This window comes from Micromonospora sp. NPDC004551, from assembly GCF_040609975.1.
Lineage (GTDB): Bacteria > Actinomycetota > Actinomycetes > Mycobacteriales > Micromonosporaceae > Micromonospora.
Window position 1 is genome coordinate 54,368 of the sequence record NZ_JBEXLM010000001.1, and the last position, 56,290, is coordinate 110,657.

Below are 56,290 nucleotides of genomic sequence, written 5' to 3' on the forward strand. Positions count from 1 at the left end.
GTCACCACGGCCAGCAGCAGCGCCGGCAGCAGCACCGGCGGCATGTCCAGCGGCTTGGTGACCAGGCCGAAGAAGACGAAGAAGACCGCGGCGAAGAGATCCCGCAGCGGCGACAGCAGTTCGGTGGCGTGGTGCGCCACCGGCCCGGACAGGGCGATGCCGACCAGGAAGGCGCCGACCGCGGCGGAGACCTGGAGCTTGGCCGCGACCCCGGCGACCAGGAGGGTCAGGCCGAGGACCCCGAGCAGGAGCGCCTCGGGGTCCTTCGCGGAGAGCGCGGCGGAGATCAGGTGGCCGTACCGGATCGCGACGGCCAGCACGAGGATCACGGTGAGCACCGCGACGGCGAGCGCGATGCCGCCCTTGACCAGGCCGACCCCGGCGAGCAGCGCGGTGACCAGCGGCAGGTAGAGGGCCATCGCCAGGTCCTCGATCACGAGGACGGAGAGGATCACCGGGGTCTCCCGGTTACCGACCCGGCCGAGGTCGCCGAGGACCTTCGCGATCACCCCGGAGGAGGAGACCCAGGTGACGCCGGCGAGCACCACGGCGGCCACCCAGCCCCAGCCGAGCAGCAGGGCGAAGGCGAAGCCGGGCAGCGCGTTGAGTGCCGCGTCGATCAGGCCGGCCGGTGCGGCCGAGCGGAGGTTGCCCACCAGTTCGTTGGCGCTGTATTCCAGGCCGAGCATGACGAGCAGCAGGATGACGCCGATCTCCGCGCCGACGGCGAAGAACTCCTCGCTGGCGTTGAGCGGCAGCAGGCCGCCGTGGCCGAAGGCGAGGCCGGCGAGCAGGTAGAGGGGGATGGGTGAGACACCGAAGCGGCGGCTGAGGCGGCCGAGCAGGCCGAGCAGGAGCAGCAGCGCGCCGACCTCGACGAGCAGCGTTGTGGTTTCGTGCATCCGCGCCTCAGCCGTCCGGGTCTGCTTCGGCGAGGATCGCGGTCACCCCGTCGAGCCCTTGCCGGGTGCCGACCACGACCACCACGTCACCGGCCTGGAACCGGAAGGTGGGATCGGGCGAGACGATCACCTCGCCCTGACGCAGCACCGCCACGATGGAGGCGCTGGTGCGGGTGCGTGCCTTGGTGTCACCGAGCGGCCGGCCGACGTAACGGGAGCCGGCCGGGATGGCGATCTGCTCGGTGAGCAGCCCGGCGGCCTGGTCGCGCAGCCCGGCGAGCTGGCCGAGCATCAGCGACGCGCCGAGGATGTCGGCCAGCGCCTCCGCCTCGTCGTCGGTCAGCGGTATGTCGTGCTGACAGGAGTCGGGATCGTCCGGGTCGTACAGGACCAGGTCGCGGCGGCCATTGCGGTGGGAGACCACGCCGAGGCGGCGCCCGGATTCCGTCATCAAATCGTGACGGACGCCGATCCCCGGTAGGGCAGTCTGTTCGACACGTACTCGCACCCGCGCAAGGCTACCGTGCGGAGGAGGCCCCCATGATCGGGCGCCGATTGCTCCCGGGTATCGGTCTGCTGCTGGTGGCGGCCCTCGCCGCCTGCTCGATCGGCGACGTCCGCCGGAACCCGCCGGACCGGTCGTCCGCGTCCCCGCGGCCGGCGCCGACCGCGACCGTGCCGGTGCCGTCGCGGGCCGTCGGCTTCGACGAGGTACGCCACGTCCGGGTCGCCGTCGACCGCCGGTACGACCGCCCGTTCGTGGAGTTCGTCGACGCCGACCACGGGTACGCCCTCTTTGTCGCCGCCTGCGACGACCCGCCGTCCGGCCGCGGCTGCCCCGGCGCGCTGCTGTACGCGACCGCCGACGGTGGCCGCACCTGGCGTGCCCTGCCGCACCCTCGTCCGCTGGCGGCGGGCCAGCAGCTCTACGCCGTGCCGGGGGCGCTGGTGCTGCTGGCCGAGCCATACGGCTGGTACATCTCGACCGACGGCGGGGCCACCTTCGTCCACAGCGCCGGGGCGGAGCCGGCGGCCCTGGTGGCCGCGCGGGGCCGCTTCCAGGTGGTCGAGCGGCTCGGCGCCGTGGGCGAGTGGGACGGCGCGACCCTGCGCCCGTTGCCCGCCCAGCCGGCCGTACCCGGGCTCAACACGGTGGGCCACTCCGGCGACCTCGTGGTGGCGGCCGGCGCGCGGGACGGCCGCCCCTATGCGGCGCTGTCCCGGGACGCGGGCCGGCACTGGGAGTCGACGCCGCTGTCCTGGCGGGGCGACGAGGTGGGGGTGCTACGCGTGGTGATCGCCCCGGACGGCGGCGTGTGGCTGGTCGGGGAGCGCCCGGACCGGACGGGCTTCCCCCCGCTGTGGCGGCTGGTGGCCGGTCTGGAGTGGGCCCTGGTCCGGGCTGTCGGGCATCCCGCGCAGGCCCGTTCGGTGGCGCCGCTCGGTGCCGAGCTGGTGGCGGTGACCAGCCCGGACGGGGTGGGCGTGGTGGCCGGCGGCCGCTACTACCGGGTGGACTGGCCGCTCAACGGCGAGCACTACCTCACCGTTCTGGCCGACGGCACGATCGCCGCCCGTGGCCCGGACGACCTGGTGCTCGGCACGGGCTGGACCGCCAACCGCCGCTGGGTGAGGGTGGTGCTGGACCGACAAGCGGAGTGACGGGTGTCACACACCCGGAGTTGAGCGGAATAGACTCAACTCTGGTTGTGTCCTTTCCAGTGGACACGCCGATCCGGGGGAGCCCATGAACACGGAACGACTCACCACCAAGAGCCGCGAGACCATCACCGGTGCCGTCGCGCTGGCGAACCAGCGCGGTCACGCCACCGTGGAGCCCTGGCACCTGCTGCTGTCGCTGCTCGACACCGAGGGTTCGACCGCCGCCGGCCTGCTGCGCGCCGTCGGGGCCGACCCCGCCGAGCTGCGCCGGGTCGCCCAGCGCTCGGTCGACGCCCTGCCCGCGGCCCGCGGCTCCAGCATCGCCGAGCCCACCCTGGCCCGGGAGTTCGTCAACGCCATCGGCGCCGCCGAGCAGATCGCCCGGCCGCTGGGCGACGAGTACACGTCCACCGAGCACCTGCTGGCCGGTCTGGCCCGGGTCGGTGGCGCGGTCTCCGTCGCGCTGAAGAACTCCGGCGCCACCGAGGAGAACCTGGTCGCCGCCTTCCCGACCGTGCGCGGCGGGGACCGGCGGGTCACCACGGCCGACCCGGAGCAGACCTACCAGGCCCTCGCGAAGTACGGCGTCGACCTGACCGCGAGCGCCCGCGAGGGGAAGATCGACCCGGTCATCGGCCGCGACTCGGAGATCCGCCGGGTGATCCAGGTGCTGTCCCGGCGTACCAAGAACAACCCGGTGCTGATCGGCGAGCCGGGCGTCGGCAAGACCGCGATCGTCGAGGGCCTGGCCCAGCGGATCGTCGCCGGTGACGTGCCGGAGTCGCTGCGGGACAAGAAGCTCGTCTCGCTCGACCTCGGCGCCATGGTGGCCGGCGCGCAGTACCGCGGCCAGTTCGAGGAGCGGCTCAAGTCGGTGCTGGAGGAGATCAAGAACTCCGACGGCCAGGTCATCACCTTCCTCGACGAGCTGCACACCGTGGTCGGCGCAGGCAAGGGCGAGGGCTCGATGGACGCCGGCAACATGCTCAAGCCGATGCTGGCCCGCGGCGAGCTGCGGATGGTGGGCGCCACCACGCTGGACGAGTACCGCGAGCACATCGAGAAGGATCCGGCGCTGGAGCGCCGTTTCCAGCCGGTGCTGGTCGGCGAGCCGACCATCGAGGACACCATCGGCATCCTGCGCGGCCTGAAGGAGCGCTACGAGGTGCACCACGGCGTCCGGATCACCGACGCCGCGCTGGTGGCCGCCGCCGCCCTCTCCGACCGCTACATCACCGACCGGTTCCTGCCGGACAAGGCCATCGACCTGGTCGACGAGTCCGCCTCGCGGCTCCGGATGGAGATCGACTCCCGTCCGGTCGAGGTGGACGAGATCGAGCGGGCGGTGCGCCGGCTGGAGATCGAGGAGATGGCGCTGGCCAAGGAGCCGGACGCCGCCTCCGCCGAGCGGCTGGCCCGGCTGCGCAAGGAACTGGCCGACAAGCGCGAGCAGCTCACCGCGCTCTCCGAGCGCTGGCAGCTGGAGAAGAGCCACATCACCAAGCTCTCGACCGCCAAGGAGGAGCTGGAGCGGCTGGGTGGTGAGGCCGAGCGGGCCGAGCGCGACGGCGAGCTGGAGCGCGCCGCCGAGCTGCGCTACGGCCGGATCCCCGCCCTCCAGGCCGAGCTGAAGCAGGCCGAGGAGGAGCTGGCCCGGCTCCAGGCCGACGGCGCGATGCTGAAGGAGGAGGTCGGCGCGGACGACATCGCCGCCGTTGTCGCCTCCTGGACCGGCATCCCGGCCGGCCGGCTGCTGGAGGGCGAGACCGCCAAGCTGCTCCGGATGGAGGAGACGCTGGGCTCCCGGGTCGTGGGCCAGGCCGAGGCGGTCACCTCGGTGTCCGACGCGGTCCGCCGCGCCCGGGCCGGCGTGGCCGACCCGGACCGCCCGACCGGCAGCTTCCTCTTCCTCGGCCCGACCGGTGTCGGCAAGACCGAGCTGGCCAAGGCGCTCGCCGAGTTCCTCTTCGACGACGAGCGGGCCATGGTCCGCATCGACATGAGCGAGTACGGCGAGAAGCACTCGGTGGCCCGCCTGGTCGGCGCCCCGCCCGGTTACGTCGGCTACGAGGAGGGCGGCCAGCTCACCGAGGCGGTGCGCCGCCGGCCGTACTCGGTGATCCTGCTGGACGAGGTGGAGAAGGCCCACCCGGACGTCTTCGACGTGCTGCTCCAGGTGCTCGACGACGGCCGGCTCACCGACGGTCAGGGCCGCACGGTCGACTTCCGCAACGCGATCCTGATCCTCACCTCGAACCTGGGGTCGTCGGTGATCAGCGACCTGACGCTGGCCGAGGAGCAGCGCCGGGAGGGTGTCCTCGCGGTGGTCCGGTCGCACTTCAAGCCGGAGTTCCTCAACCGCCTCGACGACATCGTGGTGTTCGCCGCCCTCCAGGGCGAGGACCTGCGGGCGATCGTCGACATCCAGCTCGACCGGATGCGACGCCGTCTTGCGGACCGCCGGTTGTCGCTGGACATCAGCGACGCCGCCCGGGTGTGGCTGGCCGAGCACGGGTACGACCCGATCTACGGCGCCCGCCCGCTGCGCCGCCTGGTGCAGTCGGCGATCGGCGACCAGCTCGCGAAGGCCCTCCTGGCCGGCCAGATCCGCGACGGCGACACGGTGAAGGTCGACCTCGCCGACACGAAGGACGCCCTGACGGTGACGGCCGCCTGAGCCCGCACTGCGACGATCAAGGAGTTTGCGTCGGCTGAGGCACATCGGCCGACGCAAACTTCTTGGTCAAGAGGGTCGATGGTGGCCGGCCGGGGAAACAGTGGGGGCATGTTGGGGATCGGGAAGAACGACCGGGAGTTGGACGCGGCCGTCGAGGAGCTTCGGCGGGCGGACACCCTCGCCTTCGGCGGGGTGGGGATCGCGGGGCAGATCCTGCCGGCGACCGAGGCGTACCGGCACGTGGAGCGGGCCCTGCGGGAGCATCCGGAGGCGGCCCGGAAGAAGGTCGACCGGCTGCTGAAGCACGGTTCGCCGGCCGGAAAGGCGTACGCGGCCACGCTCCTGGACACCGTCGACCCGGCGGCCGGCCGGGCGGCCTGGGAACGCCTGCGCGACGACGACGGCGAGTTCACCACGTTCAGTGGCTGCCTCATGGATCACGCCACCCTGCGCGAGTACGCCGCCGAACGCCTCGCCGGCGCCTGACCGTAGCTGAGTTCTCACTCAGCGAACGGCACTTCAGCGCGCGTGCGCGGGGTTGTTACCGTCTCCGCCGATGGACCTTGGGGGGAGACGGCCGTGAACGGTTCACTGGCGTACGTGGTGACCACGTTGGGCTGCCTGGTCGGGGTGGCCGGCGTCGTGATCGCCGTGATCGCCCTGCGCAGGGCGCGGTCGGCACCACGTCCGAAGGCCGCCCCCGGCGACCCGTTCCGGGACCGTGACGCCGACGCGCTGCGCGGCGACCCCCGCGCGCTCAAGCCCGGCGACATCGTGGAGATCCGCCAGGTGCCCTACACCGTGCGCGGCTCGGTGCACCTGGTCGAGGGCGGCTGGAGCTGGGCGGAGCACCTGCTCGACGACGCCGGCGGGGTGAAGCGCTGGCTCTCCGTCGAGTCGGAGCCGGACCTGGAGCTGGTGCTCTGGACCAGCGAGCCGTCGGCCACCGTCACTCCGGGCGCGCCGACGCTGGAGATCGCCGGTCGCCGTTACAACTGGGACGAGTCCGGCCAGGCCCGGTTCACCGCCACCGAGGGCACCGGCCTCGACCCGCGCGGCACCATGCGCTACCACGACTACCAGGCGCCCGGCGGCGCCCGGCTCTCGTTCGAGGCGTACGGCGAGGCCGGCTGGGAGGTGAACCTCGGCGAGCAGTTGCACCGCGCCGAGGTGATGATCTACCCGCAGGGCGGCCCGGAGAAGGTGGGCTAGAGCGTGCTCGTCGCCCTGGAGGCCCCGTACGTCGACACCCGCGCCGCCGACCTGAGCCTGGTCCTCGGCGGCCCCGAGCGCCCCGCCCTGCACGTGCGCGAGCTGGCCCTGCCCGGCGGGCTGCGGCTGCGGCTGCGCCTGCTCGGCGCCTCGCACCAGGTGGTCTGCGGCGATCTCACCGAGACGGTCGCCTGCCTGCCCGGCCGCCCCCCGCACCTGCCGGACACCCTGCACGACGAGACCGCCGGCTACCGGTTCACCGCCACGGTGCTCCGGCCGGCGGGCGACGGCCTGCGCACGCGGGTCGCCGCACTCCGCGCCGACCTGGCCGACGACCCGTACGCGCTGGTCGGGGTCTTCCCCGGTGACGAGGACGCGATCACCGCGCTCGCCGTCCGCCCCGAGCCGCCGGACGGCTCGGTGGCCTGGCGCACCTGGCACGCGTATCCGCAGACCAATGAGCTGGTCCTGACCGAGACGGTGGTATCGCTGTGACGTACCGACGGTGGTTCGTGGTGGGGGTGGCGTTCGCCGTCATCGGTGCCGTGGTCGCCGCCTTCGCGATCTTCTACGGCAACTTCTCCCCCCGGGGTTACGTCGAGGACCGCTACACCCGGGCGGCCAGCCAGGACCTCGGCTCGGACGCGATCGCGTACACGTCGAACCGGTCGCCGAGCCAGGTGTCCAAGGAGATCACCGACGCCTGGCAGCCGGCCGACCAGTACGTCGACGGCAGCGGGGTCTACCTGCGCTACGACGACGACTCGGTGGTGATCCTGCCGCTCGCCGCCGCCGGTTCGGTGATCCTGCTGGAGCGGATGACCACCGCCTATCCCCGTTACCACTCCCGCGTGGGCAGCCACTGGGGCTGGGGGCGGGGCAGCACGGTCCGCGGCGGCGGGCCCGGCTCCGGCAAGTGACCTGACCCGACGAATCCTGGAGTCCCCTGTGCAGACCCTGTTCACCGATCTGCTCGTCACGCTCGCCTACGGCGTGGTCGGCGTCGCCCTGATGGCCGTCGGCTACGTGCTGGTCGACGTCGCCACCCCCGGCAAGCTGCACGAGCTGATCTGGGCGGAGCGCAACCGCAACGCCGCGCTGCTGCTCGCCTCGAACCTGGCCGGCGTCGGCATCATCGTGGTCGCCGCGATCGCCGCCAGCGCGGACGACTTCGCGCTCGGCCTGGTCGGCGCGGCCGCGTACGGGATCCTCGGGCTGGTCATCATGGCCGCGTCGTTCCTGCTGCTGGACATGGCCACCCCCGGCAAGCTCGGTGAGATCCTGGTCGACCCGGAGCCGCACCCCGCGGTCTGGGTCTCCGCCGTCGTGCACCTGGCGACCGGCGCGATCATCGCCGCCGCGATCAGCTGATGACACCCGGCAAGCGGGCGGCCAAGAGGAAGACCGCCTGGGTCGCCTGGCTGACCGTCGGCCTGATCGTCGCCGGCTGTGTCGCCGTGGGCGTGCTCAACACCGACGGGGACACCACCGTGCCGGCGCCGGCCGCCGACGAGCGGGCCGACAGCGTGGCGATCCTCCAGCGGACCAGCACGGAGCAGGGCCTCTGCTACGGCTGGGCGCTGGAGGACTACTACGACTACGGCGCCGCCCCGCGCAACGTCGGCTCCAACCTGGGCGACGGCATCGCCGTCGAGGAGAACCCGGCCTGCCCGCGCTGGGTACAGGTGACGGCCAACGTCGGCTACGTCTCGGACAGCAGCGAGAGCAACGACTTCGCCCGGATCGAGGTGACCGGCTCCCCGGACATCGACACGCTCGACCTCGTGCGGGTCGAGAACGGGCTGGAAAGGCTCGGGCTCACCGAGGACGTCTTCGTGGACGATCCCGGCTGGGCCGTCACCCGGGCCGCGGTCATGCTGCCGCTGCTCGCCGTCGAGGCCGGCCTGGCCGAGCCCGCCGACACCCCGGTGCCGGCGGCGGGCAGCCCGTCCCCGCTCCCCGACGCCGGCAGCGACTACCTGCGGGACCGGTGGGGCTGGCTGCTCGCCACCGTCGGGCTGCTGCTGCTCGCCGCGCTCTTCGTCACCGTCGGCGTCGTGCAGCGCGGCCGGGAGCGGCAGCGCCGGGTGGCCGTGCCCGCGCAGCGCGCCGGGGCGGGCGCCGCCGGGCGTACCCGGGAGAAGGCGTGACCGCCGACGCGCCCGCACGGCCGCCCTGGCGCCCGGCCCGCGCGGCGGTCCTGCTCGCGGTCTTCGTCTGCGCGGCCTGTGGCCTGGTCTACGAGCTGGCCCTCGTCGCGCTCGGCAGCTACCTGATCGGCGACGCGGTCGGCCAGGCGTCGATCGTGCTCGGCGTGATGGTCTTCGCGATGGGTGTCGGCGCGCTGGTCGCGAAGCCGTTCCAGTCCCGGGCGGCGGCCGCGTTCGCCGCGATCGAGCTGACGCTGGCCCTGCTCGGCGGCCTCTCCGTGCTCGGCCTCTACGCCGCGTTCGCCTGGCTCGACCTCTACGGGCCGGCGCTGGTCGGCACCGCGTTCGTGCTGGGCCTGCTCATCGGCGCCGAGATCCCGCTGCTCATGGTGCTGCTGCAACGCATCCGCGCGCAGTCCGCCGGTAGCGCCGTGGCTGACCTCTTCGCCGCCGACTACGTCGGCGCGCTGCTCGGCGGCCTGGCCTTCCCGTTCCTGCTGATGCCGGTCTTCGGCCAGCTCAAGGGCGCCCTCGTGGTCGGCGCCGTGAACGCGGTCGCGGGCCTCGCCCTCGTCTGCACCGTCTTCCGCGCCGATCTCGGTCGCCGCGCGCGGGTCGCGCTCGGTGCCGGCGCCGCCGTGGTCGCCCTCTGCCTGGGGTACGCGTGGGTCGCCGCCCACGACTTCGAGGTGACCGCCCGGCAGCAGCTCTACCGCGACCCGGTGGTGCACGCCGAGCGCAGCCGCTACCAGGAGATCGTGCTGACCCGGTCGGTGCGGGAGATCGGGCACACCGACACCGACCTGCGGCTGTTCCTCAACGGCGACCTCCAGTTCAGCTCGATCGACGAGTACCGCTACCACGAGTCGCTCGTCCACCCCGCGATGCGCGGTCCGCACGGCAACGTGCTGGTTCTGGGCGCCGGCGACGGGCTGGCGCTGCGCGAGATCCTCAAGTACCCGGACGTGCGGCAGGTGACCCTGGTCGACCTCGACCCGGCCGTGGTGCGGCTGGCCCGTTCCGAGCCGCAGCTGCGCGAGCTCAACCACCACTCGCTCGCCGACCCCCGGGTCCGGGTGCTCAACGTCGACGCGTTCGGCTGGCTGCGCACCGCCGCGGAACGCTTCGACGTGGTCGTCGCCGACCTGCCCGACCCGGACGAGACGGCCACCGCCAAGCTCTACACGGTCGAGTTCTACGCGCTGATCCGGCCGGTGCTCGCCCCCGGCGGCCGGCTCGTCGTGCAGTCCGGCTCGCCGTACTTCGCGCCCCGGTCGTACTGGTCGATCGAGCGGTCGATCCGGGAGGCGGGCTTCGCCACCGTGCCGTACCACGTGGATGTGCCGAGCTTCGGCGACTGGGGGTTCGTGCTCGCCGCGCCCGGCGGTACGCCACCGGCGCTGGGGCTGCCCGCCGACGCGCCGCCGCTGCGCTTCCTCACCCCGTCGGTGCTCGCCGCGGCCGCTACGTTCCCGGCCGACCGGGGCCCGGTCGACGTGCCCGCCTCCACGTTGCTGCAGCCCAGGGTGCTGGAGTACGCCCGAGCGGAGTGGCGCGGCTACTAGTTTCGAAGCCATGCCCGCCCGTTCGTCCCGTTGGTCGAGACCGCCCCGGGCACTGGAGGCGCCGTCGTACCTTCAGGCGTTCGTGCTGTCCGGGGTGCTGACCGTGCTGGCCACCCGGGCGTACCTCCAGGCGACCGGCTTTCCGCAGCTCGGCGGCGGCGGGCTGCACATCGCCCACGTGCTCTGGGGTGGCCTGCTGATGACCGCGGGCCTCGGCGTGGGGCTGGTCTTCCTCGGCAGCGTGGCCCGCATCCTGGGGGCCATCCTGGGCGGGATGGGCTTCGGGCTCTTCATCGACGAGGTCGGCAAGTTCGTCACCACCGGCACGAACTACTTCTACGCCCCGGCCGCGAGCATCATCTACGTCGCGTTCGCCCTGCTGGTCGTGATCACCCAGGCGCTGCGCGGCCGGACCCGGCTGTCCGGACCGGAGCGCACGGCGAACGCCCTGTACACCGTCGTCGGCGGTCTCACCACCGGCCTCACGGCGCGGCGCCGGGCGGCTGTGCTGCGCATGGTCCAGGGTTGCGGCCCGGACGTCGAGGAGGCGGTCGTCAGGCTGCTGGACGTGGTGCCCCGCCGGGAGGCGCCCGCACCCCGGTTCTGGCACCGCTGGCTCGGCACGGCCCGCCGCGTCGCGGTGTGGGTGACCACGCACCGGTGGGTGGTGTCCCTGGTGGTGCTCTACCTGATCGGCGAGCCGTTCGTCGTGGTGGTGCGGGTGCTGCTCGACGCGATCACCGGCCATCTGCCCGACCAGCAGGAGTGGGGTGCACTGCTCGGCGTCTCGGTCTCCGCGCTGATCACCGCGGTGCTGAGCATCCGCGGCGCGCTGCTGCTGCCCAGCGACCAGACGCGGGCGTTCCGGCTGTTCAAGCTCGCGCTCCTCGTGGACCTGCTCTTCGGGCAGGTCTTCAGCTTCACGGTCAACCAGTTCAGCGCGGTCTTCGCGCTCGGCGTCGACCTCTTCCTGCTCGCCGTGGTGACCGCCGAGTACCGCCGGCTGCGCCGGGAGGCCGGAGCGGCGGACCGGACGAGCTGACCGGCGTGGGCGGCCGTCGTCGTGCCCGGCGTCGATGGGTCGGGGCCGCTACTGTGTGGGCCTGATCTAGCGAAGGAGAGAGAGTCATGACCGATTCCTCCCCGGCGCCGGGGCGCGTGCGTCCGGGCGTGGTGGCGGCGTCCTTCTACCTGTTGCTGCTCTTCGCGCTCACTCAGTTGATCGGTCTGATCGCGACCGTCTCCGTCGGCAGCAAGCTGCGCGAGGGCTTCGAGCGGGCCTTCGAGGGCACGACGACGGGCGCGCAGGACGTCGGCACGTTCGTGGTCGCGTTCACCATCGGGACCGCCGCCCTGCTGCTCGTCCTCGCGCTGGGCCTGGTCGTCCTGGGCCTGTTCAACAACCGCGGCAACAACGGCACCCGGATCACCACCTGGGTGCTGGGCGGCATTCTCATCTGCTGCCTCGGTGGCAGCCTGATCAGCGGCGCCACCGGGACCGTCGGTGGCAGCACCGGTGGCGACGGGCCCTCCGCGGAGGAGATCCGGCGCAGCCTCGACGACGCTCTGCCCTCCTGGTACGGGCCGGTGAACACGGCGCTCGGCGTGGTCGGGCTCATCTCGCTGCTGGTCGCGCTGATCCTGCTGGCGTTGCCGAAGGCCAACGAGTTCTTCCGCAAGCCGAAGCAGGGCTGGGAGCCGCCGGTCCCGGGTGCCGCCTACCCGGCGGAGCCCGGCTACCCGCAGACCCCGGGCTACCCGGCCACGCCCGGCTACCCGGGCCAGCCCGCCCCGGGACCGGCTCAGCCGGCGCCCGGGCAGCCGGGTCAGGCCGGTCCGTCGCCGGAGTCCGGGGAGCGCCGGGAGGGCGAGCCGCCGACAAGTTGACGCCCGGATAAGAGCGACGCCGACGATCCCTCCGAGTAGGTTGCAAGCCGACGCCTACCGGAGGGATCTGTCGTGTCGTACCCCCATCAGGCCCCGCCCCGCCGGCCGGGCGCGGTGGTCTCGGCGGCGGCGCTGCTGCTGCTGATGGCGGTGGGCGCCGTGGCGTACGCGGTCGCCAATCTGCTGGTCACGGCAGGCACGGTGGACCGCTTCCGGGAGGCGGCGCGGACGACCGACGCGGGCGGCGGCGAGATCGACGGGGTGGCGTCGCTGCTGCGCGCCTCCACGGTGCTCTCCGCCGTGCTCGGCGTGCTGGTCGCGCTGCTGCTGGTCGGGCTCGCGCTCGGCCTGCTCTCCGGTCGCGCCGGCGCCCGGGTGGCCACCTGGGTGGTCGCCGGGCTGGGCCTGTTCTGCGGCTGCTGCGGCCTGGCGGTGCTGGTCGGGCAGCGGACCGCCCCGCTCCGGCTCGGCGCCGACGACCGGGTGACCGCCGACCTGCTGGCCCGGGCCGGCGACGCATACCCGGACTGGTGGATTCCGGTGAACGCGGCCCTGTCGGTGGCACAGATCCTCGGGTACCTGGTGGTGGCCGCCCTGCTGACCCTGCCCTCGGCCGGCGCGTTCTTCCACCGCCGCCCGGCGACCGCGCCGACCGGGCCGACACCGCCCGCCGGGCCGACCTTCAGCCACCCCTCGCCCTGGGGGCCGCCGCCCGGCACGCATCCCTCCCCGACGCCGGCCCCGCCCGGGCCGATTCCACCCCCCGAGGACCGCCCGTGACCGACGCACCGTCCCCCGCCCCGCGCCGGGCCCTCATCACCGGCGCCAGCCTGGGCATCGGCGAGGCGTTCGCCCGCCGGCTCGCCGCCGACGGCTGGGACCTCGTCCTGGTGGCCCGGGACGCGACCCGGCTCGACGACCTGGCGGCCGAGTTGACCGGCCGGCACGGCCGGCAGGTCGAGACGATCGCCGCGGATCTGCCCACCGACGACGGCTGCGCGGCGGTGGAACGCCGGCTGGTCACCGAGCCGCCGGTGGAACTGTTGGTGAACAACGCCGGGATCAGTCTCAGCACCTCGTTCGTCCGGTCGGCCGTCGCCGACGAGACCCGGTTGGTCCGGCTCAACGTGCTGGCGGTGCTCCGGCTGACCCACGCGGCCCTGGGTCCGATGATCGAGCGAGGCCACGGGGCAGTGATAAATGTCTCTTCCGTCGCGGGCTTCGGTGTCCCCATGCCGGGATCCACCTACTCGGCCAGCAAGGCCTGGGTGACGAATTTCAGTGAATCGATCGGCCAGTCGGTGGCCCCGCTCGGCGTACGCGTGATGGCGCTCTGCCCCGGCTACACCCGCACCGGCTACCACGAGCGGGCCGGCATCGACATGTCGCGCACTCCGGCGTGGATGTGGCTGCGAACTGACGACGTGGTCGACGAAGGGCTGCGTGACCTGCGGAAAGGCAAGCTGGTCAGCGTGCCGAGCTGGAAGTACAAGCTGGCCGTGGCGGGGCTGCGGCACGCGCCGCGTCGGCTGCTGCGCGGGGCGTCCCGGGACACCCGCGGCCGGGTCGACCGGGCCGGCGGCTGACCGCGAGCCGGCCCGGCAACTGCCCCGTCGCCGGGGTCCCCGCCGGCCGACCGGGGTGGACGGTCGCACAGCGTAGTCGGCCATCACCACCCGTCGGTCGCCCGCAGGGTTGACCCGGGTGGACCCCACGCCCGCCTCCCAGACTTGCGAAGTACCCTCTATCGCCATGGGGGACCACGACGACCTGCGTAAATTCATCACTGACCTGGCTGTGGTCCACGGCCGGGTGGTGCTCTCGTCGGGTCGGGAGGCGGACTGGTACGTCGACTTGCGTCGCGTCACGCTCCATCACCGGGCGGCGCCGTTGATTGGCCGGGTGATGTGCGACCTCACCGCCGACTGGGCGTACGACGCGGTGGGCGGGCTGACTCTCGGGGCCGACCCGGTGGCCACCGCGATGCTGCACGCGTCGGCCGGGACCGACCGACCGCTGGACGCCTTCGTGGTCCGCAAGACGGGCAAGGCGCACGGCCTCCAGCGGCGGATCGAAGGGCCGGACGTCGCCGGGCGTCGCGTCCTGGCGGTCGAGGACACCTCGACCACGGGCGGCAGCGTGTTGACCGCCGTCGAGGCATTGCGCGAGGCCGGGGCCGAGGTGGTGGGTGTGGCGGTTATTGTTGATCGAGGCGCCGGCGACGCGGTGCGAGCCGCCGGACTGCCTTATCGGGCGGCCTATACGTTGGCTGACCTCGGCCTTGTGGCGTAAAAGTTTGCCGATTCGGATCTGCTGATATGCAGGCGGATCGATGCTGCTGGTGGAAGGATGGAAAACGTGGGAACTGCGTTGGCTGAAATGACCATGCCTCAGATCTCGCCGCTTGCCGGCGAGCCGATCGAACGTGCCGACGCCGAGCGGCTCGCGGGGGTCCTCAAGGCCCTCGCGGACCCCGCCCGGCTGCGGCTGCTCAGCCTGATCCAGTCGGCTCCCGAGGGGGAGGCGTGCGTGTGTGACCTCACCGCGCCGCTCGGCCTCTCGCAGCCGACGGTCAGCCACCACCTGCGCATCCTCACCGAGGCCGGCTTGCTGGAGCGGGAGAAGCGCGGTGTCTGGGCGTACTACCGGCTGGTGCCGACCGCGATCGCCACGATCGCGGATCTGCTGACCCCGCCGCGGAAGCGGGCCACCAAGAAGGCCCGCTGAATCCGGACGTGTCCGAGGTTGGTGGCCGCCTCAGCTGAGTGCGGCGACGGGTGGCGTGCCAGGGGTGGCGCCACCACCGGACGGTGACGGCTGTCCGTCATCCGTGCCACCCGCAGATCGACAGGTCGTAGTCCGAAGGCCGGCTCCCCGGGAGGGGGCCGGCCTTCGGTGTGTCCGGGGATCAGCGGCGGTGCTGGCCGCCGCGCCGGTGCTGGTCGTCGTCGCCCTCGATGGCGTCCCGGACCGCGTCCACCGCGCCCGCCGCGCTGGCCGCGGCGACCACCGCGGCCGCCTCGCCGCGCTTGCGCGCCCGGCGGTCGCGGAGGAACTCGAAGAAGATCGGCAGCACCGAGATCAGGACGATCAGCGCGACGACAGGCAGGATGTACCGGTCGATCTTGTCGCCGATCGCGTTGTAGATCTGGTCGGCCAGCAGGTAGCCGACCAGCAGGATGCCGTCCACCCAGAGGACCGCCCCGACCACGTTCCACAGGAGGAACTGCCGGGCCGGCATGCCGAGCACCCCGGCCACCGGGTTGAGGAAGGTCCGCACGATCGGGATGAACCGGGCCAGCACCACGGCCTTCGCCGGGCCGAACTTCTGGAAGTAGTACTCGGCCTTCTCCACGTACTCCCGCTTGAACAGGCGGGAGTTGGGCCGGTCGAACATCCGCTTGCCGTAGCGCGCGCCGAGCCAGTGCCCGAGCTGGGCGCCGGCGATCGCGCAGAGCGGACCGCCGATCAGCAGGCCGGCCAGCGAGAGCCGGGTGCCGGCGCCGAAGATCGCGTCGGCCACCGGCGAGGCGGCCACCCCGGCCAGGAAGAGCAGCGAGTCGCCCGGGAAGAAGAAGCCGACCAGCAGACCGGTCTCGGCGAAGAGGATCGCCCAGACGCCGATCATCCCGAAGGTGTGGATGAGGTCCTTCGGATCGAGCGGGTTCAGGGCCACGCTCTCGGAGAGCACCCGGGTCTTCTCTGCTGTGTCCACGGCCACAAAGGGTACCCGGGCCGGATCCGATCCCACGCCGGACCGTGGTCATGCCACCCGGAGCACCATGATGTCGCCGTGATGGTCCGCCGGTGGGTGGCCGGTGGCAGCCCCTGCGAGGGTCCTCGCACGCAGGGACCCGGAGCATCCGGGATCGGAACAGGGAGAACTGGCATGAGGACACGCATCCGGACCATCATCGCGACTCTGGGCGTCATGGCGGCGGCGCTGGCCGCACCGGCGCCGGCCAGCGCCGCACCCACTTCGGGCGGCATGGCACCTTCCGGTGCAGGCTACGTCTCCCTCTCCACGCTCGCCGCGAGTGGCTGTGGATCGACCTGTGACTACCGGGACCCGAACACCTTCAAGATCTACTACGACGGAACGCACTACGCGACCTGTGTCGAGGGCCGGCCCGGATACGACGAGAGGGCGATCGACGTGGACAGTGTCTGGTTCCCGGGCGGCACGATCATCCTCCGCTACAGCCCGTTCTGTCGCACCGTCTGGACCAAGAGGACCGGCAGCGTCTCGCCGACCACGACCAGCTACTACACGGGTGGTGGCAAGCGGACCGAGGCCCGGGGGGTCATCTCCGGCACGGACTGGACGCAGATGTTGAATGACGCCGGCCTGCTCGGTCAGGGCTGCGGCACCGACGGCTCGCTCAGCGGATGCACGATCAAGTACTGAGTCCGATGCCTTCGGACCACGCGGCGAGGCACGATTGCCGGCCTCGCCGCGTGGTCCTCCTTCCGGTGCCGGGTCGGAGCCGAGCCGGGGATCGACGACCGACGCGCCTAGAGCCGTGGGTCGACCGGCTCGGACTCGCAGGCGAGGATGGCGAAGACCAGCTCGTGGCGGCGCCAGAGCGGGGCGTCCTCGGCCAGCGCGTCCAGCGCGGCCAGGCCCAGCGCGTGCTCGTGCAGGGCCAGCCCGCGCTTGCGGCCCAGCGACCGCTTGCGCAGGCCGGCGAGCTGCCCCGGCCCGGTGTACCCGGGACCGTAGATGATCCGCAGATACTCCCGGCCCCGGCACTTGATCCCCGGCTGGAGCAGCGACCCCTTCGGCGAGCGGGCGGCCGGCCCGGCGTACGGCTTGACCACCATGCCCTCCCCGCCGGCCGCGGTGAGGGACAGCCACCAGTCGGTCGCCGCTGCCACGGCCGCCTCGTCGGCCAGGTCGACCACCTGCCGCCGGGTGGGGGTGAAGAACTCCGGGTCGGCGGCGCAGAGCCGGTCGGCCAGGGCCAGATGCCAGCCGTGGTCGCGGTCGGCGTAGCTCGTGCCGGCCCCGGCCAGCACCGCGAACGGCGCCAGCGTCACGCCGCGCAGCCCGTCGGTCCGCCCCACGTACGCCCGGTACGCCGCCGAGTACGCCTCGACCTCGGCTGCCCGGTCGGTCATCCGGCGGCGCAGCTCACCCACCGGTAGCCCCCGTCCGGCGGCGGCGTCCAGCGTGGCGAGCACCGCCGGCAGGGCCGCCCGCCCGGCCGCCCCGACCCCGGCGTACTGCTCGCGGATCAGCCCGCCCGCCTTCGCCGACCAGGGCAGCAGCTCGCAGTCGAGGAGCAGCCAGTCGGTGCCCAGTTCGCCCCAGAGGCCGGCCGCGGTGACCGCCGCGCGCACCCGGGCCAGCAGCTCGGAGTCCAGCGGCGGCCCGAAGAACGGCCGCCCGGTGCGGGTGTGCACCGACCCGCCGGAGAACCGCCCCGGCTCCCGCTCCACCAGCACCACGGCCCGCGAGCCCATGTGCTTCTCCTCGCAGACCACCCGGTCCACGCCGGCCGCCCGGTAGTCGGCGAACGCCTGCGCCGGGTGCTCCAGGAACCCCTCGACCGTCGAGGTCGAGCAGGGCGCCATGGTCGGCGGGAGCCAGACCAGCCGGTCCGGGTCGAGCGCGTACCGGCTCATCACCTCCAGCGCGGCGGCGGCGTTCTCGGCCGGCACGGTCAGCGTCCCGTACGCGTGTGAGAGGTGCCGGCGACCGGTCACGTCGGCCAGGTCGAGCACGCTGTCCGGCCGTGCCGGCGTCGCCGCGACGAGCGGGCGGGCCGGCGCGTACCACTCCTTGACCGCCGGGACGGAGACCAGCTCCTTCTCCGGGTAGCGCAGCGCGGTGAGCTTCCCGCCGAAGACGCAGCCGGTGTCCAGGCAGATGGTGTTGTTCACCCACTCCGGCTCCGGGGTCGGCGTGTGCCCGTAGACGACCATGGCCGAGCCGCGGTAGTCGCGTGCCCACGGGTAGCGCACCGGCAGGCCGTACTCGTCGGTCTCGCCGGTGGTCTCCCCGTAGAGGGCGAACGACCGCACCCGCCCGGACGCCCGCCCGTGGTAGGCCTCCTTGAGGCCGGCGTGCGCCACCACCAGCCGGCCGCCGTCCAGCACGTAGTGGCTGACCAGGCCGTCGATGAAGGCCGCGGTCTCCGCGACGAACTCCGCCGGCTCCGACTCCAGCTGGGCCATCGTCTCGGCCAGGCCGTGGGTGAGCCGCACGTCCCGGCCGCGCAGCTTGCGCAGCAGCTTCTGCTCGTGGTTGCCCGGCACGCAGATCGCGTGGCCGGCCGCCACCATGCCCATGACCAGGCGCAGCACCCCGGGGGAGTCCGGACCGCGGTCCACCAGGTCACCCACGAAGACCGCGGTACGCCCCGCCGGGTGCACCGCGTCCACCGGGCGGCCCGCGTCGTCGCGGTGCAGTGCGTACCCCAGCCGGAGCAGCAGCGCCTCCAGCTCCTCGCGGCAGCCGTGCACGTCACCGACGACGTCGAACGGCCCGGTCAGCTCGCGCCGGTCGTTGAACAGCTTCTCGTAGCGGATCTCGGCGGCCTCGATCTCCTCGACGCCGCGCAGCACGTGCACCTTGCGGAAGCCCTCCCGGGCGAGCCGCCCGTACGACTGCCGCAGGTCGCGCTGCATCCGGGTGAGCACCTGCCGGCCGTGCGTCCGGTCGGCCCGGGACTGCGTACGCTCCCACGCCACCGCCTCCGGCACGTCCAGCACGATCGCCACCGGCAGCACGTCGTGCTCGCGGGCCACCGCGATCAGCCCGGCCCGGGCGTGCGGCTGGAGGTTGGTCGCGTCGACCACGGTGAGCCGGCCCCGGCGCAGCCGGATCCCGGCCACGTGGTGCAGCGCGTCGAACGCGTCGCCGGAGGCGGACTGGTCGTTCTCGTCGTCGGCCACCATGCCCCGGAACGTGTCCGAGGAGAGCACCTGGTTGGGCCGGAAGTGCCGGCGGGCGAACGTCGACTTGCCGGAGCCGGAGACGCCGACCAGCGCCACCAGGGCGAGTTCGGGAATGTCCAGGACGGTCATCGGGTCGTCTCCTCCTTCCGGTTGTCGGTTTCCGTGCTGGTCAGGACGGCGAGCTGGGTCGGTGCGCCCACCTCCGGGTCGTCGTCGCCGATCCCGGCGATCGTCGCGGTGTAGCCGTGCGCCGTGGCCACGCGGTCGACCCAGGCGGCGAACTCGGCCCGGGTCCACTCGAAGCGGTGGTCGGCGTGCCGGAACCGGCCGTCCCCGAGCCCGTCGTAGCGGACGTTGTACTCGACGTTGGGCGTGGTCACCACGACGGTGCGCGGCCGGGCGTGGCCGAAGACGGCGTCCTCCAACGCCGGCAGCCGCGGCGGGTCGAGGTGCTCGACCACCTCCATGAGCACCGCCGCGTCGTAGCCGCGCAGCCGGTCGTCCCGGTAGGTCAGCGCCGACTGCCAGAGCCGGACCCGGTTCCGCTGCCGCTCCGGCAGCCGGTCCAGCCGCAGCCGCCGGGCGGCCAGGGTGAGCGCCTGGCTCGATACGTCGGTGCCGACGATCTCGGTGAACCGACGGTCGGCGACCAGCGCGGCGAGCAGCGCACCGCCCCCGCAGCCCAGGTCCAGCACCCGGGACGCACCGCTGTCGCGCAGCGCGGCCAGCACCGCCTCGCGCCGGCGTACGGCGAGCGAGGCCCGGGGCGCCTCGCCGGGCGGCTCGGTGTCGACGATGTCGTCGGCGGGCGGCTCGTCGGCGAGGCGCAGCTCGGCCAGGCGGGCCAGCGCGGTTCCGGCGAGGGCGCGCCGGTGCGCCAGGTAGCGACGGGTGATCAGACTCCGCTCCGGGTGGTCGGCCAGCCAGCCGGCGCCGGCCCGGAGCAGCTTGTCCACCTCGTCCGGGGCCACCCAGTAGTGCTTCGCGTCGTCCAGCACGGGCAGCAGCACGTAGAGGTGGTTGAGCGCGTCCGCGAGCCGCAGCGTGCCGGTCAGCGTCAGGTCGACGTAGCGGCTGTCGCCCCACTCCGGGTACGTCTCGTCGAGCGGGATCGGGGTGGCCGCCACGGCCCAGCCGAGTGGGGCGAACACCCGGCCGGCCAGGTCGGCGCCGCCCCGGCAGCGCAGCACCGGCACCCGTACCTCCAGCGGGATGGCGGTGGCGGCCAGCTCCGGGCGGTCCCGGGACTCGCCGCGCAGGGCCGAGCGGAACACCTTCGCCAGCGCCGACGAGAGCAGGCTGGACGCCGCGTACGGGCGGTCGTTCACGTACTGCCCCAGGGTGAAGCTGTCGGGTGTGGCCGCCCGCCGGCGATGGCCCCGGCCGCCGCCCAGCTTCAGCGGGTCGACCTCGACCAGCAGCGCCGCCGTGCACCGCGCCTCGTCCGCCTCGGGGTAGAGCACGTGCGCGGTGCCGGCGGGCAGGTCGAAGCTCTGCACGCGGTCCGGGTGCTTGACGAGGAGGTGGCCGAGGTCGGTGGCGGGGCGGTGGGTCGTGGTGAGGGTCAGCAGCACGGTCTTGATGTTCTCAGGGTGGTCGATTCGTTTTCGTTCTCGGTGGTCGCGGTGCCGGAAACCCTGACGTGGTCGGCCGCCGCTCTCTGGTGTGGTCTGTCGGGGTGACCCGGAAATGGCGGTGCCCCGCCGACGGGGGTCGGCGGGGCACCGCTTGCTGGTGCTCTGTCAGGCGACGAAGCGGGTCTTGCGGCGGCGGGACACCACGTAGCCGGCCGCACCGGCGGCGAGCAGCAGCGCGCCGACGCCGGCGATCAGAGCGGTGTTGGAACCGGTGATCGGCAGCGAGCCGCCGTCACCGCCGCCCTGGCCACCGCCACCCTGGCCACCCGGCGCGGCGTTCACCACGATCTTCGCGGTGTCGTTCGCCGGCTTCAGGTCGGCGTAGAAGCCACCTTCGCACTCGCACGGGACGTTGACCTTCACGGCGCCGGATGCGTTGGCGATGACCTTGTCGATCCGGAACTTGAACTCGGCGGTCAGCGTCTCGCCGGCCGGGGCGAAGGGACCCGGGTAGCACCGGTACGCGGCGGCGCCGGGCGTGCCGGCCTGGCCCCACTTGGCGTCATCACCGGTTCGCGGAGCGCAGTCGACCGGCACCTCGACGGCGGTGGTGCCGGTCGGCACCGTCACATCCATGAAGGTCACGTCGGACTCCGTGCGGAGGTGGTCCAGCGTGGCCGGGCCGTTGTTGCGGAAGCCGAGAGCGGCCGTCAGCACCGCACCCTTCTTTCCGGTGAGCGTGGCGCCGATCGCGGCCAGGTCAGCCCCGTTCTTGCCGGTGACCTCCACCGTCAAGCTGCTGAAGTTGTTGTTCGGGTCGGTGTCCGTCTGTGCCACGCGGGCACTGCGAGCAGCGGGCAACGAGGTCAATGACAGGGACTTGCTGGTACCGCGGCGAGCCACCTCGGCACCGGCATCCTCGCGAACACCGATGAGGTCCTCGAAGTCCGACGGAGTCATGAACCAGACACTGCTGAACTGGCTGCCCGGCGCGTAGGTGTCGGCGGCAAGTTCGTAGTTGAGGGTCGTGGTGCCGCCTCCGCCAACGGCGATCTTCTCGTCGAACTCACAGGCGAACAGGAAGTCCTCGACGTAGAGGCAGTTGTCGAACCGCTCCTTGGTCCGGATGCCGTAGTCGCTGTCGAACAGTGCCACGACGCCGTCGATGTCCTTGCTGCCGACGTTGCGTACCGTCACCGGGGCCTGGAACTTGCCCCCAGGTGCGGCCTTCACCGTCGTGTCCGCTCCACCCGCCAGGTCGACGCCCTCGCCGACCCGGATTCGGGACCTGGAGGTGGCGATCTCCCTGTCGGCGGCGCGAAGGTCGATCTTGAGCTCTCCCTCGTCGCCGGTCGCTGCCTTGTTGGTCGCAGCGACGACGACCTTGCCGACAAAGCCGCCGTACAGCTCGTCGATGGTGACTGGGAACGGTTCGCGGCAGACCAGGACGCCGTCGCCATCGGCCGTGCAGTCGTTGCCGGTGTCGCCGGTCAGGGTGACCTTGCCGGCAAGGCTGCGATAGTCGTAGCGGACGGTCACGTCGTTGAGCACGGCGGCCTCGTCGCTGTAGAGGCTCGCTCCCCGAACCACGCCGGGCGAGTCGGCGGCGACGGTGACGTCGGGGAAGAAGAGTTCGAACTCGGTCGCCGGGGCGGCGAAGGCGGGGGTGGCGGAGGCGGCGACGAACGCGCCTGCGACGCCCAACCCGGCGAGCCAGCGCCGGGTGGAGTTGGTGAGCATGGTTGGGGGTTCCTCCCGTGAATGATCAGGTGGAGCCCGTGGAGCTTAAAGAATCCTTAAGTCGCCGCGCTGTCCCAGTTGGCGCCGGTCCGAAGGTATTGACCGAACGGTTGATCGGCGCCGGTGCAATGTTCCGCCGGCCCGTGCCCGTCAACAGGGCGGGACACCGGGAGGTGCAGTGACGTACGAGGAGTTCGCCGACGCGCGGCTGGGCGCCCTGCTGCGGTACGCGGTCATGCTGACCGGCGATCCGCACCAGGCTCAGGACCTGGTGCAGGAGACCATGGTCCGGGTTCAGCTCAACTGGCGACGGGTCGCCCGCAGCGACGCGCCGGAGCGGTACGTGCGCCGGATGCTCACCAACCAGTTCATCGACTGGCGGCGCGGGTCGTGGGCGCGCCGGGTGCTGCTGCGCGGAGAACCGGACGAGGGGGTGCCGGCCCCGGCCGACCACGCGCAGTCCGCCGTGGACCGTGACCAGGTCTGGTCCTGGTTGTCGCGGCTGCCGCGGCGGCAGCGGGCCACGTTGGTGCTGCGCTACTACGAGGACCTGCCCGACGCGGAGATCGCGGAGATCCTCGGCTGCGCCGTCGGCACCGTCCGCTCGTGCATCTCCCGCGCCCTGGCCACCCTCCGAGCCGAGTACGTGGAGGTCTGCTGATGATCGAGGATGACCTGCGGGCCGCCTTCGCCCGGCGTGAGGAGCTGGTCCCGGCGGTCGGCCCGGTTCGAGCCGCCATCGACCGGGCCGTGGTCCGCCGCCGCCGGCGGCGGCTCCGACTCCGGCTCGCCGGCACGACGCTGGCGGTGGTGGGCGCCGCCCTGGCCGGCTTCACCGCGATCGCGCCGCGACCGCCGGAGAGCGCGAACCTGCTGGCGACGGCCTCGCCGGCACCCACGCCCACCGGGGCGCTGAACGTGCTGCTCCTCGGCCTGGACCAGACCGGCGCGGGCCGGCGCGCCGACTCCGTGCTGCTGGTGCACGTCCCGGCGGACCGCAGCCGGCTCTACCTGGTCTCCCTTCCACGCGACCTGCTGGTGCCGATCCCCGGCCGGGGGACCGGCAAGCTCAACGCGTCCTTCGCCGTCGGCGCCGGGCCGTCCGGGACGGACCTGGCCGGTGGGTACCGGGCGACCCGGCAGGTGGTCACCCAGCTCACCGGGGTACGGATCGACGCCGGCGCGGTGCTCACCTATGAGGCGACCCGCGAGCTGACCGACGCGGTCGGCGACGTGCCGGTCTGCCTGCCGGCGCCGGTGCGCTCGGTGCACACCGAGCGGCGGTTTCCGGCCGGCTGCCAGCAGCTCGACGGCACCGCGGCGGTGGACCTGCTGCGGCAGCGCTACGGCCTCCGGGACGGCGGACTGGACCGGGACCGCAACGCCGGCCGGTACGCGGCCGGACTGCTCACGCGGATCCGTGAGCAGGGGGTGCTCACCAACCCGGTGCTGCTCAACCGACTGGTCACGCAGGTCGGCTCGGGCGTGGTGACCGACACCGGGCAGACGTCCCTGCTGACGCTGATCTCCGTGGCGGGGAAGGCAGCCGCTGTCGAACCGGTCGCGGTGGGCCTGCCGATCCGTTACACGGAGCGGCAACCGTACGGATTCCGGCTCGACCCCGCCCTGGCGCCGGGTTTCCTCGACGCGCTGCGTGCGGACCGACTCGGCGAGTGGACGGCGGCGCACCCGAAGCAGGTCACCGCCCTGCGCTGAGGCGGGGCGGGGGTTCCGGCCCCCGCTCCGCGCGGCTCAGCGGTAGTCGTCCTCGTCGGCGGTGACCACCCGGGCCTGCTCCATGGCGTCCCAGTCGTCGACCTCCAGCCCTCGCTGCGGCTCGCCGTCGCCGTCGTCGGGGGTGACCGCCACGGTCTGCTCGACCGCGTCGGCCGGCTCCGCCTCCAGGTCCCGCTCCTCCGGAGCGAGGTGGTCGCTCGGGGCGAAGTCCTCGTCGGGCTGACCCATCGTCCCTCCCTGGATCTCGGTGCGGACAGTCACCACCACACCGTACGGGCTGACCCGGGTCCCCGCTCGGCGGCGGGCGGAACGGCGGAGTCGGCGATTGTCCCCTCCGTGGGGTGCACCCGGTGCCAGGATGGTGTGGTGGGCTTCCTGATCCGGCTGGCGATCACCGCGGTCGCACTGTGGATCACCACGCTGATCGTGCCCGGCGTGAAGGTGACCGGCCACAACGGTTTCAACACGGTGTTCACCCTCGTCGTGGTGGCGCTCATCTTCGGCGCGGTCAACGCCCTGCTGAAGCCGGTCATCAAGGTGGTCGGATGCGTGTTCTACCTGCTCACGCTCGGTCTGTTCGCGCTCGTGGTCAACGCCCTGCTGTTCCTGCTCACCGACTGGATCGCCCGCGGGCTGGACCTGTCGTTCCACGTCGACGGCTTCTGGGCGGCCTTCTGGGGCGCCATCGTGATGGCGGTGGTGACCTGGCTGATCAGCGTCGTGCTGCCGGACAGCCTGGACGAACGGTGAGCGGTTCCCGGGTCGGTTGTGTCCGCCGCGCGCTCCTACGGGATACTTCCCGCGATGGACAGCGCGGTCCGGCGCACCCAAGGAAGACAGCGGCCTGCACGGCCGAGAGCGGTAAGTAAGGAGCGTTCGACATGCCCATCGCTTCCCCCGAGGCTTACGCGGAGATGCTGGACCGGGCCAAGGCCGGCCGGTACGCGTACCCCGCGATCAACGTGACCTCGTCGCAGACGCTGAACGCGGCACTCAAGGGCTTCGCCGACGCGGAGAGCGACGGCATCATCCAGGTCTCCACCGGCGGCGCGGAGTACCTGTCCGGCCCGTCCGTGAAGGACATGGTGACCGGTGCGGTGGCGTTCGCGGCGTACGCGCACGAGGTGGCCAAGAAGTACCCGGTGAACATCGCGCTGCACACCGACCACTGCCCCAAGGACAAGCTGGACAAGTTCGTCCGGCCGCTGATGGCCATCTCGCAGGAGCGGGTGAAGAACGGCCAGGAGCCGCTCTTCCAGTCGCACATGTGGGACGGCTCGGCCGTGCCGGTGGCGGAGAACCTGGAGATCGCCGAGCAGCTGCTCACCGAGGCCGCCAAGGGCAAGATCGTCCTTGAGATCGAGGTCGGCGTCGTGGGTGGCGAGGAGGACGGCGTCGAGAACGCCATCAACGAGAAGCTCTACACCACCGTCGAGGACGGTCTGGCCATGGTCGACGCGCTCGGCCTCGGCGAGAAGGGCCGCTACATGGCGGCCCTGACCTTCGGCAACGTGCACGGCGTCTACAAGCCGGGCAACGTGAAGCTCCGCCCCGAGGTGCTGCACCACATCCAGGTGGCCGTCGGCGCGAAGTACGGCAAGGAGAAGCCGCTCAGCCTGGTCTTCCACGGCGGTTCCGGCTCGCTGCTGTCCGAGATCCGCGAAGCGCTGGACTACGGCGTGGTGAAGATGAACATCGACACCGACACCCAGTACACCTTCACCCGCCCGGTCGCGGACCACATGTACCGCAACTACGACGGTGTGCTGAAGGTCGACGGCGAGGTCGGCAACAAGAAGATGTACGACCCGCGCGTCTGGGGCAAGGCCGCCGAGGCCGGCATGGCCGCCCGGGTCGTGGAGGCCTGCGAGCACCTGCGCTCCACCGGCACCACCATGAAGTGACCCGCTGGAAGAGGGGCCCCTCGTGCGAGGGGCCCCTCTTCTCATGCGGTGAGCACCCGGACCGCCTCGCGGACGTCGTCGGTCAGGTGCACCGTTGCCGACAGGTCGCCGAACGGGGAGGCCGCGAAGAGCGGCCGCAGCAGCGACTCCACCGGCAGCTCCGTCGTCCAGTAGGTCCGGTCCAGGAACACGTACGCGCCGCTCGCCCCGTCGGTGCCGTAGTAGGTCTTGGTGGCCGCCTGGAACACCTCCTGCACCGTGCCGGCCCGGCCCGGCGCGAAGACGATCCCGCCCCGGGCCAGCCGCAGGATGGTGTCCTCCCGGATGGCGTTGGAGAAGTACTTCGCGATCCGCCCGGCGAACAGGTTCGCCGGCTCGTGGCCGTACAGCCAGGTGGGGATGGCCAGACCCCCCGAGCGGGCCCACTCGGTGCCCGGCGCCGCCGGGCGGGGCGTGGGCAGGGACGGGCCGGCCGTGTACCGGGCCCGGACCCGCAGGGCCACGTCGGTGTAGCGGTCGTGGTCCGTGAAGTCCGGCGCGGTCGCCAGCAGGTCGATCGCCGCGGTCAGCTCCTCCGCCGGCCAGGCCGCGAGGAACGCGCCCAGGTTGGCCGCCTCCATCACGCCGGGCCCGCCGCCGGTCACCACCAACCGGTCGGCCCGCGCCAGCTCCCAGCCCAGCACCGCCGCCATCCGGTACGCGGCGCTGCCGCGCTGCACGGCGTGCCCACCCATCACGCCCACCACCGACTGCGGCCCGTGCACCGCCAGCCAGGCCCGGGTGGCGTCGGCCAGGGCGTTGTCCACGCCGTGGTCGTGCAGCCGCTGGCCGAGCGCCTCCCGCACGTCCGGCAGGGCGCCGCCGTGCGCCCGGAAGTGCGCGTACACCCGGGTGTCGTACATCCCGGCGAAGCCACCCTCGGCGAAGCCGGCGGCCAGGTCGTCGGCGGTGTAGAGGTGGGCCGGCTGCGTGGGGTAGGGCAGTCCGGAGAAGGGCGGTACGACGTTCGCGCCCCGCCGGACCAGGTCCGCGCCGACCTCGCGGTCGGCGAACCGGCAGCCCACGAAGAGCGTGCCGGCGACCTCGACGCCGCGCAGGTCGGGGACCGGGTCCAGGTCGAGGCGGAGGCCCTGCACGGTCAGGCCGGCAAGGGTCCCCTCGGCCAGCCGCCGGTCGAACTCGGTCCGGGTCTCGATCTCGTCGATGCTGGTGTCGTGCGGCTCGATGACGTCCGCGGGTGGTGGGGTCGGCACCAGATCATCCTGCCCCCGGGCGGCAAGCCGGCAAACTCGGGCGGCACGGACAGGAGCCCGGTGGCCAGGCCGCCGGGCTCCTGCATTACCCGGTCCTGGGGAGGCTCCGGATCTGTAGTTGTAGTGGAAAAAGTCTCGCTGCGGCATGGGCCGCGGGTACGTGGGCGGGACACCGCAGGCGTGACGAAACCCTCAGCCGTTCAGCCGACCAGCTCGCCGGACCCCCTCGCGTACCCCAGGGCGAAGCGGGTTGAATGGGGCGATGCAGAACCTGTTGCCTGAGCCACCGGCCACCCTGCTCCCCGCACACGAGGAGGCCGACGCCGCGCTGGCGGCCGCCGCCGAGCAGGACACCGACGAGGCGTACGCCGAGGTCGCCGCCAGCTTCCCGACCTACAGCGCGGGTTGGGGGGCGCTGGCCAGCCGGGCGCTCTCCGCGGGCCAGGTCATCCCGGCGTACGCGTACGCCCGCACCGGCTATCACCGGGGCCTCGACCAGCTCCGCCGCAGCGGCTGGAAGGGCCACGGCCCGGTGCCCTGGTCGCACGAGCCCAACCGGGGCTTCCTCCGCTGTCTCTACGTGCTGTCCCGCGCGGCCGGCGAGATCGGCGAGGCGGACGAGGCGGCGCGCTGCGCCCAGTTCCTCCGCGACTGCGACCCGGCCGCCGGGGACGCCCTGGCCAGCCACTGATCCGCGTCGACGGCCGGTCCGACCACGATGATCGGGCCGGCCGTCGCGCGCGCTACAGCCCTTCCGCCACCGATGCGGCGATCTTCAGCCAGGCGTCGCGGGTGGCCGAGGAGAGCTGGCCGTACCGGATCGGCTCGCCGGTGTCGATGAGCCGCTCGTACGGCGCCAGCAGCACCGCCCGGGTCCGGGCGGCGAAGTGCTCCTGGATGGCCGGCAGGTCGATCTCCTTGCGGGACGGCGGCATCGACACCACCGTCACCGCCTGCCGGACCAGCCGCTGCCGGCCGCTCTGCTCCAGGTGGTCGAGCATCCGGGCGGCGGTCTCGGCCGAGTCGTTCCGCGCCGACATGGTGACCACCAGCTGGTCGGTGGCGTCCATGGCGGCCTGCCAGTTCTGCGCCCGGACGTTGTTCCCGGTGTCCACGAAGATCAGCTTGTAGAAGCGGCTCACCACCTCGCGGATCTCGGCGAACGCGGCGGCGGTCAGCATCTCGCCGCCGGTCGCCGACTCGTCCGAGGCGAGCACGTCGAACATCCCCTCGCCCTGCGAGCGGACGTACTGCGACAGGTCACCGACCCGGCCGTGCGGCCCCTGGAACTGGGCCAGGTCGCGCAGCATGTCCCGCACCGTGCGGGCGTGGAAGTCCTGCTGGGCCCGCATCCCGAGGGTGCCCTGGGTCTCGTTGTTGTCCCAGGCCAGCACGTACCCGCCGCGCTTCTGACCGAAGGTCATGGCGAGCAGCAGGATGGCGACCGTCTTACCGGCGCCGCCCTTCGGGTTGACCACGGTCACCTGGCGCAGCCCGCCGAAGTTGCGGCGCACCATCTCGATGTCGCGCCGCATCTCCTGCTCCTGCCGCCCAGGCGCGAGCCGGACCAGCCCGATCTTGTTGACCACCGCCCGGACGCCCATGGTCGCGACCGGGTCGACCGGCCGGGCCTGCCGCCGCCGCGCGAAGTCCTCCGCCGTCGGCGGGGCACCGCTCGCCGGCGTCCAGACCTGCTCCGGGTACGCGGCCGGCCCCGGTTGCTGCGGCCCGGGCTGAGGGGGCACCGGCTGGTGAGGGGTGGGCTGGTGAGGCGCGGGCTGGTGCGGGCCGGGCTGGTGGGGTGCGAGCTGGTGGGGCCCGGGCTGGTGCGGGCCGGGTGGCTGCGGCGGTGCGGGCGGTTGCTGTGGGGTGCCTGGCTGCGGGGGCGGGCCGGCCTGTTGCGGCCAGGCCGGCGGGTACCAGCCCGGTGCGCCCGGCTGGGGCGCCGGTTGCCCGTAGCCCACCGGTCCCGGCGGGTAGGCCGTCCCGTCGCCGTAGGGCTGCTGGAGAGGCACGCCCGGCGAGGGTGGGAACGGGCCGAGCCGGGGCGGGGTGTCCGGCGAGCCCTCCGCCACGCCGCCGGGAACGCCCTGCGCGGCTCCGGTCGCCTCCGGAGCGGAAGGCGCCTGGTCGGGCGGGGTCGCCGGGGTGGTGGTCGCCTCGTCGGGGTGGGCCGGGGCGGCCGTGCCGTGCCGAGTCGGCGGCGGGACCGGTCCGGGGAGCGACGGCGTGGGTGTGTCACCGCTCGAGCGTTGCGGCGGCTGTGCCCAGGGTGACTCCGGCCGGCCGTTCGGCGGCGTGTCGGCTCGGTCGTCGCGGGAGGTCGCCGCGCCTCCGGGCATCCCGTCGGCGCCAGCCTCGACATCGGCCTGAATGACGTCGATCGCCTCAGGGGTGGTCTGAGCCGGGGTGCCGAGCGGGCCGCCCACATGGGCGGCGCCGGCCCCGCCGGGGGAGCCCGCCGGGTCGACGGCACCATTCGGGCCGCCGGCCGTCTCGTTCGGGCTGACCGCACCGTCCGCGTCGACCGTGTCGGTGCCAGCGGCGTCGACCATCTCCGTGCTGGTCGCCGGTTGGGGAGAGGTCGTCTCCGGCGTGGCGGGCGTCGGGACGGGGGCCGGTTGGTCGAGGGTGAACGGGAGGTTCAGGTCGACCGGAGCGTGCGTGGGGTGGGGCGGAACATGGCCGCCCGCCGGTTCCCCGTCAGCCGCCGGTTCGGCTGCTGACGGCGCCGGGTCGGCAGCAGGCGGAGTGGGTTGGGTGGGCGGGACGGGCCAGGCCGCCACGTTGGGCTGGGCCGGGGCCGCCCACGGCGGAGCGGTGACGACTCCCTCGGTCTGCTCGGGCGGCCAGAGCGGTTCGATGTCCCGCTCCGGCACCTGCGGTTGACCCGGCACGTGGGCCCGGTCGGCGTTCTCGTGCACCACGGTTCCTCCCCATTCCTCCCGCCGAGGATAGGCCGTCCGGCCGGCCCGGTGGCTTGAGCGGGGGATCGACGGGGGTCAGGCGGTCCAGACGGCCCAGGCACCCGGCTCGGTCCACCAGGACCGCTTGCGGCTCAGCTCACCCTCGACGCCGTCGTCGAGGAAGGGCACCCTCTCGTCACGGGGTACGACCGCCGCCGCCCGGCCCCGGGCCCGGCGCACCTCCAGCCGTACCTTCTTCCGGCCCAATGCGGACCGGGTGACCACCGGCACGGCCACGGCCACCTCGACCCGGCCGTCGGACGGGTCCGGGTCGGCCAGCAGCACCACGTCGTCCAGGCGCGCGTACCCGCCGGCGTTGCCGATCGCGCACGCCATGATCGGCTCTTCGCCGGTGCTCAGCACCGTGCCGTCGACCTCGACCCGGGCCCGCCAGTGCAGCGGCCGGCCCGCGTCGTCGGCCGCGCCGAGCAGCGCGCCGTCCAGCGTCACCGAGCCGCCGTCGTTGCGCAGCAGATCGAGCCGGCGGACCGTGCCGTCGAGCACGGCGGCGGCCACCGCCGCCGGGTCGCGGGGCAGGCCGAGCTGCGCGGCAAGGTCCCGCGCGGTGCCCGAGCGGGGGTCGAGCGGGAGTACGCCGACCGGCGGCAGGTCCGGCACGGTCCGGTTCCCGGCCAGGTCGTCGGGGCGGCGGCTGGGCGGCGGAGCGTACCGCCGGACCAGTCGGCGCAGCACGGCGCGCAACTGTCCGTCACTGGCCGTGGCGACGATCAGCCGGGTCTTGGAGTCGGGGTCCGGCCAGGTGAGGCCGTCGGCGCGGGGCGGGCCGTCGAGGCGGGCCAGCACCTCGTCGATCTCCGCGTCCGAGCGGGCGGTCACCGTCTCCACCCGCGCACCCCGGGCGGTCAGCGCGTCCGCGCAGGCCAGCACCGGAACGCGCGGCGTCTCGCAGCGCTCCTCGGGTGGCTCGCCGGCCGCCTCCGAGGCGCCGCCGCAGCAGGCTCCACCGCTGCCACAGCCTCCGCCGGGAGCGTCCCGGTCCGAGCCGAGGGTGAGCAGCACCACGTCGTACACGAAGGAGCCTCCTGCTTCTCGACGAACCCCTGCCGGTCCCACCGTCACTACTTGTTAGCCTGACACCCCGGGCTCGCCGACCGGTCGCCACCTGGCACCCGAGCCTTCTGGAGGCGGAGAAGATGCCAGCGATCGTGCTCATCGGCGCTCAGTGGGGCGACGAGGGCAAGGGCAAGGTTACCGACCTGCTGGGTGAGCGGGTCGACTACGTCGTGCGCTACTCCGGCGGCAACAACGCCGGCCACACGGTGATCACCCCGGACGGCCAGAAGTACGCGCTGCACCTCATGCCGTCCGGCGCGCTGTCGCCGAGCGCGATGATCGTCATCGGCAACGGCGTGGTCGTCGACCCGAAGGTGCTGCTGGAGGAGATCGACGGTCTCGCCGAGCGGGGCGTGGACGTCTCCCGGCTGCGCATCTCGGGTGACGCGCACCTCATCATGCCGCACCACCGGGCGCTGGACCGGGTGGTCGAGCGCTACCTGGGCAGCTCGCGCATCGGCACCACGGGCCGGGGCATCGGCCCCGCCTACGGTGACAAGGTCGCCCGGATGGGCATCCGGCTCCAGGACCTGCTCGACCCGGGCATCCTGCGCAAGAAGCTGGAGCTGGCGCTCCGCGAGAAGAACCAGGTGCTCTTCAAGGTCTACAACCGCAAGGCGATCGACGTCGACGAGACCGTCGAGGAGTACCTGCGGTACGCCGAGCGGCTGCGGCCGTACATCGCGGAGACCCGGGTCATGCTCTGGGACGCGCTGGACCGCGGCGAGACCGTCCTGCTGGAGGGCGCCCAGGCCACCATGCTCGACATGGACCACGGCACCTACCCCTTCGTCACCTCGTCGAACCCGACGGCCGGCGGGGCGTGCGTGGGCGCGGGCATCCCGCCGACCGCCATCACCAAGGTCATCGCGGTGAGCAAGGCGTACACGACCCGGGTGGGTTCCGGGCCGTTCCCGACCGAGCTGTTCGACGACAACGGCCAGCACCTGCGCAAGATCGGCCACGAGTACGGGACCACCACCGGCCGGGAGCGCCGCACCGGCTGGTTCGACGCCGTCGTGGCCCGGTACGCCTGCCGCCTCAACGGCGTCACCGACCTGGTCATCACGAAGCTTGACGTGCTCACCGGCATGCCCAAGGTGCCGATCTGCGTCGGCTACGAGATCAACGGCGAGCGCTTCGACGACATGCCGATGTCGCAGACCGACTTCCACCACGCCACGCCGATCTACGAAGAGCTCGACGGCTGGTGGGAAGACATCACGAAGGCCCGCACCGAGGACGAGCTCCCGGAGAACGCCCGACGCTACATCGCCCGCATCGAAGAACTCTGCGGCACGAAGGTCAGCATCGTAGGCGTGGGCCCCGGCCGAGAAGAAAACGTGATCCGCCACCCCCTCCTCCCGTAACCCACCCCCCGGCCGTCTCTGTCCCTGTTGATCAAGAAGTTTGCGTCTGGACCGGCGCGAATTCTGACGCAAACTTCTTGATCAACAACGGTGGGCGGGCGAGTGGGCGGCGGGTTTCCACAGGGTTGTCCACAGGGGGTGTCCGGGTTTCGGTCTCGTGGGCAGCCTGGGTTCGTGGCTGATCGTGTTTCGTTGGGTCGGGTTGCTGCTCGGCAGGGCGGGGTGGTGACCGCCGCCCAGGCCGTATCTCTGGGATTCAGTCGGGACCAGGTCCGGCACCTCGCCCGGTCCGGGCGCTGGATCAGGGTGGCGCGGGGCTGTTTCGTGCCGGCGCCGCAGGTGGACGTGGCGGCGCTGCGGAGGGCCCGCACTGCTCGGCATCGGCGACCTGGCCTGGCGCGGCGCGCGGATCATCGCCGAGGCCGACGGTCAGGCCCGCACCAGACACCCCATGCCGTCTACGAGAATCGCGTCCGCCAGAACCGCCTGGCAAACGCCGGCTGGACCGTCCTGCGCTTCACCTGGCCGGACACCCTCCGTCCCGACTACATCCCCCACACGATCGCCTGCGCCCTCCCAAGGCCCCGTTGATCAAGAGGTTTGCGTCAGCGGAGCCCGGATCTGAGACGCAAACTTCTTGATCAACAAGGGTGGGTGGGGTGGTCAGTAGGATGCGGGGTCGTGCGGGTTCTTCTTGTGGGTGGTGGGGGGCGGGAGCACGCGCTCGCCCTCGGGCTGGTTGCCGATCCTTCCGTTGACGTGCTGGTGGCCGCTCCCGGGAATCCCGGGATCGCTTCGGTGGCTGAGCTGCGGGAGGTGAACGCCACCGACCCGGCGGCGGTGGCGGCACTCGCCGTCGAGGTGGCCGCGGATCTGGTCGTGATCGGGCCGGAGGCCCCGCTGGTGGCGGGGGTCGCCGACGCGGTCCGGGCCAAGGGCATCGCGGCGTTCGGCCCGTCGGCCGAGGCGGCCCGGCTGGAGGGTTCGAAGACCTTCGCCAAGGATGTGATGACCGCCGCCGGCGTGCCGACCGCCCGGGCGTACACCTGCACGGACGCGGAGAGCGTCGGGCGGGCGCTGGACGAGTTCGGCGCGCCGTACGTGGTGAAGAACGACGGGCTGGCCGCCGGTAAGGGCGTCGTGGTGACCGACGACCGCGCCGCCGCCGAACGGCACGCCGAGGAGTGCGGCCGGGTGGTGATCGAGGAGTACCTGGCCGGTCCCGAGGTCTCCCTCTTCGTGGTAACCGACGGCGAGGCGGCCGTGCCACTGCTGCCCGCCCAGGACTTCAAGCGCGTCGGTGACGGCGACACCGGGCCGAACACCGGCGGCATGGGGGCGTACGCGCCGCTGCCCTGGGCCCCGCCCGGCCTGGTCGACGAGGTGATGCGGGACGTCGTGCACCCGACCCTGGCCGAGCTGCGCCGCCGGGGCACTCCGTTCGCCGGCCTGCTCTACGTGGGCCTGGCGATCACCGCCGCCGGCCCGCGCGTGATCGAGTTCAACGCCCGCTTCGGTGACCCGGAGACCCAGGCGGTGCTCGCCCTCCTGGAGACGCCGCTGGCCGGGCTGCTGCACGCCGCGGCCACCGGCACGCTGGCCGCGCACCCGCCGCTGCGCTGGCACGACGGGGCGGCGGTCACCGTCGTGGTGGCGGCGGAGGGCTATCCGGCCGCGCCGCGTACCGGTGGCGTGATCACCGGCGCGGACCGCGCCGGGGTCATCCACGCCGGCACCCGCCGGGACGCCGACGGCACGCTGCGCTCCGCCGGTGGCCGGGTCCTCTGCGGCACGGCCACCGGCCTCGACCTCGCCGCCGCGCGGGACGCGGCCTACCAGGTGGTACGCGGCATCGAGCTGGCCGGCTCGCACCACCGCTCCGACATCGCCGCCGCCGCGGTGGACGGCCGGATCGATCTCCCCGCCTGACCGGGGCCCCACCGTCTCATCGTCGTTGAGATGGTCAGGGGTTCGTGGCGGCGGGTGAGGAGCCCGGCGTGTCCGCCGTCCCCGGATCGGATCCGCTCACGGGCACCGGGTCGCTGATCATCCGGTCGAGCACGTTGGCGGTGGCCCGTTCGATCCGCTCGTCGCGCTGCCCGCGCCGGTTGAGTGCCATCGTCCAGCCGAGGGTGCCGGTGGCGAAGACCACGGCGCCCCGGGGCGTCTCGTAGACGTGGCTGCTCTGCATCCGCCGGCCGCCCTGCTGTGCGGGATAGGGCGACCCGCTGAGCAGGGTCTCGCCGAGTCCGAGAGGCCGGGGGATGGCGGCGTGGACGCCGTCCGCCTCGCCCTGGACGATCCCGGGGATCCGGTCACCGTCGGCCACCCTGGTGCCGGCCCACACCCAGTGGTCGGCCGAGCGCACCACCAGCGGCTGCGGGGTGGCGACGACGCCGTTGTACTGGACACCGAGCAGCGCCTGCTCGGGCTGGTCGAGCTCGCGCCAGGTCACCGTCGGCCCGGCGGCGTCCTCATCCGGGTCGGGGGTGGTCTTGGCGCAGGCGACGACCCGCTCGGGGCGGCCGTCGGCGGAGGGACGCACCCGGATGTGCCAGTAGACGCTGTTGGCGCCGAGGAAGGCGAGGCTGGTGCCGCCGGTGAGCCCCGCCTCGGCGGCCCGGCGCATCTCCGCCGACCAGTACTCGTCGTGCCCGCAGAACACCAGCCCGCGGTGCCGGCGCGGGTCGAGCCGGCCCGAGTGCAGGTCGAAGCTTGTCGCGTAGGAGACGTCGTAGCGGTTGCGCTCCAGCCACCGGACGGCGTCGTGGTCCCGGCTGAAGTGAATCGGCTGGCCCGTGTCGGCGTACGGGCGATCGAAGGAGACCTCGCGCGCCCGTAGCGCGGGATCCCGCCGCCCGCTGGCGGCGTAGCCGTTGTAGAGGCTCTTGCCGGCTCGCCGGTCCCGCGGCCACTGGTTGTACGCCTGCCAGGTGGTCACCGGCAGCACCACGCAGAGCGCGGCCGCGCGCCGGTCGTCCCGCACCACGAACGGCGTGCAGGCGCGCCAGCCGTCGGCGGAGGTGAAGACCGCCTGGTAGAGGCCGGAGGTCCAGTCCTCGGGGATGCGCAGGCTCCAGGACACCGGCCAGCGGCACGCGATCGCACCGGTGGCCGGGTCGGCCGGCGGCACCGGCCGCGGACTGCCGTCGAGGTACGGGCTGGTCAGCATGGTGCGGGCGCCGGCGCCGCCGTACCAGCCGAGCCGGTGCACGGTGATCCGGAACCGGCCGGCCGGGTTGACCGCGACATGGAAGTCGACGGACTCGCCGGGGGCGAGGCTGGTCGTCGAGGCGTATCCCTGGATCTGCCGCAGCCGGTCGTCGGCGGCCCGGGTGTCGCCCCGCGGCCACCAGGGCTCGCCGGCCGCGCGGTTCTCCACCTCGACGGGGGACCGGCGGCGGACCGGCGTGCCGGTGCGCCGACTCAGCACGGGCTCACTGGTGCCGAGCGCGGTCACGGAGACGCCGCCGAGGAGGAGCCCCAGGGCCCAGCGCCGACGGAGTCGCACCATGTGAGAACTCCCGAGGAGTGAGAGTCACCGCCGGGGCAGCCGGCGCACGGAAGGTACCACCGGCGGGGCCACGCCGTCTGTCCCCTGTGGGACGGCCCTCAGCCGTAGTAGCGGCGCAGTTCGCGGCCGAGCACCTTGCCGGTGGCGTTGCGCGGCAGGTACTTCACGAACACCACGTCGCGGGGCACGGAGAAGCGCGCCAGGTAGTGCCGCACGTATTCGCGGACCGCCTCCGGGTCGAGCGTCTCACCGGGGTGCAGGGCCAGGAACGCGGCCAGCCGCTGGCCGTACTCCGGGTCGGGCACGCCGATCACGGCGACCTCGCGGACCTGCGGCAGCCGGGCGATCAGATCCTCCACCTCGGACGGGAAGACGTTCTCCCCGCCGGAGACGATCATGTCGTCGGCCCGCCCGTCGACGAAGAGCAGCCCGTCCGGGTTCATCCGGCCCAGGTCGCCGGTGTCGAGCAGGCCGTCGCGGCTCTCCCGGCCGGCCCCCGTGGTGTATCCCTCGAAGAGCATCTCGTTGCCAACGAAGATCCGGCCGACCCGGCCGTCCCGGACCGGTGCGCCGGCGTCGTCCACGATCTCCAGCCGGGTGCCGTGCGGCGGGCGGCCGGCCGTGGTGGGGGCCGCGCGCAGTTCCGCCGGGCCGGCGATGGAGGCCCAGGAGACCTCGGTCGAGCCGTAGAGGTTGTGCAGGACGTCGCCGAAGCGGTCCATGAAGGCGGTGGCCAGGCCGCCGGGAAGGGCGGAGCCGCTGACCGCGACCACCTTCAGCGGCGGCCGGGGCTCGGGCGGCGGCACCTCCATCAGCCGTTGCAGCATCACCGGTACGGCGAAGAGCGCGTCACAGGGCTGCCCGGCCAGGGCGGCCAGCGTGGCGGCCGGGTCGAACCGTCGGTGCAGCACGATCGTGGCGCGCAGCGCGAACGACACCTGGAGGGCGGCGTACCCCCAGGTGTGAAAGATCGGCGCGGCGATCAGCACGGTGTCGTGCACGTGCAGAGGGATCCGGTCGATGATGGACACCAACGGGCCGAACCCGTGCGGTGTGGGCCGGCGGGCGCCCTTGGGCGCGCCGGTGGTGCCGGAGGTGAGCACGATGGTCCGGCCGTCCCGCTCCGGTGGCTGGAGCTGGTCACCGGGCAGCGCGCCGGCGATCAGCTCCTCCTGGCGGCGCTCGTCGACCCGGTGCAGCTCGGCGGGGAGACCGAGGACCCGCTCGGCGAACTCGGCGTCGTGCACCAGCACGCGTAGGCCCTGCTCCTCGGCCACGGTGGCCAGCTGGGCCGCGGAGAGACCGGTGTTGACGAGTACGGCGTCCGCGCCGAGCAGCATGGCGGCGACGATCGCCTCGATGAGGCCGTGGTGGTTGCGGCAGAGCACGCCCACCCGATCGCCGGTCTGCACGCCGAGTCCGGCCCGCAGCGACCGGGCCAGCCGTTCCGACCGGTCCAGCAGCTCCTGGTAGGTCAGCGAGGCGCCGTGCTCGTCGACGACGGCGGTCCGCCCCGGGTCGCGCGCGGCGGCCTGGCGCAGCTCTCCGGCGAGGCTCCAGCCCCACCGGCGCAGGGCGTTGAGTTGGGAGGCCACCCGGATCGGGCGGCCCGGGTTGAGCAGTCCGCGTCGGGTCAGCGTGGCGACGATGAACGGCAGGTCCAAGTCGCAACCCTCCTTCGCGTTCGTGTTCTCCCGATCATGCCCCCGCAGGCGGGGCGGGGCCCAGCCCACGTGGTCGGGCGCCCAGCCTGCGGAATGCGGAGCGTGGACCGGCGGCCCGACCCGCGACGGCGGTACGCCCGGCACGGCGGTGCCGTCGCGGGTCGGGTCGGGGTCCGCCGGCGATCAGCGGATCTGCATGCCCGAGATGGCCCGGGAGATGACCAGCCGCTGGATCTCGGAAGTGCCCTCGAAGATGGTGTAGATCTTGGCGTCCCGGTACCACCGCTCGACCGGGTGGTCGCGGAGGAAGCCGGCGCCGCCGAGGAGCTGGACCGCCCGGTCGGTGACGGAGACGGCCACCTCGCCGGCCTTGAGCTTGGACATCGAGCCCTCGCCCGCGGTGAACGGCCGGTTGTTGCGACCCATCCAGGAGGCCCGCCACACCAGGAGCCGGGCCGCGTCGATCTCCATCTTCATGTCGGCGAGCGCGAACGCGACCGCCTGGTTCTCGATGATCGGGCGACCGAACTGGACCCGTTCCTTCGCGTAGTCGAGGGCGTACTCGTACGCGGCGCGGGCCACGCCGAGCGCCTGCGCGCCGACGGTCGGGCGGGACAGTTCGAACGTGCGCATGGCCGCCTGGCCGGAGGCACGCTGGCCGGTGCGGGCCCGGGCCAGCCGCTCGTCGAGCGACTCCTTGCCGCCGAGCAGGCAGCGCCCCGGAACCCGTACGTCGTCGAGGAAGACGTCGGCGGTGTGCGAGGCGCGCAGCCCGAGCTTGCGCAGCTTGCGGGTGGCGGTGAGCCCCGGCGTGCCGGGCGGCACGACGAACGCGGCCTGCCCACGCGAGCCCAGGTCGGGCTCGATCGACGCGGTGACCACGTGCACGCCGGCGATGCCGCCGTTGGTGGCGTACGCCTTCTGCCCGTTCAACACCCACTCGTCGGTGGCCGCGTCGTAGACCGCCCGGGTGCGCATCGACCCGACGTCGGAGCCGGCCTCCGGCTCGGTGGTGCAGAACGCGGCGACGGCCGGCTGGTCGACGTCGCCGAAGCACTGCGGCACCCACTCGACGAGCTGGTCGGGGGTGCCGGCGCCGTAGATGGCGGCGACGGCCAGCGAGGTGCCGAAGATGCTCAGGCCGATGCCGGCGTCACCCCAGAACAGCTCCTCGCTGGCGATCGGCAGGGAGAGCCCGGTGGGGTCGGCCCAGCAGGTGGCGAGGAACTCGAAGCCGTACAGGCCGACCTTCGCCGCCTCCTGGATGATCGGCCAGGGAGTCTCCTCCCGGGCGTCCCACTCGGCCGCGGCCGGGCGCACGACCTCGGCGGCGAAGCCGTGCACCCAGTCGCGAAGGTCCCGCTGTTCCTCGTTCAGGTCGAGCGAGAACTCGGCCATCTCAGGCCTTGGGGATGTCGAACAGGTTGGCGATGTTGGCGGCGAGACCCAGGTCGCCCTTGGCCTTCAGCTTGCCGGTCATGAACATCATGACCGGGTTGCCGCCACCGGAGACGATCTTCAGGAACTCGACCGGACCCATGGTGAGGCTGAGCTTCGGGTCCCGGCTCGGGGTCTCCGAGACCGAGCAGGTGCCGTTCTCGATGACGATCTCGTAGGTGTCGGTGCCACCGTCGGGGCGGCCGGTGACGTTCCAGTGGATGACCGCGTTGGTCGAGCCGGCCCGGTCGGCCCGGAACAGCGACGGCATCCGGTTGAAGACCTCGCTCAAGATCTTGCCGCGCAGGTCGCCGGACATGATCTCGGCGATCTTGTCGTCGGGGGTGGACTTGACCAGCTGCGCGAACTCCTTCGGGCCGACGTTCGCGAAGTTGGCCGGGTCGAAGTCACTCATGGGGGATGCACCTCTCGGGCGAGCCGACTTTGGTTACTCTGGCGTAACCCTACGCACGAGTAGGTATGCTCGCAAGGTGTCCAGCACACCGACCTTCAAGCGCCTCCCCCGCGCCGTGCGGGAGCAGCAGATGCTCGACGCGGCGGTCAAAGTCTTCTCCCGCCGGGGTTTTCACGCGGCCAGCATGGACGAGATCGCCGACGACGCCGGCATCTCCAAGCCGATGGTCTACGCGTATCTGGGCACGAAGGAAGAACTCTTCGTCGCCTGCCTGCACCGCGAGGGCACCCGGATGATGGAGGCCATCGCCGGGGCGGCCGCACCCGACCTACCCGCCGACGAGCGGCTCTGGCGCGGACTGCGCGCCTTCTTCGGCTTCGTCGGCGCGCACCGGGACGGCTGGGCGGTGCTCTACCGGCAGGCCCGGGGCGAGCAGCCCTTCGCCGCCGAGCTGGCCACCATGCGTGGCCGGCTCGTCGAGGTGGTCGCCGGGATGCTCGACCACGCGCTGCGCGCCAAGGGCCGCGAGGTCGGCGTCACCGACCTGGAGGTCGTCGCGTACGCACTGGTGGGCGCGACCGAGTCGCTGGCGGACTGGCTGGCCGACCACCCGGACGCGGACCCGGAGAAGACCGCGACCCGGATGATGAACGTGGCCTGGCTCGGTGCCGACCAGCTGCTGCGCGGCATCACCTGGCACCCCCGCACTTCCTGACCCTCGTCAACGCCGTGCGGTGGCGCGGGCGCGAGCGCGGGCGCGGCGGCGGGCCCAGCGGACCGCCTCGAACAGGCCGGTGACCGCCACCGAGATGCCGACGCCGGCGAGCAGGCCTTGGACCGGGTTGTGCTCGAAGGCCAGCCCGCCGAAGTAGCCGAGCAGGCCGCAGTAGATCCCCCAGGTGCCGCAGGCCAGCGCGTCGTACATGACGAAGGAACGGAGCGGGTAGCGGACCGCTCCCATGGTCAGGGTGACGGCGGTCCGGCCGCCGGGGACGTACCGGGCGGTGGTCAGGATGATCCCGCCGCGCCGGTCGACCGCCCGCCGGGCCCACTCGGACCCGGCCCGGCGCCGGCTGTCCACGGGTAGCCGGGCCAGCCGGTGCGCACCGCCGCCACGACCGATGGCGTAGGAGATGTGGTCGCCGGCGAACGCGCCGAACGCGGCGGCCACGATCACCCCGATCACGTTCGGCTCCCCGCCGGCCGCGAAGACCCCCGCGGTGATCGCCACGGTCTCGCCCGGCACCGCCGGGAAGAACGCGTCGACCGCCGTGACCAGGATGATCACCAGGTACACCCACGGTGAGGTCACCGTCTGGTGCAGCAGGTCGACCGCGTCCCCCATGCCCCCATGCTGGGCGCTGCGGTGTCAGCGGGGAGCGGAAACGGCTCCGGCGAGGGCGGGCACCTTGTCCTCGGCGGTCGGCCCGTGCGAGGTGAGGAGCACCGGCGCGCCCAGCTCGGCCGCCACCGCGGCCGGCCACTCGGTCGGCGCCTCGTCGAGGACCGGGCGGGCCCGGAGCAGCCGGGCCGTGAGCGCGGCCTGGCGGGCCAGGTCGCCGGCCGGGCCGGGGGCGAGCCGGTCGACGGTGTCGTAGCGGCGGCAGATCCGCAGGGCCGGCCCGGCCAGGTCCAGGTGGGTGAGGGCGAGCGCGTCCACGCCGCCGGCCACCTCCAGCGCGTAGCGGTGGGCCACCGCGTCGAAGTGGCCGAACCGGAAACGGCCCTGCCACGGATTCGCCGGGTTGCGCGGGTCGGCGAACGGCAGCGCCGGGTCCTCGGTGACCAGCGGCCCCGGGCCGTGCCGGGTGGTGGTCACCCGCAGCACGCCGAGCCGCTGTGCGCTGCCGGCCAGCCCGGCCTCGGCGAGCAGCGCCTCGGCGTTGGCGAAGGTGGTGGTGCTCCACGTGGTGTACGGGTGGAAGCCGTGCCACTCATCCAGCAGCACCCCCTGGGCTCCCTCGAACACGCAGGTCCCGGCCCGCAGCGCCCCGGACAGCCAGGCCCGGTCGACGATCGCCACCCGGCCGGCGAAACCGGCGTACGCGGGCAGGCAGTCCTCGACGGGCGGGGCGTCCAGCGGGCCGAGTTCGGCGGTGAGCCGGTCCCGCAGCGCGGTGAGCCGGCGGCGCAGGACCGCCGGGCGGTGGCAGTCCGCCACCCGGGGCGCCTCGTCGGGGTGGGCGAGGCCGTACGCGACCGCCTCGCCCACCCCCAGCCCGCAGGAGCCGTGCCGGTCGGCTCCCCGGGCGATCTCCCGCGCCCGGTTGGCGGCCCGGTGGTACGGGGTGGCCAGCAGCGCCTCCCCGTCCACGGTCAGCCGGTCGAGCGCGTCGGGCACCCCGACCGCCGCGAGGTGGTCGGCCTCGGCGGCCAGCGCCAGCGGGTCCACCACCACGTGCCGCGACAGGTGCGTACGGACACCGGGGCGGAACGTCCCGGCGCCGAACTGCGCGAACGTGTGGTGCCGCCCGTCGCGCAGCACGACGTTGTGCGCCGCCTGCGCGCCCCCGTTGAAGCGGACCACCGTGTGCACCGGCCGGCTGGCGCAGAGCCAGTCGACGACGGTGCCCTTGCCGGCGTCGCCGTAGCCGAGGTCGACCACCATCACGTGTCTCACAGCCGGGTGACCCCGCTGCCGTCGGTCGGGGTGAACGGCAGCGTGGCCACCGCGCGCCGGTCGCCGCCGAGCCGGGCGAGCGCCCGGGAGACGGTGCGGCCGGCCGTCGAACCGGCCCGGTCCAGGTCCTGCAGCCCGGCGTCGAGGTCGATGGCCTGCTCGCCGAGGCCGACGGTGAGCGCGATGGTCTCGCAGACCGCGTCGAGGTCGTCCAGCTCGACGGCGTGCTGCCCGAGCAGGTCGCGCCAGAAGTCGAGCACCTTGCGGCTGCCCGCGTAGGCGCTGCCGGCCGGGAGCAGGTAGTAGGTGTCCCAGCACCGGGTCACCTCCTCGACGATCTGTCGCAGCGGAACGTCCTCGCGCAGGTCGTCGCCGATCAGCCGGGCCACCTGCCGCCGGTCGACCCGGGGGTACGCCAGCTCGTCGCCGATGATGAACAGGTAGCCGCGCCGTCCCCGCTTCGCCCAGCTGTCGGTGACCGTGTGGCGGGCCATGAAGTAGAGGGCCAGCTCGTACGACTCGGTCATCTGGCCGCCACCGCCGCCCTCCAGCACGATCCGGCCGAGGTCGTCGTCCATCCGGTTGTCGGACTCGAACTGGCCGACCTGCAACGGCACCCGGTCGCAGGTGGCGTCGCCGATCGCGCCGAACAGGATCTGCGGGTCGCGGGCGTAGCCCTGCCGGAGCAGCAGGCCGAGCAGCTGCGGCAGCTTGCTCTGGAGCACCCGGGGCACGTGCCCCATGGAGCCGGTCACGTCGAAGAGCACCGCGATGGGCGTCGACTGCGGGTGCTCGGCCGAGTCACGGCTCTCCCGGGTCGCGTCGCGCGGGTCGAGCGCGGGGTGCACGGTCCGCGCCCCGCTGTCGCTGTAGGAGAAGGCGCTCGCGCCGGTGGCCCGCCGGTAGCGGTCGGCGGCGTCGTACACGTCGGTGGACCAGATTCCGCTGCCCATGGCAGCCTCCCTAGGGATTGAGGGTGAAGGGGCGGAAGGTTCGGGGGCCGAAGAGGCGTTCCAGCACCTCGTCGAGTTCGCCGAGCAGCCGCCAGGCGTCGTCGGGGCGCGCGGCCGGCTTCGGCCGCCGGCAGCCGGCCGCGAAGGCGCGCAGCTCGCGCGGGGCGCGGCCGGCCATCAGCCAGGTCATGCAGTGCGCGGCCATGGCCAGATCGGTGCCCGGGCCGACGGGCCGCCGGGCGGTCACCTCGGCCGGATACCAGTCCTCGTGTCCGGGAACCAGGGCCGGGATGGTCGCGCCGGCCTCGGTGGAGAAGCACCAGTCGACCAGGACCAGGCCGTGTGCGTCCGGCTCGATGAGCACGTGCCGGGGCAGCACCGCGCCGTGCACCACGCCGGCCCGGTGGGCCAGGCCGAGGGCGACCAGCAGCCGCCGCCACATCCAGGCCGCGTCGCGCGGGTCCAGCCCGTCCGGGTAGGCCCGGCGCACCTCGTCGAGGCTGTGCAGCCCGGGCGCCGCGGCCACCACGTTGACCAGCCGCTCGGCCCCGGTCGTCGGCTCGCGGGCGGGCAGGTGGTCGACGAGCCGGGGCACGTAGGGCAGGTGGCGCGGGTCGCCCCGCTCGGCGATCCGCCGCAGGGCGCGCGCCTCGCGGGCCATCAGGTCGTTGTCGGCCGGATCGCGGGGAAGCTTGAGCAGGCGGTCCCGGCCGACGTCGTAGAGGTCGGCCACGTCCCCGGCGTACGCGATCCGGCGCAACGCGTAGCTGCCGAGTTCGGTGCCGCGGCCGCCCCGCCAGCGGGCGGTCACCGTCATGAGCGCGTCGGTGGCGGCGGCGCGTACCCCCGGGTCGACCGCGCCGAGCCGGTCGGGGTGCAGGGCCGTGACCAGCTCGCGGTAGCGGCGGGCCGGCGCGTCGGTGCCGAACAGGTCGGCGTCGCTGTGCGCGGCGGCGACCAGCCGGATCGCCTCCTCCGTCCTCACCGCACCGTCTCCTCCCGGGCAGGGCGCAGCAGCGCCGGGTGGAGCAGCCGGGCGTCGCCGGCGCGGTAGAGCTTGGCCCGGGGCCCGCCGCGCGCGCCGCCGCGCTCGGTGCTGGCGCCGGTGCTCTCCACGAAGCTGGGCACGGAAAGCACCTTGCGGTGGAAGTTGCCGGCGTGCAGCGGGTGCCCCCAGACCGTCTCGTAGACGGCCCGCAGCTCGGTGATGGTGAACTCGGGCGCCAGGAAGCGGGTGGCCAGCGGCGTGTATTCCAGCTTGGACCGGGCCCGCTCCAGCCCGTCGTCGATGATCCGGCCGTGGTCGAAGGCGAGCTGCCGGCTGGACAGCGCGGTCACCGGCAGCCAGACCGCCTCGTCGGCGTCGGTGTCGGCGACCGGGTCGGGCAGGTCGGGCGCGAACGCCAGGTGGGCGACCGAGACGACCCGCATGCGCGGATCCCGGTCGGGCGCGCCGTAGGTGGCGAGCTGCTCCAGGTGGACCCGGCGCAGCCGCTCGCCGCCGAGCCCGGTCTCCTCGGCCAGCTCGCGCCGGGCGCCGGCGCCCAGGTCCTCGTCGGGGCGGACGAAGCCGCCGGGCAGCGCCCAGTGGCCCGCGTAGGGCGGCGCGGCCCGGCGGATCAGCAGGAGGTGCAGCGCGCCCTCGCGGATGGTCAGCGCGACCACGTCGACGGTGACGGCGACCGCCGGGTAGTCCCGCGGGTCGTACGCGGCCAGGAAGTCCTGCTCGTTCACGGCGTTCCGTCTCTCTCGCTCTGAGAACAACTCAACCTGAGAACAACTTAGCGCACGGAAGAGGGGTACGCCAACCCCCTCTTCCTCAGCGGACGGTGCCCACCAGGTGCGGCCGACCCTGCCGTGCGTCGTGCAGCGCGAAATCCCAGGTCGCGCCGGTGGCGGCGGCGCTGAAGGCCACCGTGAACGGCAGCGGCACGGGCAGTTTGAACGCCACCTCCACCGTGTAGGAATCCGGCAGTCGGCTCTCCAGCGCGGCCAGGCAGCGGGCCTTGCTCCACATGCCGTGCGCTATCGGGCGCGGGAAGCCGAACAGCCGCGCGCCCAGCCTCGACGTGTGGATCGGGTTGTGGTCGCCGGAGACCCGCGCGTAATCGGTGCCCACCCGCGGCGTCACCCGCCACTGCGCCGACGCGGCCGGCGTCGTCGGGCGGTCACCCCGGTCGCGCCGCGGGCCGCCGCCCGCCGTGCGCTCCCTTCCGAGGTACGTCGAGACGCCCCGCCAGACCTCCTCCCCGCCGACCGAGCCGACGAGCACCACGTCGAGCTGACGGCCCCGCTCGTGCGGGCGCAGGTTCTCGGCGTACGTGCGGAAGTCCACCGTCTCGCCGGCCTCCACCGGCCGGCGCACCGTGATCCGGTTCGCCACGTGCACCACCCCGGTCAACGGGATGGGGAACTCCGCCGCGGTCATCAGCCGCAGCGAGAGCGGAAAGCCCAGCACGTGCAGGTACGTCGCCGGCAGCCGGTCGGCCAGCCGGAACCCGCAGACCCGGTCGTAGTCGGCCAGGTGGGCCGGGTCGACCGTGACCCCGGAGACGCCCAGCTCCACGGCGGGCACGTCCGGCCGGCGCCGGCCACCCGTGCCGGGCAGCGCCCCCAGCAGGGCCCGCCGGTAGAGCGCCCCCGGCGCCGGCAGGCGCGGCAGGTCGATGCGCAGCCGGCCGTCCGGCCCGGTGCGGTACGGCGCGGTCAGGGTCGCCGCGCCCCCCGAGGTGACCGCCGCGGCCGCGCTCGACAGGTCCTGGGTGCGGTCGTCGACCAGCGCGGACAGGTCCTGCGTGCGGTCCTCGGCCAGCGCCGACAGGTCCTGGGTCGCCTCGATCGGCGCGACATCCCGGGCCGCCAGCGCCGCTCGGGCCGACGTCAGGTCCTGGGTCGGACCCTCGATCAGCTCGTGCACCGACAGCTCCTCGGCCGGCTCCTCCGGCCGCTGCTTCCGCCGCGCCATCACGCCCCCAGCAGGCTCTGGCCGCAGACGCGGACCACGTTGCCGCTGACCGCGCCGCTCGCCGGCCAGGACAGCCAGCCGATCGTCTCGGCCACGTCCACCGGCAGGCCGCCCTGGGCCATGCTGTTCATCCGCCGGCCCGCCTCGCGGATCATCAGCGGGATCCGGGCGGTCAGGCGGGTCTCGATGAAGCCGGGCGCGACCGCGTTGAGGCTGATGCCCCGCTCGCGCAGCACCGGGGCGAGGGAGTCGACCAGGCCGATCACGCCCGCCTTGCTGGTCGCATAGTTGGTCTGGCCCCGGTTGCCGGCGATGCCGGCGATCGAGGACACCGAGACGATCCGGCCGCCGGCCGGAATCAGGTCCCGCTCCAGCAGCACGTCGTTGATCCGCTCCTGGCTGGAGAGGTTCACGTCGATCACCGAGTCCCAGCGGTCGGCGTCCATCCGGCCGAGCGTCTTGTCCCGGGTGATGCCGGCGTTGTGCACCACCACGTCGACCCGCCCGTGCCGGCTCGCCAGGTGTTCGGCCAGCCGGGTCGGCGCGTCCGGCGCGGTCAGGTCGAGCTGCACGGCGGTGCCGCCGATCTCGTTGGCGACGGCCGCCAGCTCGTCCCCGGCGGCCGGGATGTCCAGCGCGACGACCGAGGCGCCGTCGCGGGCGAGTACCCGGGCCAGCGCCGCGCCGATGCCCCGGGCCGCCCCGGTGACCAGGACGATCTGGCCGTCCAGCGGACGGTCCCAGTCGGCCGGCGCGGCGGCGGTCCCGGCGCCGACCCGGATCACCTGGCCCGAGACGTACGCGGACCGGCCGCTGAGCAGGAAGCGCAGGGTGGACTCCAGGCTCACCGCGGTGCCGGCGTCGCCGTTCTTCGTCACGTGGACGAGCTGGGCCGTGACGCCCCGGCCGAACTCCTTGCCGATGCTGCGGGTCAGCCCCTCCAGCGCGCGCTGGGCGGTCGCCTCGCGGGGCGAGCCGCACTCGGCCGGCGGGGTGCCCAGCACGATCACCCGGCCGCTGGGCAGCAGGGCCCGCGCCTGCGGGTGGAAGAAGTCGTAGAGCTGGCGCAGGCCGGTGGAGTCGGTGATGCCGCTGGCGTCGTACACCAGGGCCGCGAAGCGGACGGTGGTGTCGGTGGCGGCGGCCGGGTCGGCCAGCTCGACCCCGGCGGCGGTCAGCACCTTGCCCACCGGCTCGGCGAGCCGGCCGCCGGTCGAGGAGCCGAGCAGGACGGGCCCGGGAACGAGCGGGTCGCCCGGCGTGTGCCGGCGAAGGCGCGGCGGGTCGGGCAGCCCGAGGCGCTTGACCAGCGTGCGGCCGGCCGCCGTTTGGACGAAGCTCGCGTACCTGTCGGTCATAGGCGTAGCCTACTGGCGAGTAGGGTTCGGGCAACAGCTTCGAGGAGGCCGATCGTGCAGAGTGTCCGGCGGGTCGCGGTGATCGGCGGCAACCGCATCCCCTTCGCCCGGTCCAACTCGCGCTACGCGCACGCGTCCAACGCGGACATGCTCGGCGCGGCGCTGGACGGGCTGGTCGCCCGGTTCGGGCTGGCCGGGCAGCGGGTCGGCGAGGTGGTGGCCGGCGCCGTGCTGAAGCACTCCCGGGACTTCAACCTCACCCGGGAGGTCGTGCTCGGCTCCCGGCTCGACCCGCACACCCCGGCGTACGACATCCAGCAGGCCTGCGGCACCGGGCTGGAGGCGGCCATCCTGGTTGCCAACAAGATCGCCCTCGGACAGATCGAGGTCGGCATCGCCGGTGGCGTCGACACCACCTCCGACGCGCCGCTGGCGGTCAACGAGGACCTGCGCCGGACCCTCATCCAGCTCAACTCCGCCCGGACCCTCGGCGAGCGGCTGAAGCTCGCCGCCAAGCTCCGCCCGCTCCAGCCGTTCAAGCCGGAGATCCCGCGCAACGCCGAACCGCGGACCGGGCTGTCGATGGGCGACCATGCCGCGAGGACCGCGCTGCGCTGGAACATCGACCGGCAGGCCCAGGACGAGTTGGCGCTCCGCTCGCACCAGCGGCTCGCCGCCGCGTACGACAAGGGGTTCTTCGACGACCTCATGACCCCCTACCTGGGGCTCACCCGCGACCAGAACCTGCGCGCGGACACCAGCCTGGAGAAGCTCGGCTCGCTCAAGCCGGTCTTCGGGGCCAAGGGCCCGGACGCCGAGCGGGCGACCATGACGGCGGGCAACTCCTCGCCGCTCACCGACGGCGCGTCGACCGTGCTGCTGGCGTCCGAGGAGTGGGCGCGTGACCACCACCTGCCGGTGCTGGCCTGGTTCTCCTGGTCGGAGACGGCGGCGGTCGACTTCGTGCACGGCGACGAGGGCCTGCTCATGGCCCCCGCCTACGCGGTGCCCCGGATGCTGGCCCGGGCCGGGCTGACCCTTCAGGACTTCGACTACTACGAGATCCACGAGGCGTTCGCCTCGCAGGTGCTGGCCACCCTGGCCGCCTGGGAGTCGCCGGAGTTCTGCAAGGAGCGGCTGGGCCTGGACGCGCCGCTCGGGTCGATCGACCGGGACCGGCTCAACGTCAACGGCTCCTCGCTGGCCGCCGGGCACCCGTTCGCGGCCACCGGCGGCCGGATCGTGGCGACCCTGGCCAAGCTCCTCGACCAGAAGGGGAGCGGGCGGGGCCTGATCTCCATCTGCGCTGCCGGCGGGCAGGGCGTGACCGCGATCCTGGAACGCTGACGCCGCCGCCCGCCCGGCTGCGGCCCGGCGGCGCGGTGGGCGATGGGGCGACCGGAGTGCCGGCGTCCACGTACGGGAGAATGGGCCCGTGACGATCCCGAACGTGCTCGCCAACCGCTACGCCTCGCCCGAGCTGGTCGCCCTCTGGTCGCCCGAGGAGAAGGTCCGCATGGAGCGGCGGCTCTGGCTCGCTGTGCTCAGGGCCCAGCGGGACCTCGGCGTGCCGGTGCCGGACGGGGTGGTCGAGGCGTACGAGCGGATGGTCGACGACGTGGACCTGGCCTCGATCGCCGAGCGCGAGCGGGTCACCCGGCACGACGTGAAGGCCCGCATCGAGGAGTTCAGCGCGCGCGCCGGGCACGAGCACGTGCACAAGGGGATGACCTCGCGGGACCTCACCGAGAACGTCGAGCAGCTCCAGGTCCGGGCCTCGCTGGAGCTGATCCGGGATCGGGTGGTCGCCACCCTGGCGCGGCTGGCCTGGCACGCGCACGAATACTCCGGCCTGGTCATGACCGGCCGGTCGCACAACGTCGCGGCGCAGGCCACCACGCTGGGCAAGCGCTTCGCGTCCGCCGCCGAGGAGCTGCTGATCGCGTACGAGCGGTTGGAAGACCTGATCGACCGCTACCCGCTGCGGGGCATCAAGGGGCCGGTGGGTACCGCGGCCGATCAGCTCGACCTCTTCGACGGCGACGCCGGCAAGGTGGCGGAGCTGGAGCGCCGGGTCGCCCAGCACCTGGGCTTCGCCCGGGTGCTGGACAGCGTCGGTCAGGTCTACCCGCGTTCGCTGGACTTCGACGTGCTCTCCGCGCTGGCGCAGGTCGCCGCCGCGCCGTCGTCGCTGGCCACCACCATCCGGCTGATGGTGGGCCAGGAGCTGGTCACCGAGGGCTTCAAGCCCGGCCAGGTCGGCTCCAGCGCGATGCCGCACAAGATGAACACCCGCTCGTCGGAGCGGGTGAACGGCTTCGCGGTGATCATCCGGGGCTACCTGTCGATGGTCGGCGAGCTGGCCGGCGACCAGTGGAACGAGGGGGACGTGTCCTGCTCGGTGGTCCGGCGGGTGGCCCTGCCGGACGCGTTCTTCGCGGCCGACGGCCTGTTCCAGACGTTCCTCACCGTGCTGGACGAGTTCGGGCCGTACCCGGCGGTGATCAACCGCGAGCTGGAGCGCTTCCTGCCCTTCCTGGCCACCACCAAGATCCTCGTCGCGGCGGTGCGCCGGGGCGTGGGCCGGGAGGTCGCGCACGAGGTGATCAAGGAGCACGCGGTCGCCGTGGCGCTGGCCATGCGGGAGAAGGGCGCCGCCGAGAACGACCTGTTCGACCGCCTCGCCGCGGACGGCCGGCTCGGCCTGACCCGGGCCGAGATCGACGCGCTGGTCGCCGACCGCAACGCGTTCGTCGGCGCCGCCGGGGCCCAGGTCGACCGGGTGACCGCCCGCATCACCAAGATCGTCGAAGCCCACCCCGAGGCCGCCGCCTACTCCCCGCCGCCCATCCTCTGACCCGGATCAGGAGCCGGGGGTCGGGGTTTCGGCGGCCGTTCGCAGGTTCGGGGCGCTGGCCGGCTCGGCGATGCCGCCGGGCGCCGCGGCGATCTCCGGGTCGTGGGCGGTCTCGGCGGCGACCATCGGCTGGTCCGGCGGCATGACGTCGGGCATCTTGGGTACGACGATCACCGCCGTCCCGTACGCGCAGATCTCCATCCACATCTCACCGCAGTCCCGGCTGTCGAAGCGCATGCCGATGACGGCGTTCGCGCCGAGCCGCTGCGCCTCCTCACCGAGCCGGGCCACCGAGTCGGTACGCCAGCGGGTGAGGTTGTCCGGCGCCATCGGGTCGTAGGCGCCGCCGCGCAGGTTCTTCACCCCCTCGCGGTAGGGGTTGCGCGTCCTCGCCATCGAGGAGACCACTTCGCCGAGGATCTGGCGGATCTCGTAGCCGGGCAGTTGATCCGTCGTCACGACCAGCACGGTTCCGATGCTGTCAGCCTCCGGGCGGCCGGTTCGTGAGCCGTGTTCACCTGATCGGATGCTGCAAAACGGCGCGGCGCGGACGGTCGGGGTGCCACCGGCCCATCCGCGCCGCACCGGTCGCTAACCGTCAGACACCGGCCACCGAGGTGATCCAGGCCCGGTTGTACGCGACACTGCCGTAGTTCTGGATGCTGGAGCCGTCGGCGGTCGAGGCGACGCCGACCTGCCGGCCGTTGTAGAACTGCGGGCCGCCCGAGTCGCCCCGCCAGGCGTTGCCGTTGATGCGGGTGCTGCGGATCGCCTGGCCACCGTACGCGTCGGTGGCGTTGGTGCTGGTCACCTGCACGTTGGCGGTCTTTAGCTGGGGCGACGCGCCGCACCCGCTGTAGCAGGTCATGCCCCAGCCGTAGATCGAGTTGGTGGAGCCGACCGGCGGGTTGCTGCTGGCCAGCGTCACGGTCGAGGTGCTGACCGCGCTGGAGAGGCGCAGCAGTGCCAGGTCGTAGCGGGTGTAGGAGGCGCTCACCGTGCGGGTGACCCCGCCCGAGGCGTAGTAGACGCTGCCGACCCGGACCGACATCGTGCCGCTGACGCAGTGCCGCGCGGTGAGCACCCACTGGGACGCGATCACGCTCCCGGAACAGGTGAACGAGCCGTTGCTGAACACCGCGGCGGCCCACGGGGCGGACGAGACGGTGCTGCCGCCGATGATCGGCTGCGGGCCGGCCGGTGCGGCGGCGGCGCCGGAGGCGGTGGCGAGCGCGCCGGCGAGGGCGGTGGTCAGCAGGGCGAGCAGGGGACGGAGACGCATGCGGGGGACTCCTTCGGCGGAGGGGCGCCCGGGGTCGCCGGGCAGGGCGTGACCCGGACGGGGCGGGGTGGTCCCGGCGGGCCGATCGATGAAGGCATCGACACCTGGCGATGAATGCTAAGGGTGTACCGAGGCTCGTCACAAGGCCCCGATCGAAACCGGCCGATCAGTGTGGACGCCCCGGCGGCTCCGCGGGGACTCCTGTCGGAAACCGGTCCCGCCAACCGACTCCTGCGGCAGAATGCCTGGTGAGGGCCCTGTCGTCGGAGGCCGGCCACCGCGTCGGGCAACGAATTCGTATCGACGCCGCAACGAACGCGCATCGACCCTCCGTCCGGGCGGCCGGTCACGCCGATCATTGCCCGGGCCTGCACCGGCCGGTGCGGGCAGGGCGGTATCTGCCAGGTAGGCTGGCTGCGCTCGCCCGTTGTGGGCCGGCACCCAACTGCGTACACAGTCAGGAGTGCCCCGTGCCTCGCGTCGTCGTCGACGTCATGCTCAAGCCCGAGATCCTCGATCCTCAGGGCCAGGCCGTCGCAAACGCGCTGCCCCGGCTCGGCGTCAGCGACGTCGCCTCGGTCCGGATCGGCAGGCGGATCGAGATCGAGTTCACCGGTGAACCGGACCTGGACCGGGCCCGGGAGATCGCCGACAAGCTGCTCGCCAACCCGGTCATCGAGGACTTCACGGTCCGCCTGGTCGAGGCCGACGAGACCGCGGACGCGCTCTCGTGACCGCGCGGGTCGGTGTGGTGACGTTCCCCGGCTCGCTCGACGACGGGGACGCGGCCCGGGCCGTCCGGATCGCCGGCGCCGAACCGGTCCGGCTCTGGCACGGCGACCCGGACCTGCACGGCGTCGACGCGGTGGTCCTGCCCGGTGGCTTCTCCTACGGCGACTACCTGCGCTGCGGCGCGATCGCCCGGTTCGCCCCGGTGATGGGCTCGATCGTCGATGCCGCCCGCGGCGGCCTGCCGGTGCTCGGCATCTGCAACGGCTTCCAGATCCTCTGCGAGGCACACCTGCTGCCCGGCGCGCTCACCCGCAACCAGCACCTGCACTTCCGCAACCGGGACCAGGTTCTGCGGATCGAGGCCGTCGGCACCGCCTGGACCAACGCGTTCCAGCCCGGCCAGGAGGTGCTCGTACCGGTCAAGAACGGCGAGGGCTGCTACGTCGCCGACCCGGCGACGCTGGACCAGCTGGAGGCCGAGGGGCGCGTGGTCGCCCGTTACGTCGGCGGCAACCCCAACGGATCGCAGCGCGACATCGCCGCGATCACCAACGAGGCCGGCAACGTGGTCGGCATCATGCCGCACCCCGAGCACGCGGTGGAGGCGCTCACCGGTCCCTCCCTGGACGGTCTCGGCTTCTTCACCTCGGTGCTCAAGCACCTGGTGGGGGCCCCGGCGTGACCGTGCGCGGGATCATCGGTCGGCTCACCCGCCGCCACGGCGGCGAGCGCAGCGAGGAGAGGTCATGACCACCCATCCGGACCCGGCCCTGCGGGAGACGCCGGGCGTGGTGCCGCAGGCCGGCCCGGCCGACGGCTGGGCCCCCGGCGTGGACACCGTGCCGCGCGCCGCCGGCACCCCCGAGGAGCTCCAGCCCTACGCGGAGCTGGGCCTCCGCGACGACGAGTACGACCGGATCCGGCACATCCTCGGCCGCCGGCCCACCCAGGCCGAGCTGGCCATGTACTCGATCATGTGGAGCGAGCACTGCTCCTACAAGTCGAGCAAGGTGCACCTGCGCCAGTTCGGCGAGAAGGCCCCGCCCAGTGACCGGCTGCTGGCCGGCATCGGCGAGAACGCCGGCGTGGTCCAGGTCTCCGACGAGCTGGCGGTGACCTTCAAGGTCGAGTCGCACAACCACCCGAGCTTCGTCGAGCCGTACCAGGGCGCGGCGACCGGCGTCGGCGGCATCGTCCGCGACATCCTCGCCATGGGCGCCCGCCCGGTCGCCGTGATGGACCCGCTGCGGTTCGGCGCGGCCGACCACCCGGACACCGCCCGGGTGCTGCCCGGCGTCGTCGCCGGCGTCGGCGGCTACGGCAACTGCCTCGGCCTGCCCAACATCGGCGGCGAGGTGGTCTTCGACCCCTGCTACCAGGGCAACCCACTGGTCAACGCGCTCTGCCTGGGCGTGCTGCCGGTCGACCGGCTGCAGAAGAAGGACGCCACCGGCCCCGGCAACATCGTGGTGCTGATGGGCGCCAAGACCGGCCGGGACGGCATCGGCGGCGTGTCGGTGCTGGCCAGCGCCACCTTCGACGAGGGCAGCGAGCAGCGCCGCCCGTCCGTGCAGGTGGGCGACCCGTTCATGGAGAAGCTGCTCATCGAGGCGTGCCTGGAGCTGTACGACGCCGAGCTGGTCGTCGGCATCCAGGACCTCGGCGGCGCCGGCCTGACCTGCGCGCTCACCGAGACCGCCGCCTCCGCCGGGACCGGCATGCGGGTCTGGCTGGAGCGAGTGCCGCTGCGCGAGCCCTCGATGGAGCCGCACGAGATCCTGGCCAGCGAATCCCAGGAGCGGATGCTGCTGGTGGTCGCGCCGGACAAGCTGGAGGCGGTGCTCAAGACCGCCGAGAAGTGGGGCGTGCTCGCCACCGCCATCGGTGAGGTCACCCCGCCGTCGCCGGACGGCCAGCCGGGCCGCCTGCTCATCACCTGGCGCGACCAGATGGTCGTGGACGTGCCGCCGGGCTCGCTGGTCGACGACGGTCCGGTCTACGCCCGCCCGATGCGCGAGCCGGCCGACCTCATCCTGCTCCAGGCCGACCGGGCCGAGACGCTGCCCCGGCCGAGCGACCCGGAGGCGCTGCGGGAGACCCTGCTCCGCATGATCGCGTCGCCGAACCTGGCCGACAAGACCTGGGTCACCGAGCAGTACGACCGGTACGTGCTGGGCAACACCGTGCTGGCCCAGCCGGAGGACTCCGGCGTGATCCGGATCGACGAGCGGACCGGCCTGGGCGTCGCCCTCTCCGTCGACGGCAACGGCCGGTACGCGCGCCTCGACCCGTACCACGGGACGAAGCTCGCGCTGGCCGAGGCGTACCGGAACGTGGCGGTGACCGGCGCGAAGCCGATCGCCGTCACCAACTGCCTCAACTTCGGCTCCCCGGAGGACCCGGCGGTCATGTGGCAGTTCGCCGAGGCCGTGCGCGGCCTCGCGGACGGCTGCCTGGAGCTGGGCATCCCGGTGACCGGCGGCAACGTCAGCTTCTACAACCAGACCGGCGCGGCGGCCATCCACCCGACCCCGGTGGTCGGTGTGCTGGGCGTGCTGGACAACGTCGCGGACCGGGTGCCCATGGGCTTCGTGCCGCGGCCGGCCGGCGACCACGACCAGCTCTTCCTGCTGGGCGAGACGCACGTCGAGCTCTCCGGCTCGGAGTGGGCCTGGGTGACCCACGAGCACCTGGGCGGCATCCCGCCGCAGGTCGACCTGGCTCGCGAGCGGCAGCTCGCCGAGCTGCTGGCCGACGCGGCCCGGGTCGGCCACCTCAGCTCCGCGCACGACCTGTCCGACGGCGGTCTCGCCCAGAGCCTGGTCGAGTCCAGCCTGCGGCGCGGGGTCGGTGCCCGGGTCGTGCTGCCGGAGCACTTCGCCGGCGGGTCGATGCCGTTCGTCTTCCTGTTCAGCGAGTCCGCCGGCCGCGTGCTGGTGTCGGTGCCGCGCGGGCACGAGAAGGCGTTCACCGCCCTCTGCGCCGAGCGCGGGGTGCCGTGGGAGTTCATCGGGGTCACCGACCCGGCCGGCGGCGCCCTGGAGGTGCACGGCCAGTTCCGGATCGGCCTCGACGAGCTGCGCGAGGCGCACACCGCCACCCTGCCGCGTCTCTTCGGCGGCGCGGAGGCGGCCCGGGTGGAGGTGGAGGCCACCCGCACCGGGACCACCACCGTCCTGCCGGCCACCGCCGAGCAGCCGATCGACGTCGACCCGGCCGAGGTGGCCGCCGAGCCGATCGCGCAGGCCGGTGCCGCTCCGGCGGAGACCGAGGCCGAGGCGACCGCGTCCGCGGACGTCGCGGAGGCCCCGGTGACCGACGACGCCCCGGCGGACGAGGCTCACGCCGACGCCCACGCCTCCGTTGACGCCCCCGAGGCGCCCTCCGCCGTGGACGACTCCGCGACGGCCACCGGTGACCCGGACCAGCGCCCCGAGCCGGATCAGCGCTGAGGCCCTGGCCTTGGCCGTGTTCGCCCAACCCGGCGCCGGGGCCCGGTTCGACTGGGGCCTGAGCGGGGCCGCCGAACTCGGCCGGGTCTGCGCCGCCCTGGTGGTGGTGGACGTGCTCTCGTTCACCACCGCCGTGGAGGTGGCGGTCAGCCGTGGCATGCGGGTGCACCCGTTCCCGTGGGGCGAGCAGGCCGCCGAGTACGCCCGCCGGGTCGGCGCCGTCGCAGCCGTCGGCCGGCGGAGGACGACCCCGGAACACCCGTGGTCGCTCTCCCCGGCGGCGTTGCGGACCGCGCCGGTCGTCGCCGACCTGGTGCTGCCGTCACCGAACGGCTCGGCCATCAGCGCCGCCGCGAGCGCGACCGGCATCCCGGTGGTCGCGGCGTGCCTGCGCAACGCGCCCGCCGTCGGCCGCTGGCTCAGGGCCCAGGGATACGGTTCGACCGACGCCCCGGTGGGTGT

The 56,290-nt window shown here is 73.3% G+C and carries 54 protein-coding genes (2 of these 54 cut by a window edge); 31 read left to right on the forward strand and 23 right to left on the reverse strand.

The features are described from left to right. Positions 1-902, reverse strand: the 5' portion of a protein-coding gene (locus ABZW14_RS00285; RefSeq protein ID WP_355337381.1) for a cation:proton antiporter. The gene continues 307 nt to the left of window position 1, outside the view; 902 of the gene's 1,209 nt are visible here — the first part of the coding sequence; its start codon is at positions 900-902; its stop codon lies beyond the left edge, outside the window. A gap of 7 nt (positions 903-909) precedes the next feature. Further along, positions 910-1,410 carry a cation:proton antiporter regulatory subunit gene (locus ABZW14_RS00290; protein ID WP_091264487.1) on the reverse strand — a complete coding sequence of 167 codons (501 nt, stop codon included), beginning with the start codon at positions 1,408-1,410 and terminating at the stop codon, positions 910-912. Between the two features lie 32 nt (positions 1,411-1,442). On the opposite strand from ABZW14_RS00290, the gene ABZW14_RS00295 reads away from it, so the two are divergent. The 15 genes from ABZW14_RS00295 (at position 1,443) to ABZW14_RS00365 (ending at position 14,782) form a co-directional block, all read left to right on the forward strand. Then, positions 1,443-2,564 (forward strand): hypothetical protein, encoded by a 1,122-nt coding sequence (locus ABZW14_RS00295; RefSeq protein ID WP_355337384.1) that lies wholly within the window; start codon positions 1,443-1,445, stop codon positions 2,562-2,564. 85 nt (positions 2,565-2,649) lie between these two features. Next, positions 2,650-5,241 (forward strand): ATP-dependent chaperone ClpB, encoded by a 2,592-nt coding sequence (gene clpB, locus ABZW14_RS00300; protein ID WP_355337387.1) that lies wholly within the window; start codon positions 2,650-2,652, stop codon positions 5,239-5,241. 108 nt (positions 5,242-5,349) lie between these two features. Next, a complete protein-coding gene (locus ABZW14_RS00305) occupies positions 5,350-5,727 on the forward strand; it encodes a hypothetical protein (protein WP_355337390.1) in 378 nt (125 codons plus the stop codon). Between the two features lie 93 nt (positions 5,728-5,820). After that, positions 5,821-6,453: a DUF4178 domain-containing protein gene (locus tag ABZW14_RS00310; protein ID WP_355337393.1), complete on the forward strand. Its 633-nt coding sequence runs from the start codon at positions 5,821-5,823 to the stop codon at positions 6,451-6,453. A 3-nt stretch (positions 6,454-6,456) separates the two neighbouring features. Further along, a complete protein-coding gene (locus ABZW14_RS00315) occupies positions 6,457-6,948 on the forward strand; it encodes a DUF2617 family protein (protein WP_355337396.1) in 492 nt (163 codons plus the stop codon). Then, the gene (locus ABZW14_RS00320; protein WP_355337399.1) at positions 6,945-7,373 is read left to right on the forward strand and encodes a DUF4247 domain-containing protein; all 429 of its coding nucleotides are present in this window, start codon (positions 6,945-6,947) and stop codon (positions 7,371-7,373) included. Before ABZW14_RS00315 ends, ABZW14_RS00320 begins: the two co-directional genes overlap by 4 nt. A gap of 28 nt (positions 7,374-7,401) precedes the next feature. Then, positions 7,402-7,824, forward strand: a complete 423-nt coding sequence (locus tag ABZW14_RS00325) for a DUF350 domain-containing protein (protein ID WP_355337402.1) — start codon at positions 7,402-7,404, stop codon at positions 7,822-7,824. Continuing rightward, positions 7,824-8,603, forward strand: coding sequence for a hypothetical protein (locus ABZW14_RS00330; RefSeq protein ID WP_355337405.1), 780 nt, complete (start codon positions 7,824-7,826; stop codon positions 8,601-8,603). The genes ABZW14_RS00325 and ABZW14_RS00330 overlap by 1 nt, the downstream gene beginning before the upstream one ends. After that, entirely contained in the window at positions 8,600-10,168 is a 1,569-nt protein-coding gene (locus ABZW14_RS00335) for a polyamine aminopropyltransferase (RefSeq protein WP_355337407.1), read from the forward strand. Before ABZW14_RS00330 ends, ABZW14_RS00335 begins: the two co-directional genes overlap by 4 nt. Positions 10,169-10,178: 10 nt before the next feature. After that, positions 10,179-11,210, forward strand: coding sequence for a hypothetical protein (locus ABZW14_RS00340; RefSeq protein WP_355337409.1), 1,032 nt, complete (start codon positions 10,179-10,181; stop codon positions 11,208-11,210). Positions 11,211-11,296: 86 nt separating this feature from the next. After that, on the forward strand, positions 11,297-12,055 hold the full coding sequence (locus ABZW14_RS00345; RefSeq protein WP_355337412.1) for a hypothetical protein: 759 nt from the start codon (positions 11,297-11,299) through the stop codon (positions 12,053-12,055). 72 nt (positions 12,056-12,127) lie between these two features. Next, complete coding sequence (locus tag ABZW14_RS00350; protein ID WP_355337415.1) at positions 12,128-12,835, forward strand: hypothetical protein; 708 nt, start codon at positions 12,128-12,130, stop codon at positions 12,833-12,835. Then, positions 12,832-13,641: an SDR family oxidoreductase gene (locus tag ABZW14_RS00355; RefSeq protein ID WP_355337418.1), complete on the forward strand. Its 810-nt coding sequence runs from the start codon at positions 12,832-12,834 to the stop codon at positions 13,639-13,641. The genes ABZW14_RS00350 and ABZW14_RS00355 overlap by 4 nt, the downstream gene beginning before the upstream one ends. 166 nt (positions 13,642-13,807) lie before the next feature. Then, positions 13,808-14,347, forward strand: a complete 540-nt coding sequence (gene pyrE, locus ABZW14_RS00360) for an orotate phosphoribosyltransferase (RefSeq protein WP_154229399.1) — start codon at positions 13,808-13,810, stop codon at positions 14,345-14,347. A gap of 57 nt (positions 14,348-14,404) precedes the next feature. Beyond that, on the forward strand, positions 14,405-14,782 hold the full coding sequence (locus tag ABZW14_RS00365; protein ID WP_076468717.1) for a metalloregulator ArsR/SmtB family transcription factor: 378 nt from the start codon (positions 14,405-14,407) through the stop codon (positions 14,780-14,782). Between the two features lie 181 nt (positions 14,783-14,963). Here the strand turns inward: ABZW14_RS00365 and ABZW14_RS00370 are convergent, their stop codons facing one another. After that, positions 14,964-15,683, reverse strand: a complete 720-nt coding sequence (locus tag ABZW14_RS00370) for a VTT domain-containing protein (protein ID WP_355339317.1) — start codon at positions 15,681-15,683, stop codon at positions 14,964-14,966. A gap of 261 nt (positions 15,684-15,944) precedes the next feature. Here ABZW14_RS00370 and ABZW14_RS00375 point away from each other — a divergent pair, with 261 nt between their 5' ends. After that, positions 15,945-16,463, forward strand: a complete 519-nt coding sequence (locus tag ABZW14_RS00375; RefSeq protein WP_355337423.1) for a hypothetical protein — start codon at positions 15,945-15,947, stop codon at positions 16,461-16,463. A 107-nt stretch (positions 16,464-16,570) separates the two neighbouring features. On the opposite strand, the gene ABZW14_RS00380 is transcribed toward ABZW14_RS00375, so the two are convergent. The 3 genes from ABZW14_RS00380 to ABZW14_RS00390 all read right to left on the reverse strand — a co-directional run bounded on the left by ABZW14_RS00380 (position 16,571) and on the right by ABZW14_RS00390 (position 22,275). Beyond that, positions 16,571-19,087, reverse strand: coding sequence for a polynucleotide kinase-phosphatase (locus ABZW14_RS00380; RefSeq protein ID WP_355337426.1), 2,517 nt, complete (start codon positions 19,085-19,087; stop codon positions 16,571-16,573). After that, positions 19,084-20,532 (reverse strand): 3' terminal RNA ribose 2'-O-methyltransferase Hen1, encoded by a 1,449-nt coding sequence (locus ABZW14_RS00385; RefSeq protein ID WP_355337429.1) that lies wholly within the window; start codon positions 20,530-20,532, stop codon positions 19,084-19,086. Before ABZW14_RS00385 ends, ABZW14_RS00380 begins: the two co-directional genes overlap by 4 nt. 168 nt (positions 20,533-20,700) lie before the next feature. Beyond that, complete coding sequence (locus tag ABZW14_RS00390) at positions 20,701-22,275, reverse strand: LPXTG cell wall anchor domain-containing protein (RefSeq protein ID WP_355337432.1); 1,575 nt, start codon at positions 22,273-22,275, stop codon at positions 20,701-20,703. Positions 22,276-22,453: 178 nt separating this feature from the next. Here ABZW14_RS00390 and ABZW14_RS00395 point away from each other — a divergent pair, with 178 nt between their 5' ends. Then, positions 22,454-22,936 carry a SigE family RNA polymerase sigma factor gene (locus tag ABZW14_RS00395; protein ID WP_355337435.1) on the forward strand — a complete coding sequence of 161 codons (483 nt, stop codon included), beginning with the start codon at positions 22,454-22,456 and terminating at the stop codon, positions 22,934-22,936. Beyond that, positions 22,936-23,991, forward strand: a complete 1,056-nt coding sequence (locus ABZW14_RS00400) for an LCP family protein (RefSeq protein ID WP_355337438.1) — start codon at positions 22,936-22,938, stop codon at positions 23,989-23,991. The genes ABZW14_RS00395 and ABZW14_RS00400 overlap by 1 nt, the downstream gene beginning before the upstream one ends. Before the next feature lie 36 nt (positions 23,992-24,027). Here the strand turns inward: ABZW14_RS00400 and ABZW14_RS00405 are convergent, their stop codons facing one another. Continuing rightward, a complete protein-coding gene (locus tag ABZW14_RS00405) occupies positions 24,028-24,240 on the reverse strand; it encodes a hypothetical protein (RefSeq protein ID WP_154230684.1) in 213 nt (70 codons plus the stop codon). 138 nt (positions 24,241-24,378) lie between these two features. Between ABZW14_RS00405 and ABZW14_RS00410 the strand changes: the two genes are divergently transcribed. Both ABZW14_RS00410 and fbaA read left to right on the forward strand, forming a co-directional pair. Continuing rightward, the gene (locus ABZW14_RS00410) at positions 24,379-24,762 is read left to right on the forward strand and encodes a phage holin family protein (protein ID WP_355337441.1); all 384 of its coding nucleotides are present in this window, start codon (positions 24,379-24,381) and stop codon (positions 24,760-24,762) included. Positions 24,763-24,893: 131 nt separating this feature from the next. Beyond that, positions 24,894-25,916: a class II fructose-bisphosphate aldolase gene (gene fbaA, locus ABZW14_RS00415; RefSeq protein WP_355337444.1), complete on the forward strand. Its 1,023-nt coding sequence runs from the start codon at positions 24,894-24,896 to the stop codon at positions 25,914-25,916. Positions 25,917-25,957: 41 nt separating this feature from the next. Here fbaA and ABZW14_RS00420 read toward each other — a convergent pair whose 3' ends face one another. After that, a complete protein-coding gene (locus ABZW14_RS00420) occupies positions 25,958-27,169 on the reverse strand; it encodes a hypothetical protein (RefSeq protein WP_355337447.1) in 1,212 nt (403 codons plus the stop codon). A gap of 262 nt (positions 27,170-27,431) precedes the next feature. On the opposite strand from ABZW14_RS00420, the gene ABZW14_RS00425 reads away from it, so the two are divergent. Next, positions 27,432-27,860 carry a DUF3151 domain-containing protein gene (locus ABZW14_RS00425; protein ID WP_355337450.1) on the forward strand — a complete coding sequence of 143 codons (429 nt, stop codon included), beginning with the start codon at positions 27,432-27,434 and terminating at the stop codon, positions 27,858-27,860. 52 nt (positions 27,861-27,912) lie between these two features. On the opposite strand, the gene ABZW14_RS00430 is transcribed toward ABZW14_RS00425, so the two are convergent. Both ABZW14_RS00430 and ABZW14_RS00435 read right to left on the reverse strand, forming a co-directional pair. Next, entirely contained in the window at positions 27,913-30,096 is a 2,184-nt protein-coding gene (locus ABZW14_RS00430) for a chromosome partitioning protein (RefSeq protein ID WP_355337453.1), read from the reverse strand. Between the two features lie 75 nt (positions 30,097-30,171). Beyond that, positions 30,172-31,167 carry a diacylglycerol kinase family protein gene (locus ABZW14_RS00435; RefSeq protein ID WP_355337456.1) on the reverse strand — a complete coding sequence of 332 codons (996 nt, stop codon included), beginning with the start codon at positions 31,165-31,167 and terminating at the stop codon, positions 30,172-30,174. Between the two features lie 122 nt (positions 31,168-31,289). Between ABZW14_RS00435 and ABZW14_RS00440 the strand changes: the two genes are divergently transcribed. The 3 genes from ABZW14_RS00440 (at position 31,290) to purD (ending at position 34,508) form a co-directional block, all read left to right on the forward strand. Continuing rightward, positions 31,290-32,579, forward strand: a complete 1,290-nt coding sequence (locus tag ABZW14_RS00440) for an adenylosuccinate synthase (RefSeq protein WP_355337459.1) — start codon at positions 31,290-31,292, stop codon at positions 32,577-32,579. Positions 32,580-32,753: 174 nt separating this feature from the next. Then, positions 32,754-33,170, forward strand: coding sequence for a type IV toxin-antitoxin system AbiEi family antitoxin domain-containing protein (locus tag ABZW14_RS00445; protein ID WP_355337462.1), 417 nt, complete (start codon positions 32,754-32,756; stop codon positions 33,168-33,170). A gap of 90 nt (positions 33,171-33,260) precedes the next feature. Continuing rightward, complete coding sequence (purD, locus tag ABZW14_RS00450; RefSeq protein ID WP_355337465.1) at positions 33,261-34,508, forward strand: phosphoribosylamine--glycine ligase; 1,248 nt, start codon at positions 33,261-33,263, stop codon at positions 34,506-34,508. Positions 34,509-34,542: 34 nt separating this feature from the next. Here the strand turns inward: purD and ABZW14_RS00455 are convergent, their stop codons facing one another. The 4 genes from ABZW14_RS00455 to ABZW14_RS00470 form a co-directional block, all read right to left on the reverse strand. Continuing rightward, on the reverse strand, positions 34,543-36,093 hold the full coding sequence (locus ABZW14_RS00455; protein ID WP_355337468.1) for a N,N-dimethylformamidase beta subunit family domain-containing protein: 1,551 nt from the start codon (positions 36,091-36,093) through the stop codon (positions 34,543-34,545). A 98-nt stretch (positions 36,094-36,191) separates the two neighbouring features. Next, positions 36,192-37,757, reverse strand: a complete 1,566-nt coding sequence (locus tag ABZW14_RS00460) for an AMP-binding protein (protein WP_355337471.1) — start codon at positions 37,755-37,757, stop codon at positions 36,192-36,194. 183 nt (positions 37,758-37,940) lie between these two features. Continuing rightward, positions 37,941-39,155, reverse strand: coding sequence for an acyl-CoA dehydrogenase family protein (locus tag ABZW14_RS00465; RefSeq protein WP_355337473.1), 1,215 nt, complete (start codon positions 39,153-39,155; stop codon positions 37,941-37,943). A 1-nt stretch (position 39,156) separates the two neighbouring features. Further along, complete coding sequence (locus ABZW14_RS00470; RefSeq protein WP_355337476.1) at positions 39,157-39,609, reverse strand: SCP2 sterol-binding domain-containing protein; 453 nt, start codon at positions 39,607-39,609, stop codon at positions 39,157-39,159. A gap of 76 nt (positions 39,610-39,685) precedes the next feature. On the opposite strand from ABZW14_RS00470, the gene ABZW14_RS00475 reads away from it, so the two are divergent. Further along, positions 39,686-40,324 carry a TetR/AcrR family transcriptional regulator gene (locus ABZW14_RS00475; protein ID WP_355337479.1) on the forward strand — a complete coding sequence of 213 codons (639 nt, stop codon included), beginning with the start codon at positions 39,686-39,688 and terminating at the stop codon, positions 40,322-40,324. Between the two features lie 6 nt (positions 40,325-40,330). On the opposite strand, the gene ABZW14_RS00480 is transcribed toward ABZW14_RS00475, so the two are convergent. The 7 genes from ABZW14_RS00480 to ABZW14_RS00510 form a co-directional block, all read right to left on the reverse strand. Beyond that, positions 40,331-40,954, reverse strand: coding sequence for a DedA family protein (locus tag ABZW14_RS00480; RefSeq protein WP_355337482.1), 624 nt, complete (start codon positions 40,952-40,954; stop codon positions 40,331-40,333). Positions 40,955-40,978: 24 nt separating this feature from the next. Next, a complete protein-coding gene (locus ABZW14_RS00485) occupies positions 40,979-42,229 on the reverse strand; it encodes an adenylosuccinate synthetase (RefSeq protein ID WP_355337485.1) in 1,251 nt (416 codons plus the stop codon). Beyond that, entirely contained in the window at positions 42,226-43,182 is a 957-nt protein-coding gene (locus ABZW14_RS00490; protein ID WP_355337488.1) for a hypothetical protein, read from the reverse strand. Before ABZW14_RS00490 ends, ABZW14_RS00485 begins: the two co-directional genes overlap by 4 nt. 10 nt (positions 43,183-43,192) lie before the next feature. Further along, on the reverse strand, positions 43,193-44,167 hold the full coding sequence (locus ABZW14_RS00495) for a serine/threonine protein kinase (protein ID WP_355337491.1): 975 nt from the start codon (positions 44,165-44,167) through the stop codon (positions 43,193-43,195). After that, on the reverse strand, positions 44,164-44,916 hold the full coding sequence (locus tag ABZW14_RS00500; protein ID WP_355337494.1) for an NUDIX domain-containing protein: 753 nt from the start codon (positions 44,914-44,916) through the stop codon (positions 44,164-44,166). The genes ABZW14_RS00495 and ABZW14_RS00500 overlap by 4 nt, the downstream gene beginning before the upstream one ends. Positions 44,917-45,001: 85 nt before the next feature. Next, positions 45,002-46,147 (reverse strand): MaoC/PaaZ C-terminal domain-containing protein, encoded by a 1,146-nt coding sequence (locus ABZW14_RS00505; RefSeq protein WP_355337497.1) that lies wholly within the window; start codon positions 46,145-46,147, stop codon positions 45,002-45,004. Further along, complete coding sequence (locus tag ABZW14_RS00510; protein ID WP_355337500.1) at positions 46,147-47,505, reverse strand: 3-oxoacyl-ACP reductase; 1,359 nt, start codon at positions 47,503-47,505, stop codon at positions 46,147-46,149. The genes ABZW14_RS00505 and ABZW14_RS00510 overlap by 1 nt, the downstream gene beginning before the upstream one ends. 54 nt (positions 47,506-47,559) lie before the next feature. Between ABZW14_RS00510 and ABZW14_RS00515 the strand changes: the two genes are divergently transcribed. Together ABZW14_RS00515 and purB are read left to right on the forward strand one after the other, a co-directional pair. After that, positions 47,560-48,852: an acetyl-CoA C-acetyltransferase gene (locus ABZW14_RS00515; protein WP_355337503.1), complete on the forward strand. Its 1,293-nt coding sequence runs from the start codon at positions 47,560-47,562 to the stop codon at positions 48,850-48,852. An 88-nt stretch (positions 48,853-48,940) separates the two neighbouring features. After that, the gene (gene purB, locus ABZW14_RS00520; protein WP_355337506.1) at positions 48,941-50,362 is read left to right on the forward strand and encodes an adenylosuccinate lyase; all 1,422 of its coding nucleotides are present in this window, start codon (positions 48,941-48,943) and stop codon (positions 50,360-50,362) included. Between the two features lie 6 nt (positions 50,363-50,368). Here the strand turns inward: purB and ABZW14_RS00525 are convergent, their stop codons facing one another. Then, the gene (locus ABZW14_RS00525) at positions 50,369-50,830 is read right to left on the reverse strand and encodes a YbjQ family protein (RefSeq protein ID WP_355337509.1); all 462 of its coding nucleotides are present in this window, start codon (positions 50,828-50,830) and stop codon (positions 50,369-50,371) included. Positions 50,831-50,960: 130 nt separating this feature from the next. Beyond that, positions 50,961-51,644, reverse strand: a complete 684-nt coding sequence (locus tag ABZW14_RS00530) for a DUF1986 domain-containing protein (protein ID WP_355337511.1) — start codon at positions 51,642-51,644, stop codon at positions 50,961-50,963. Positions 51,645-52,114: 470 nt separating this feature from the next. Here ABZW14_RS00530 and purS point away from each other — a divergent pair, with 470 nt between their 5' ends. From purS to ABZW14_RS00550, 4 genes are all read left to right on the forward strand, one after another. After that, positions 52,115-52,378, forward strand: coding sequence for a phosphoribosylformylglycinamidine synthase subunit PurS (gene purS / locus ABZW14_RS00535; RefSeq protein WP_355337514.1), 264 nt, complete (start codon positions 52,115-52,117; stop codon positions 52,376-52,378). Next, the gene (gene purQ, locus ABZW14_RS00540; RefSeq protein ID WP_355337517.1) at positions 52,375-53,058 is read left to right on the forward strand and encodes a phosphoribosylformylglycinamidine synthase subunit PurQ; all 684 of its coding nucleotides are present in this window, start codon (positions 52,375-52,377) and stop codon (positions 53,056-53,058) included. The genes purS and purQ overlap by 4 nt, the downstream gene beginning before the upstream one ends. Positions 53,059-53,122: 64 nt before the next feature. Further along, the gene (purL, locus tag ABZW14_RS00545) at positions 53,123-55,828 is read left to right on the forward strand and encodes a phosphoribosylformylglycinamidine synthase subunit PurL (protein WP_355337519.1); all 2,706 of its coding nucleotides are present in this window, start codon (positions 53,123-53,125) and stop codon (positions 55,826-55,828) included. Positions 55,829-55,838: 10 nt separating this feature from the next. Beyond that, on the forward strand, positions 55,839-56,290 hold the 5' portion of the coding sequence (locus ABZW14_RS00550; RefSeq protein ID WP_355339321.1) for a 2-phosphosulfolactate phosphatase. Its footprint extends 298 nt past the window's final position; 452 of the gene's 750 nt are visible here — the first part of the coding sequence; it begins with the start codon at positions 55,839-55,841; its stop codon lies off the right edge, out of view.

Excerpts from the sequence above, each read along its gene's own strand:
- ABZW14_RS00295 (WP_355337384.1), top strand. The coding sequence starts at position 1,443 with ATGATCGGGCGCCGATTGCTCCCGGGTATCGGTCTGCTGCTGGTGGCG.
- clpB (WP_355337387.1), top strand. The coding sequence starts at position 2,650 with ATGAACACGGAACGACTCACCACCAAGAGCCGCGAGACCATCACCGGT.
- ABZW14_RS00305 (WP_355337390.1), top strand. The coding sequence starts at position 5,350 with ATGTTGGGGATCGGGAAGAACGACCGGGAGTTGGACGCGGCCGTCGAG.
- ABZW14_RS00330 (WP_355337405.1), top strand. The coding sequence starts at position 7,824 with ATGACACCCGGCAAGCGGGCGGCCAAGAGGAAGACCGCCTGGGTCGCC.
- ABZW14_RS00340 (WP_355337409.1), top strand. The coding sequence starts at position 10,179 with ATGCCCGCCCGTTCGTCCCGTTGGTCGAGACCGCCCCGGGCACTGGAG.
- ABZW14_RS00345 (WP_355337412.1), top strand. The coding sequence starts at position 11,297 with ATGACCGATTCCTCCCCGGCGCCGGGGCGCGTGCGTCCGGGCGTGGTG.
- pyrE (WP_154229399.1), top strand. The coding sequence starts at position 13,808 with ATGGGGGACCACGACGACCTGCGTAAATTCATCACTGACCTGGCTGTG.
- ABZW14_RS00365 (WP_076468717.1), top strand. The coding sequence starts at position 14,405 with ATGGAAAACGTGGGAACTGCGTTGGCTGAAATGACCATGCCTCAGATC.
- ABZW14_RS00370 (WP_355339317.1), bottom strand. The coding sequence starts at position 15,683 with ATGATCGGCGTCTGGGCGATCCTCTTCGCCGAGACCGGTCTGCTGGTC.
- ABZW14_RS00375 (WP_355337423.1), top strand. The coding sequence starts at position 15,945 with ATGAGGACACGCATCCGGACCATCATCGCGACTCTGGGCGTCATGGCG.
- ABZW14_RS00380 (WP_355337426.1), bottom strand. The coding sequence starts at position 19,087 with ATGACCGTCCTGGACATTCCCGAACTCGCCCTGGTGGCGCTGGTCGGC.
- ABZW14_RS00390 (WP_355337432.1), bottom strand. The coding sequence starts at position 22,275 with ATGCTCACCAACTCCACCCGGCGCTGGCTCGCCGGGTTGGGCGTCGCA.
- ABZW14_RS00400 (WP_355337438.1), top strand. The coding sequence starts at position 22,936 with ATGATCGAGGATGACCTGCGGGCCGCCTTCGCCCGGCGTGAGGAGCTG.
- ABZW14_RS00405 (WP_154230684.1), bottom strand. The coding sequence starts at position 24,240 with ATGGGTCAGCCCGACGAGGACTTCGCCCCGAGCGACCACCTCGCTCCG.
- fbaA (WP_355337444.1), top strand. The coding sequence starts at position 24,894 with ATGCCCATCGCTTCCCCCGAGGCTTACGCGGAGATGCTGGACCGGGCC.
- ABZW14_RS00425 (WP_355337450.1), top strand. The coding sequence starts at position 27,432 with ATGCAGAACCTGTTGCCTGAGCCACCGGCCACCCTGCTCCCCGCACAC.
- ABZW14_RS00440 (WP_355337459.1), top strand. The coding sequence starts at position 31,290 with ATGCCAGCGATCGTGCTCATCGGCGCTCAGTGGGGCGACGAGGGCAAG.
- ABZW14_RS00455 (WP_355337468.1), bottom strand. The coding sequence starts at position 36,093 with ATGGTGCGACTCCGTCGGCGCTGGGCCCTGGGGCTCCTCCTCGGCGGC.
- ABZW14_RS00465 (WP_355337473.1), bottom strand. The coding sequence starts at position 39,155 with ATGGCCGAGTTCTCGCTCGACCTGAACGAGGAACAGCGGGACCTTCGC.
- ABZW14_RS00470 (WP_355337476.1), bottom strand. The coding sequence starts at position 39,609 with ATGAGTGACTTCGACCCGGCCAACTTCGCGAACGTCGGCCCGAAGGAG.
- ABZW14_RS00480 (WP_355337482.1), bottom strand. The coding sequence starts at position 40,954 with ATGGGGGACGCGGTCGACCTGCTGCACCAGACGGTGACCTCACCGTGG.
- ABZW14_RS00490 (WP_355337488.1), bottom strand. The coding sequence starts at position 43,182 with ATGGGCAGCGGAATCTGGTCCACCGACGTGTACGACGCCGCCGACCGC.
- ABZW14_RS00505 (WP_355337497.1), bottom strand. The coding sequence starts at position 46,147 with ATGGCGCGGCGGAAGCAGCGGCCGGAGGAGCCGGCCGAGGAGCTGTCG.
- ABZW14_RS00510 (WP_355337500.1), bottom strand. The coding sequence starts at position 47,505 with ATGACCGACAGGTACGCGAGCTTCGTCCAAACGGCGGCCGGCCGCACG.
- ABZW14_RS00530 (WP_355337511.1), bottom strand. The coding sequence starts at position 51,644 with ATGCGTCTCCGTCCCCTGCTCGCCCTGCTGACCACCGCCCTCGCCGGC.
- purL (WP_355337519.1), top strand. The coding sequence starts at position 53,123 with ATGACCACCCATCCGGACCCGGCCCTGCGGGAGACGCCGGGCGTGGTG.